At 51.9% G+C, this 56,914-nt stretch carries 56 protein-coding genes and 1 pseudogene (1 of these 57 only partly in view); 24 read left to right on the forward strand and 33 right to left on the reverse strand.

What is annotated here, in order from left to right; genetic code table 11:
* The first annotated feature begins 83 nt into the window (after nt 1-83).
* A complete protein-coding gene (locus EX31_RS20630) occupies nt 84-839 on the forward strand; it encodes a hypothetical protein (protein WP_037036430.1) in 756 nt (251 codons plus the stop codon).
* Nucleotides 840-852: 13 nt separating this feature from the next.
* Here EX31_RS20630 and mrdA read toward each other — a convergent pair whose 3' ends face one another.
* Together mrdA and EX31_RS20640 are read right to left on the reverse strand one after the other, a co-directional pair.
* The gene (mrdA, locus tag EX31_RS20635; protein WP_013574345.1) at nt 853-2,799 is read right to left on the reverse strand and encodes a penicillin-binding protein 2; all 1,947 of its coding nucleotides are present in this window, start codon (nt 2,797-2,799) and stop codon (nt 853-855) included.
* A gap of 207 nt (nt 2,800-3,006) precedes the next feature.
* Entirely contained in the window at nt 3,007-3,405 is a 399-nt protein-coding gene (locus EX31_RS20640) for a hypothetical protein (protein ID WP_231576090.1), read from the reverse strand.
* 193 nt (nt 3,406-3,598) lie between these two features.
* On the opposite strand from EX31_RS20640, the gene EX31_RS20645 reads away from it, so the two are divergent.
* The 3 genes from EX31_RS20645 to EX31_RS20655 all read left to right on the forward strand — a co-directional run bounded on the left by EX31_RS20645 (nt 3,599) and on the right by EX31_RS20655 (nt 6,341).
* The gene (locus EX31_RS20645) at nt 3,599-4,375 is read left to right on the forward strand and encodes an alpha/beta fold hydrolase (RefSeq protein ID WP_037036432.1); all 777 of its coding nucleotides are present in this window, start codon (nt 3,599-3,601) and stop codon (nt 4,373-4,375) included.
* Between the two features lie 376 nt (nt 4,376-4,751).
* Complete coding sequence (locus EX31_RS20650) at nt 4,752-6,002, forward strand: L-lactate MFS transporter (RefSeq protein ID WP_037036433.1); 1,251 nt, start codon at nt 4,752-4,754, stop codon at nt 6,000-6,002.
* 135 nt (nt 6,003-6,137) lie between these two features.
* On the forward strand, nt 6,138-6,341 hold the full coding sequence (locus EX31_RS20655; RefSeq protein ID WP_013574341.1) for a hypothetical protein: 204 nt from the start codon (nt 6,138-6,140) through the stop codon (nt 6,339-6,341).
* Nucleotides 6,342-6,378: 37 nt separating this feature from the next.
* On the opposite strand, the gene EX31_RS20660 is transcribed toward EX31_RS20655, so the two are convergent.
* Together EX31_RS20660 and EX31_RS20665 are read right to left on the reverse strand one after the other, a co-directional pair.
* Entirely contained in the window at nt 6,379-7,725 is a 1,347-nt protein-coding gene (locus tag EX31_RS20660; protein WP_037036435.1) for an enolase C-terminal domain-like protein, read from the reverse strand.
* Nucleotides 7,718-9,055, reverse strand: a complete 1,338-nt coding sequence (locus tag EX31_RS20665; protein WP_013574339.1) for an MFS transporter — start codon at nt 9,053-9,055, stop codon at nt 7,718-7,720. The genes EX31_RS20660 and EX31_RS20665 overlap by 8 nt, the downstream gene beginning before the upstream one ends.
* A 677-nt stretch (nt 9,056-9,732) precedes the next feature.
* On the opposite strand from EX31_RS20665, the gene EX31_RS26205 reads away from it, so the two are divergent.
* Entirely contained in the window at nt 9,733-9,870 is a 138-nt protein-coding gene (locus tag EX31_RS26205; RefSeq protein WP_013574337.1) for a hypothetical protein, read from the forward strand.
* A 629-nt stretch (nt 9,871-10,499) separates the two neighbouring features.
* Here EX31_RS26205 and cspA read toward each other — a convergent pair.
* Both cspA and EX31_RS20675 read right to left on the reverse strand, forming a co-directional pair.
* Nucleotides 10,500-10,712, reverse strand: coding sequence for a transcription antiterminator/RNA stability regulator CspE (cspA, locus tag EX31_RS20670; RefSeq protein ID WP_013574336.1), 213 nt, complete (start codon nt 10,710-10,712; stop codon nt 10,500-10,502).
* A gap of 352 nt (nt 10,713-11,064) precedes the next feature.
* Nucleotides 11,065-12,123, reverse strand: coding sequence for a DUF1615 domain-containing protein (locus EX31_RS20675; protein ID WP_051931124.1), 1,059 nt, complete (start codon nt 12,121-12,123; stop codon nt 11,065-11,067).
* A 176-nt stretch (nt 12,124-12,299) separates the two neighbouring features.
* Here EX31_RS20675 and EX31_RS20680 point away from each other — a divergent pair, with 176 nt between their 5' ends.
* Together EX31_RS20680 and EX31_RS20685 are read left to right on the forward strand one after the other, a co-directional pair.
* A complete protein-coding gene (locus EX31_RS20680) occupies nt 12,300-13,028 on the forward strand; it encodes a DUF3053 domain-containing protein (protein ID WP_037036436.1) in 729 nt (242 codons plus the stop codon).
* Between the two features lie 90 nt (nt 13,029-13,118).
* Nucleotides 13,119-13,391 (forward strand): hypothetical protein, encoded by a 273-nt coding sequence (locus EX31_RS20685; protein WP_051931110.1) that lies wholly within the window; start codon nt 13,119-13,121, stop codon nt 13,389-13,391.
* A gap of 68 nt (nt 13,392-13,459) precedes the next feature.
* Here EX31_RS20685 and EX31_RS20690 read toward each other — a convergent pair whose 3' ends face one another.
* The 4 genes from EX31_RS20690 to EX31_RS20705 all read right to left on the reverse strand — a co-directional run bounded on the left by EX31_RS20690 (nt 13,460) and on the right by EX31_RS20705 (nt 17,177).
* Entirely contained in the window at nt 13,460-15,022 is a 1,563-nt protein-coding gene (locus EX31_RS20690) for a sensor domain-containing diguanylate cyclase (RefSeq protein WP_037036438.1), read from the reverse strand.
* Nucleotides 15,023-15,155: 133 nt separating this feature from the next.
* Nucleotides 15,156-15,635, reverse strand: coding sequence for a 2TM domain-containing protein (locus tag EX31_RS20695; protein ID WP_013574332.1), 480 nt, complete (start codon nt 15,633-15,635; stop codon nt 15,156-15,158).
* Between the two features lie 114 nt (nt 15,636-15,749).
* Nucleotides 15,750-16,241, reverse strand: coding sequence for a GNAT family N-acetyltransferase (locus tag EX31_RS20700; protein WP_013574331.1), 492 nt, complete (start codon nt 16,239-16,241; stop codon nt 15,750-15,752).
* Between the two features lie 27 nt (nt 16,242-16,268).
* On the reverse strand, nt 16,269-17,177 hold the full coding sequence (locus EX31_RS20705; protein ID WP_013574330.1) for a LysR family transcriptional regulator: 909 nt from the start codon (nt 17,175-17,177) through the stop codon (nt 16,269-16,271).
* 114 nt (nt 17,178-17,291) lie between these two features.
* Here EX31_RS20705 and EX31_RS20710 point away from each other — a divergent pair, with 114 nt between their 5' ends.
* The 5 genes from EX31_RS20710 to EX31_RS20725 all read left to right on the forward strand — a co-directional run bounded on the left by EX31_RS20710 (nt 17,292) and on the right by EX31_RS20725 (nt 20,427).
* Complete coding sequence (locus tag EX31_RS20710; protein WP_037036440.1) at nt 17,292-18,443, forward strand: serine hydrolase domain-containing protein; 1,152 nt, start codon at nt 17,292-17,294, stop codon at nt 18,441-18,443.
* Nucleotides 18,440-19,684 carry an MFS transporter gene (locus EX31_RS20715; protein ID WP_037036441.1) on the forward strand — a complete coding sequence of 415 codons (1,245 nt, stop codon included), beginning with the start codon at nt 18,440-18,442 and terminating at the stop codon, nt 19,682-19,684. The genes EX31_RS20710 and EX31_RS20715 overlap by 4 nt, the downstream gene beginning before the upstream one ends.
* 96 nt (nt 19,685-19,780) lie before the next feature.
* Nucleotides 19,781-19,960 (forward strand): hypothetical protein, encoded by a 180-nt coding sequence (locus EX31_RS20720; RefSeq protein ID WP_231576091.1) that lies wholly within the window; start codon nt 19,781-19,783, stop codon nt 19,958-19,960.
* Nucleotides 19,954-20,061, forward strand: coding sequence for a small membrane protein YniD (yniD, locus tag EX31_RS26095; protein WP_013574326.1), 108 nt, complete (start codon nt 19,954-19,956; stop codon nt 20,059-20,061). Before EX31_RS20720 ends, yniD begins: the two co-directional genes overlap by 7 nt.
* 174 nt (nt 20,062-20,235) lie before the next feature.
* Nucleotides 20,236-20,427, forward strand: coding sequence for a hypothetical protein (locus tag EX31_RS20725; RefSeq protein WP_013574325.1), 192 nt, complete (start codon nt 20,236-20,238; stop codon nt 20,425-20,427).
* Between the two features lie 20 nt (nt 20,428-20,447).
* Here the strand turns inward: EX31_RS20725 and recD are convergent, their stop codons facing one another.
* The 4 genes from recD to EX31_RS20745 form a co-directional block, all read right to left on the reverse strand.
* A complete protein-coding gene (gene recD, locus EX31_RS20730) occupies nt 20,448-22,502 on the reverse strand; it encodes an exodeoxyribonuclease V subunit alpha (RefSeq protein ID WP_037036444.1) in 2,055 nt (684 codons plus the stop codon).
* Nucleotides 22,499-26,182 carry an exodeoxyribonuclease V subunit beta gene (gene recB / locus EX31_RS20735; protein ID WP_037036446.1) on the reverse strand — a complete coding sequence of 1,228 codons (3,684 nt, stop codon included), beginning with the start codon at nt 26,180-26,182 and terminating at the stop codon, nt 22,499-22,501. Before recB ends, recD begins: the two co-directional genes overlap by 4 nt.
* On the reverse strand, nt 26,179-29,637 hold the full coding sequence (gene recC / locus EX31_RS20740; RefSeq protein ID WP_037036447.1) for an exodeoxyribonuclease V subunit gamma: 3,459 nt from the start codon (nt 29,635-29,637) through the stop codon (nt 26,179-26,181). The genes recB and recC overlap by 4 nt, the downstream gene beginning before the upstream one ends.
* Before the next feature lie 172 nt (nt 29,638-29,809).
* Nucleotides 29,810-30,907, reverse strand: a complete 1,098-nt coding sequence (locus EX31_RS20745) for an NADH:flavin oxidoreductase/NADH oxidase (RefSeq protein ID WP_037036449.1) — start codon at nt 30,905-30,907, stop codon at nt 29,810-29,812.
* Nucleotides 30,908-31,127: 220 nt separating this feature from the next.
* On the opposite strand from EX31_RS20745, the gene EX31_RS20750 reads away from it, so the two are divergent.
* On the forward strand, nt 31,128-31,433 hold the full coding sequence (locus EX31_RS20750) for an Rdx family protein (RefSeq protein WP_037036451.1): 306 nt from the start codon (nt 31,128-31,130) through the stop codon (nt 31,431-31,433).
* Nucleotides 31,434-31,507: 74 nt separating this feature from the next.
* On the opposite strand, the gene EX31_RS20755 is transcribed toward EX31_RS20750, so the two are convergent.
* From EX31_RS20755 to EX31_RS20780, 6 genes are all read right to left on the reverse strand, one after another.
* Complete coding sequence (locus EX31_RS20755; protein WP_013574319.1) at nt 31,508-32,368, reverse strand: ribokinase; 861 nt, start codon at nt 32,366-32,368, stop codon at nt 31,508-31,510.
* Between the two features lies 1 nt (nt 32,369).
* The gene (locus EX31_RS20760) at nt 32,370-33,227 is read right to left on the reverse strand and encodes a MurR/RpiR family transcriptional regulator (protein ID WP_013574318.1); all 858 of its coding nucleotides are present in this window, start codon (nt 33,225-33,227) and stop codon (nt 32,370-32,372) included.
* Nucleotides 33,227-34,198, reverse strand: a complete 972-nt coding sequence (locus EX31_RS20765; protein WP_037036453.1) for an ABC transporter permease — start codon at nt 34,196-34,198, stop codon at nt 33,227-33,229. Before EX31_RS20765 ends, EX31_RS20760 begins: the two co-directional genes overlap by 1 nt.
* Nucleotides 34,199-34,249: 51 nt before the next feature.
* Complete coding sequence (locus EX31_RS20770; protein WP_037036454.1) at nt 34,250-35,743, reverse strand: sugar ABC transporter ATP-binding protein; 1,494 nt, start codon at nt 35,741-35,743, stop codon at nt 34,250-34,252.
* 32 nt (nt 35,744-35,775) lie between these two features.
* Nucleotides 35,776-36,819, reverse strand: coding sequence for a sugar ABC transporter substrate-binding protein (locus EX31_RS20775; RefSeq protein ID WP_037036455.1), 1,044 nt, complete (start codon nt 36,817-36,819; stop codon nt 35,776-35,778).
* A gap of 61 nt (nt 36,820-36,880) precedes the next feature.
* Nucleotides 36,881-37,861 (reverse strand): TIM barrel protein, encoded by a 981-nt coding sequence (locus tag EX31_RS20780; protein WP_037036457.1) that lies wholly within the window; start codon nt 37,859-37,861, stop codon nt 36,881-36,883.
* Nucleotides 37,862-38,189: 328 nt separating this feature from the next.
* On the opposite strand from EX31_RS20780, the gene EX31_RS20785 reads away from it, so the two are divergent.
* Together EX31_RS20785 and EX31_RS20790 are read left to right on the forward strand one after the other, a co-directional pair.
* Nucleotides 38,190-39,977, forward strand: a complete 1,788-nt coding sequence (locus EX31_RS20785; RefSeq protein ID WP_037036459.1) for a methyl-accepting chemotaxis protein — start codon at nt 38,190-38,192, stop codon at nt 39,975-39,977.
* Nucleotides 39,978-40,158: 181 nt separating this feature from the next.
* The gene (locus tag EX31_RS20790) at nt 40,159-40,941 is read left to right on the forward strand and encodes a CatB-related O-acetyltransferase (protein ID WP_037036460.1); all 783 of its coding nucleotides are present in this window, start codon (nt 40,159-40,161) and stop codon (nt 40,939-40,941) included.
* Nucleotides 40,942-41,005: 64 nt separating this feature from the next.
* On the opposite strand, the gene EX31_RS20795 is transcribed toward EX31_RS20790, so the two are convergent.
* Nucleotides 41,006-42,163, reverse strand: a complete 1,158-nt coding sequence (locus tag EX31_RS20795) for a M20 aminoacylase family protein (protein WP_037036462.1) — start codon at nt 42,161-42,163, stop codon at nt 41,006-41,008.
* Nucleotides 42,164-42,656: 493 nt separating this feature from the next.
* Between EX31_RS20795 and EX31_RS20800 the strand changes: the two genes are divergently transcribed.
* Nucleotides 42,657-44,207 carry a methyl-accepting chemotaxis protein gene (locus EX31_RS20800; RefSeq protein WP_037036464.1) on the forward strand — a complete coding sequence of 517 codons (1,551 nt, stop codon included), beginning with the start codon at nt 42,657-42,659 and terminating at the stop codon, nt 44,205-44,207.
* Nucleotides 44,208-44,296: 89 nt separating this feature from the next.
* On the opposite strand, the gene EX31_RS25585 is transcribed toward EX31_RS20800, so the two are convergent.
* Nucleotides 44,297-44,530, reverse strand: coding sequence for a putative hemolysin (locus EX31_RS25585; protein WP_013574310.1), 234 nt, complete (start codon nt 44,528-44,530; stop codon nt 44,297-44,299).
* 265 nt (nt 44,531-44,795) lie between these two features.
* On the opposite strand from EX31_RS25585, the gene EX31_RS20805 reads away from it, so the two are divergent.
* A complete protein-coding gene (locus tag EX31_RS20805; protein WP_013574309.1) occupies nt 44,796-45,023 on the forward strand; it encodes a hypothetical protein in 228 nt (75 codons plus the stop codon).
* A 62-nt stretch (nt 45,024-45,085) separates the two neighbouring features.
* Here EX31_RS20805 and EX31_RS20810 read toward each other — a convergent pair whose 3' ends face one another.
* Nucleotides 45,086-45,343: a multiple stress resistance protein BhsA gene (locus EX31_RS20810; RefSeq protein ID WP_013574308.1), complete on the reverse strand. Its 258-nt coding sequence runs from the start codon at nt 45,341-45,343 to the stop codon at nt 45,086-45,088.
* 553 nt (nt 45,344-45,896) lie between these two features.
* Here EX31_RS20810 and EX31_RS20815 point away from each other — a divergent pair.
* The 3 genes from EX31_RS20815 to EX31_RS20825 all read left to right on the forward strand — a co-directional run bounded on the left by EX31_RS20815 (nt 45,897) and on the right by EX31_RS20825 (nt 48,240).
* Complete coding sequence (locus EX31_RS20815) at nt 45,897-46,166, forward strand: hypothetical protein (RefSeq protein WP_037036466.1); 270 nt, start codon at nt 45,897-45,899, stop codon at nt 46,164-46,166.
* 206 nt (nt 46,167-46,372) lie between these two features.
* A complete protein-coding gene (locus EX31_RS20820; RefSeq protein ID WP_037036468.1) occupies nt 46,373-47,224 on the forward strand; it encodes an aldo/keto reductase in 852 nt (283 codons plus the stop codon).
* Nucleotides 47,225-47,250: 26 nt separating this feature from the next.
* Nucleotides 47,251-48,240: an aldo/keto reductase gene (locus tag EX31_RS20825; RefSeq protein WP_037036470.1), complete on the forward strand. Its 990-nt coding sequence runs from the start codon at nt 47,251-47,253 to the stop codon at nt 48,238-48,240.
* Between the two features lie 34 nt (nt 48,241-48,274).
* Here the strand turns inward: EX31_RS20825 and EX31_RS20830 are convergent, their stop codons facing one another.
* The gene (locus EX31_RS20830) at nt 48,275-49,168 is read right to left on the reverse strand and encodes a LysR family transcriptional regulator (RefSeq protein WP_037036472.1); all 894 of its coding nucleotides are present in this window, start codon (nt 49,166-49,168) and stop codon (nt 48,275-48,277) included.
* Between the two features lie 309 nt (nt 49,169-49,477).
* Between EX31_RS20830 and EX31_RS20835 the strand changes: the two genes are divergently transcribed.
* Complete coding sequence (locus tag EX31_RS20835) at nt 49,478-49,804, forward strand: NIPSNAP family protein (protein ID WP_037036473.1); 327 nt, start codon at nt 49,478-49,480, stop codon at nt 49,802-49,804.
* Nucleotides 49,805-49,840: 36 nt separating this feature from the next.
* On the opposite strand, the gene EX31_RS20840 is transcribed toward EX31_RS20835, so the two are convergent.
* Genes EX31_RS20840 through EX31_RS20860 form a run of 6 tightly spaced genes read right to left on the reverse strand, consistent with a single transcriptional unit; the run spans nt 49,841 to nt 53,108 of the window.
* Nucleotides 49,841-50,062 (reverse strand): DUF6392 family protein, encoded by a 222-nt coding sequence (locus tag EX31_RS20840; protein WP_051931113.1) that lies wholly within the window; start codon nt 50,060-50,062, stop codon nt 49,841-49,843.
* 32 nt (nt 50,063-50,094) lie between these two features.
* Nucleotides 50,095-50,346, reverse strand: a complete 252-nt coding sequence (locus EX31_RS20845) for a DUF7683 domain-containing protein (protein WP_037036475.1) — start codon at nt 50,344-50,346, stop codon at nt 50,095-50,097.
* Nucleotides 50,346-50,516 carry a colicin E3/pyocin S6 family cytotoxin gene (locus EX31_RS25590; protein ID WP_134705485.1) on the reverse strand — a complete coding sequence of 57 codons (171 nt, stop codon included), beginning with the start codon at nt 50,514-50,516 and terminating at the stop codon, nt 50,346-50,348. Before EX31_RS25590 ends, EX31_RS20845 begins: the two co-directional genes overlap by 1 nt.
* Nucleotides 50,494-50,961, reverse strand: a complete 468-nt coding sequence (locus tag EX31_RS20850) for a DUF6392 family protein (protein WP_037036477.1) — start codon at nt 50,959-50,961, stop codon at nt 50,494-50,496. Before EX31_RS20850 ends, EX31_RS25590 begins: the two co-directional genes overlap by 23 nt.
* Nucleotides 50,958-52,619: an S-type pyocin domain-containing protein gene (locus tag EX31_RS20855; protein WP_037036479.1), complete on the reverse strand. Its 1,662-nt coding sequence runs from the start codon at nt 52,617-52,619 to the stop codon at nt 50,958-50,960. The genes EX31_RS20850 and EX31_RS20855 overlap by 4 nt, the downstream gene beginning before the upstream one ends.
* A 3-nt stretch (nt 52,620-52,622) precedes the next feature.
* Nucleotides 52,623-53,108: a PAAR domain-containing protein gene (locus EX31_RS20860; RefSeq protein ID WP_037036481.1), complete on the reverse strand. Its 486-nt coding sequence runs from the start codon at nt 53,106-53,108 to the stop codon at nt 52,623-52,625.
* 357 nt (nt 53,109-53,465) lie between these two features.
* Here EX31_RS20860 and EX31_RS26465 point away from each other — a divergent pair, with 357 nt between their 5' ends.
* The gene (locus EX31_RS26465; protein ID WP_231576095.1) at nt 53,466-53,840 is read left to right on the forward strand and encodes a hypothetical protein; all 375 of its coding nucleotides are present in this window, start codon (nt 53,466-53,468) and stop codon (nt 53,838-53,840) included.
* On the opposite strand, the gene EX31_RS20865 is transcribed toward EX31_RS26465, so the two are convergent.
* Both EX31_RS20865 and EX31_RS20870 read right to left on the reverse strand, forming a co-directional pair.
* Nucleotides 53,744-53,998, reverse strand: a complete 255-nt coding sequence (locus EX31_RS20865; protein WP_037036483.1) for a bacteriocin immunity protein — start codon at nt 53,996-53,998, stop codon at nt 53,744-53,746. The genes EX31_RS26465 and EX31_RS20865 overlap by 97 nt on opposite strands.
* 37 nt (nt 53,999-54,035) lie before the next feature.
* Nucleotides 54,036-54,299, reverse strand: coding sequence for a colicin immunity domain-containing protein (locus tag EX31_RS20870; protein ID WP_013574296.1), 264 nt, complete (start codon nt 54,297-54,299; stop codon nt 54,036-54,038).
* A gap of 632 nt (nt 54,300-54,931) precedes the next feature.
* On the opposite strand from EX31_RS20870, the gene EX31_RS20880 reads away from it, so the two are divergent.
* Nucleotides 54,932-56,374 (forward strand): hypothetical protein, encoded by a 1,443-nt coding sequence (locus EX31_RS20880; RefSeq protein ID WP_037036487.1) that lies wholly within the window; start codon nt 54,932-54,934, stop codon nt 56,372-56,374.
* Nucleotides 56,375-56,394: 20 nt separating this feature from the next.
* Nucleotides 56,395-56,639, forward strand: a pseudogene (locus tag EX31_RS25605) (integrase core domain-containing protein); the annotation flags it as partial.
* A gap of 274 nt (nt 56,640-56,913) precedes the next feature.
* Here the strand turns inward: EX31_RS25605 and EX31_RS20885 are convergent.
* Nucleotide 56,914 carries a 1-nt sliver of a conjugal transfer protein TraD gene (locus tag EX31_RS20885; protein WP_037036489.1) on the reverse strand. The gene runs 284 nt beyond the window's last position, so only 1 of the gene's 285 nt is visible here; its start codon lies off the right edge, out of view — the gene reads right to left on this strand; the stop codon is cut by the window's right edge — 1 of its three bases falls inside, at nt 56,914.

Below are 56,914 nucleotides of genomic sequence, written 5' to 3' on the forward strand. Positions count from 1 at the left end.
TGCACGGAATTCACCGCTGATAAAATCACAATAAAGACGGCATCGGATTTTATAAAAAAACTAACGATTTCTGGAGTAATATTATGCCATTTTTTAAAAAAAAGACCGCCAAACTATCCCCGGAAGAACTGCTGTTAACGGAGCAGGAAAATAAAAAACGCCATGAGCAGCAGAGGCTAACAACGCTTCAAAGTTGGACTGTCCTTCCTGAGAACCATGTTTTAGTGCATACCTTTGAACTGAACGAAAGCCCTTTCTGCCGACAGGTCGCGGCTTCCCTGTTTAATGGCTGGGATATTTTCAGTACCTCACTGGTTGATTTAAAAGATATTAAAAAATTCACGACACAGACCTCAAGGTATACCGGGATGTATCACAGCATCGCGCTGGTACTTGAAGTACCGCGACAAAATATACTTGGGACATTCCCGCGTGACGTTAATTTTATCAACCATGCGGGACGGGAATACTACAATCCCCTGGGAGCAGTAGTCAGGCCCTATGAGCTGGTGGACTGTATTAAGAGCGGAAGAGGAAAAGGGAAATTCAGATGTTCTGGTGGATATCAGCAACTTTTAACCCCTGCTGATCTCATGGCGCAAGATAATTCGATCCGTAAACAATATAGCCACAATGAAATACTCGTTATCGGCCGCCCGGGTCTGAATTTATATGCAGGGTTAACTCCCACTCAAAACATCCGGGTGACCAAAGTGTTAGGCGTCGATAAAACTCAGTTTCCTGACTACAGTCATATTCATTTTGATCATATGAAGACAACAGAAGAAATTGGAAAACACGTTGCCCGACTCAACAACGTGCCCTTTGAAATGCTCTGATCACACGCCCGGATCAATGCTCACTGAAACCCAGAGAATTTGGCGCCGGCACCGGTTGTTCGCAGTCTGCCGGATTATCCGCTTTGGCCGGATCACACATCACCGCCTGCGGCGGCAGGAAAATATGGTCGAGGATCGCCCGCGCGGTCGGCCCGGCCACCACACCATCACCGCCGCCATTTTCCATGATCAGCGCCATCACCACCGTCGGGTGTTTATAAGGCGCAAACGCAGTATAGAAAATATGGTCGCGCAAACGTACCGGCGTCATTTTAGCGTTATAAACCTGATTCTCACGCAGGCTGAAAACCTGCGAGGTGCCGGATTTTGCCGCAATCTGATAAGGCGCGGTGTGGAAAAGTTTATAACCGGTACCATTAGGGAGGTTAGCCATTCCAAACATGCCGTTTTTCACGATTCCCCAGATGGGCGATTTCGGGTCAGCGATTTGCTGCGTCGGCGGCATTTTATACGGCGTGATCACTTTGCCGCTTTTGGCAGAATATAACAGGTGAGGCGTTTCCAGTTTACCGTTGTTCACCAGTGCGCTCAGCGCCCGCACCATCTGGATCGGCGTCGCCACCCAGTAGCCCTGACCGATGCCCACAGACACGGTATCGCCCTGATACCAGCCTTTTTTATGTACCTTCAGTTTCCATTCGCGACTCGGCAGTACGCCGTTATATTGCTCATCCAGATCAATACCTGTCGACTGCCCGTAACCAAATTTGCTCAGCCAGGTATGGATACGATCTATGCCCATTTCATAGGCCACCTGGTAGAAGAAAGTATCAGCGGACTCTTCGATAGCTTTGGTGACATTCAGCAGGCCGTGACCGGTTTTCAGCCAGTCGCGGTAATGCCGTTCTGTGCCCGGCAGCGTCCAGGTCGGCGCACCAAAGAACGTGGTTTGTGGCGTGATCACCCCTTCAAACAGCGCCGATGTTGCCATAAACGGTTTCACCGTCGAGGCCGGCGGATACAGCCCCTGGGTCACACGGTTGATCAGCGGCAGGTCCGGGTTCTTCAGTAACGCGCTGTATTGCTTACTGGAAATGCCGTTCACAAACGGGTTCGGATCATAGCTCGGGCTGGAGACCATCGCTTTGATCCCGCCGTCACGCGGATCCATCACCACCACTGCCGCACGCTGCCCTTTCAGCACTTTTTCGATGTACTGCTGCAAATCCAGATCAAGCGTCAGATAGATATTTTGCCCGGCCTGCGGCGGAACCTCTTTCAGTAAACGCACCACATGACCGTGGTTATCGACCTCGACTTCCTGATAGCCGGTGCGGCCATGCAAAATGTTTTCATAGTATTTTTCAACGCCCTGCTTACCGATATCGTGGTCAGCCGCGTAATTCTCAGCGATACCCTCCGCCTCGAGACGTTTGGCATCTCTGTCGTTTATCTTCGAAACATAACCCACGACATGCGCCAGTTCCGCACCGTACGGATAACGGCGCTGCTGATAGGTGCTGATAGAGACGCCGGGGAAATCAAACTGATTGACGGAAAAACGCGCCACTTCAACATCCGTCAGCGCCAGCTTCAGCGGGATCTGCGCAAAGCGACGTCCGTGGATCATCGCATCGTGAAAACTGTCCAGATCGTCCTGTGTCAGATCGACAATGGGTTTCAGCGCATTCAGCGTGGCGTTGAGATCAGGCACTTTTCCCGGGATGACTTCAATCTGGTACAGGGTGATATTTTGCGCCAGCACGACACCGTTGCGATCCATAATCAACCCGCGACTGGGCGCGATCGGCAGCATTTTGATGTCATTCTGATTCGAGCGGGTCTGATAAAAATCATGCATGCCCACCTGCAGGTGATACAGGTTAAACACCAGCGCAGACGACAGGAGGATCACCACCATAAATGCGATCACGGCACGACGAACGAAAAGGACGGACTCGGCAGTATGGTCGCGGATTTCGTCGTTAAGTAAGGCCATAAGCGGGCAAATACCTTTTTTGTCTGCTTCTTGAAGCGGGCGAAAATGAAAAAAAGTGGGGACCGGAAAAGTGCGCAAGGATAGCCCGTCGTGCAACAGGCGACTATAAGAAGTGTGCTAATGAACTGGCAGGAGTGTTTCTATTTATTGCAGGGCGTTGCGGACAGACGTAACGCCCGGATTCAGAAAATGCTGTGGCCAGGATTTTTACTTCGCGGTATTCACTTTGCAATCTCCGTAAACATAACCTTCGGTTTGCGTGGCGACAACAAAACTGTCTTTTACGTGAATATACATCAGGTTATCTTGTGCACCGGCTTTCATGGGCTGATTGTCTTTGCCGATGATGTCCGTCAGTTCCGGGCTGGTGACCATTTTGCTGCCATCCGGAGAAAAGCTGAACGTATTACCCGCATCATAGACCTGTGCGTTTTTATTGACGACTTCAGAAACATCGTTGCCATCATCAGACTGCGTGTGGTGCGTTAATACACATTGATACTGAGTGACAGCAGATGCTGAAAACGACGCCAGCACCAGGGTAACCGCCACAAAACTGCCTAACCTGACCATCAGATAAATCCATAAAGTGAGCAAGAGTTCCATGCTATCACTTGTCTGGCTGATAGAAAGAGTCCGGAAAAAAAATATTCACATGCTGAATGACTTAACAAAAATCCACCATCATTGAGGATGCCGCCAGTCCCGGATGCGTGTTCACCCCTTTTTTATACTGCCGCTAAGAAAAATCCTGCCTATAATCCGCAGATTGCACTTAAGTGATTAACAAAGGATTGAGATGAAATCGTTCAAAGTACCCGGTATGGAAATGCATTTACGTTTCCACGAGTTACCAGGGCTGGGTGTGCCGCTGGTCTTTTTACACGGTCTGGGCTGTACAGCTTCCTGCGATTTTCCACGGGTGGCGACAGATGCTTCCCTGCGCCCGCGTCGCTCGCTGCTGCTGGATTTCGCCGGTTCAGGTTACAGCGATAAACCCGATGATTTCAGCTACAGCCTCCGGGCGCATACTGATTGTGTGATTGCCTGGCTGGAAAGCCTGGGTGTGCCACAGGTCAATTTAATCGGTCACAGCATGGGCGGCAGCATTGCCATTATGGTGGCAACGCAACGCCCTGATCTGATCCAGCGCCTGATTGTCGCCGAGCCAAATCTGGATGCCGGCGGCGGCACCTTCAGCCGCGCGGTGACACAGTATTCAGAAGAAGCATATCTGCGCGAGGGCCATGCACATCTGATTGATGTCGCCGTACGCGGGAATAATCACATCTGGGCAGGATGTATGAGCATCGCCTCGCCGCTGGCCATCCACCGTCAGGCGGTCGGGCTGGTAAAGGGGGAAACGGTATCATGGCGCGAACAGCTTTATCAGCTTGAAATGCCTGCGACGGTGTTGTTTGGTGAGTTTTCACTGCCTGAACCGGATGTCGCCGTTTTGCCGCAACATTGCGTTCAGACCGCCATTGTGCCGCAAGCCGGTCACTCGATGATGTGGGAAAACCCGACCGGCGTCGCAGCCGCGATTAATGCCGCGCTGAATACCGGGGCCTTGTAGGCCGGAACGCAGAAACAAAAACGAGCTCAAACAGCTCGTTTTTTTCACCTTATTAATAATTAATCGTTTAAAACTCCCCCGGTCAGAATCTTTCTGATGCAGCCAATGACACAACGAAACCTTTGTAGCCCTGCCTGAAAAAACTAAATAACAGATTAGTGATCCAGATCAACTAAAACCCGCGCCCCGCAAGGCCTGCAGCGGTGTTTTAAGTCCAATTTTGAGCTGATTTTAGCCAGAAAATGGCGACTCATGCCGTCATGGATGCATTTCATTCCGCAACTCATGCATCTCACTCCACAAATCATCCGCATCCATTCTGCGGACTTATCATAGCCACAGTTAATTGAATCTACTTCGCTCGGGAGAACCCACTATGAGTGACAAATCTGGCATGCAGAACGACAACCGTACCCGCTGGCTGACACTGGCCGGTACCATTCTTACTCAGCTTGCACTGGGTTCCGTTTATACCTGGAGTCTCTTTAACGGTCAGTTGTCCGAAAAACTCGGCGAACCGATCAGCCGCGTTGCGCTGACGTTCGGTATCCTGAGTCTGTGTCTGGCTCTCGCCTCTTCCGTTGCGGGTAAACTTCAGGAACGGTTTGGTGTGCGTGCCGTCACCATCGCCGCCGGTTTACTGATGGCCGCCGGTTTCGCGCTGACCGCCCATTCCGACAACGTCATCACGCTGTACATCAGCGCCGGCGTGCTGGTCGGTCTGGCGGACGGTGCCGGTTACCTGCTGACCCTCACCAACTGCGTGAAATGGTTCCCTGAGCGTAAAGGCATGATTTCAGCCTGTTCAATCGGTGCTTACGGGCTGGGCAGTCTGTTATTCAAATTCGTCTGCGGTCATCTGCTGGCGACAGAAGGTTTGCAAAACACCTTCATGATCTGGGGTGGTGTGGCGATGGTGATGGTGATTGCCGGCGCACTGATGATGAAAGATGCGCCGAAACAGGAAACATCAGCCGTCACCCGTGAGGAAAACACCCTGAACGATAACAGCAACGACAGCCGTGATTTTACCCTGGCCGAAGCCATTCGTGCACCGCAATACTGGATGCTGGCGCTGATGTTCCTGACCGCCTGCATGAGTGGTTTGTATGTGATTGGTGTGGCGAAAGATATCGGTCAAAGCCTGGTTAAACTGGATGCGCTGACCGCCGCCAACGCCGTAACCGTGATTGCGATTGCTAACCTGAGCGGCCGCCTGGTGTTGGGTGTGTTGTCTGACAAAATGCAGCGTATCCGCGTTATCTCTATCGCGCAGATTGTGTCGCTGGCCGGTATGAGCATGATGCTGTTCACCCAGATGAACGAAATGATGTTCTTCCTCTCCGTGGCCTGCGTCGCTTTCAGCTTCGGTGGAACCATCACCGTTTACCCTTCACTGGTCAGCGACTTCTTCGGCCTGAACAACATGACCAAAAACTACGGCCTGCTGTATCTGGGCTTCGGTATCGGCAGCATCTTTGCCTCACTGGTGGCTTCCCTGTTCGGTGGTTTCGCAGTGACCTTCAGCATCATCACTGTATTATTGATTGTGTCATTGGTTCTTTCTGCCACAATTCGCTTACCGAATAAGTCAGAAGAAGCGCATAATACGCTCCAGCACGTGTAACACAGCAGCTGAGCACAGCATAAATGATGAACGGGAGCACAATTAGCTCCCGTTTCTTATGAAGAAAGCATATAAAATCGGCCGCTGAATCACGTACCCTTATGACAAAATGTGAACAGACCGGACACCTGCAAAATGAAACGCATTACCCTCGCTCTTTTTGGCCTGATGATCTCAATGACCACGTTCAACAGTTTCGCTCAGGCTTACCCTTCCAGCGCTCAGGAAGTGGCTTCTGAACTGAATCGTAAAGCCAGCGAAAGCAGCACCAGACCTTCCACAACTATCGATGCCAGCGCGCATAACAAACTGAACGCCCGCACCGATTATTTGAAATAAAACTCGCTTAAGTCACCACACGCCAGTCAGCCCGACGTCAGCGAACCAAAGTGGCGCGCTTGCCGTCAAACGCCCAGCCGCGGATCAGATACTGCATGGCGATCGCATCATCGCGATCTTTGTGCCGCAGGTTGTTGTAACGCTGATGGGCGATGCCGACGGCATCCATATCCAGTTCAACGCCCAGCCCCGGCAGTTCATTCAGCGCCAGTTTACCGTCTTTAATCTGCAACGGGTTTTTGGTCAGATGCTGTCCCTCCTGCCAGATCCAGTGTGTATCAAATGGCGTGATCTCGCCGGGCGCGGCCGCCCCGAGATGCGCCAGCATCGCCAGCGACACATCAAAGTGATTGTTCGAATGACAGCCAAGCGTCAGCCCCCACGCATTACATAATGTGCCGATGGTATTCGCCCCGCGCATGGACCAGTAATGGGGATCAGCCAGCGGGATATCGATCGCATTCAGTTGCAGCGCATGGCTCATCTGCCGCCAGTCGTTGGCAATCATATTGGTCGCGACCGGTAATCCGGTGGCGCGCTTAAATTCCGCCAGCGTTTCACGTCCGGAAAATCCCTGCTCCGCGCCACACGGATCTTCAACGTAAGACAAAATCCCGTGCATGTTTTTGCACAGCGAAATCGCCTGATCCAGCGACCAGGACGCATTCGGATCCACGGTGATCCGCGCCTGCGGGAAGCGTTTTTTCAGTGCCCTGACCGTTTCTATTTCGACTTCACCCGCCTGCACGCCGCCTTTAAGTTTGAAATCTTTAAAACCGTATTTATCCTGTGCCGCTTCCGCCAGTTGCACCACTTTTTCGTGGCTCATGGCCTCCTGATGACGCAGGTGATACCACGGATGCTGCCCCGGCTGCGCCTTTCCTGGCTGATAATCCAGATCGGTTTTCTGCCGGTCGGCAATATAAAACAGATAACCGAGCACCGGCACTTCATCGCGCTGTTTACCGGGGCCGAGCAGTTGCGCCACCGGCTGATTGAGAAACTGCCCCATCAGATCCAGCAGTGCGGTTTCCAGAACCGCGACGGCATTGTGATGACGTTCGAGATCCCACGGCCGGAAGCCCGGCAGTACCGGTTTCGGCTGACGGTTTTCCTCCAGATCCCGTTTGTGCAAATCGCTCACCAGCTGATTCATGATGCCAATTTTCTGCCCGACGATATGCGGGATGGCATCATTAAGGATCTTCAGCACCACGCCGGTGGCGGGCGCTTCGCCCACGCCGGTATGTCCGGCACTGTCTTTGAGCACCAGCAAAATACGGGTGAAATAACAGTTATGTGCACCAGCAATGTTCAGCAGCATGCTGTCGTAACCGGCGACCGGAATGACCTGCATTTCGACAATTTTAGGCGTATCAGACATGACGTTTTGGCTCCATTCCCTGCGGGGCGTGATATTCAGGTTGCGTTGGCGTGCGGTGAGTTTTGGTGAAGAACAGCGTGATAGCGGCGAAAACCGAAATTCCGCTGAGGATATACAAACCCGCAGTGGTGCTGCCGGTGGTTTGTTGCAGATAACCAAACACCGCCGGTGCGAAGAAACCGCCGAGATTGCCCAGCGAATTGATCAGCGCAATCCCCGGCGCCACGATGGATGACGGTAGCTGACTTTGCGGGATCGGCCAGAACAATACCGCACTGGATTTCGTCCCGATACACACCACGCACAGCGCAAATAAACCAAACCACGGACTGCCGACCGTACACAGGCAGGTGCCGATCGCAGCCACAATCAACGCCAGCGCCAGAATGGTTTCGCGACTGCCGCGGAAACGGTCGCTGACACGGCCGAGAATATTGATGGCGATAATGGCGCAAATCCACGGAACGGAATTCAGCATGCCGATCTGGAAGGGGGAAAGCCCCTGAATACGGCCGATGATCTCCGGCTGCCAGAACACCAGCGTGTAACCGGTCATGCACATCACAAAGAACAGGAAACACAGGTACGCCATTTTGCCGTCAGTGATCAGCTTCCAGCGCGACTGACCCTGCGTATGTAAATCACGCGAACTGGATTCCGTGCTCAGCGCATTACTCAGCGCAAGTTTCTCTTCAGCAGTCAGCCATTTTGCCTCTTCAGGTTTCGACACCAGGAAGAATGCCGCCACGATCCCTACCAGCACCGACAGCGCACCTTCGATAAACAGCACCCACTGCCAGCCCGGCAATCCCATAAAGTCATGCAATTCCAGCAGGCCACCGGTAACCGGGCCGGAGAGCAAGTACGCGGCTGCTGAACCGGTGAGGATCAACGCCGTGGCACGGCCGCGGTAAACATTCGGCACCCATTTGCGGAAATAGAACAGGATCCCCGGGAAGAAACCGGCTTCAGCGACACCGAGCAGAAACCGCAGCACGTAGAATTGCATCGGTGTGGTGACGAAGCCCATGGCAAAAACCACCGCACCCCAGGTGATCATGATGCGCGTCAGCCAGACACGCGCGCCGTACTTGTCCATCAGCATGTTGCTGGGAATTTCAAACAGCGCGTAACCGACGAAGAACAGCCCGGCACCGAAACCGAACGCTGCCGTACTGATGCCTACGTCGGTTTCCAGGCTATGCTTGATGAATCCGACATTGGTGCGGTCGATTTGGTTAATGATCAACATCAGGATGAGCATCGGAATGGTGCGGGCAAAGAATTTGCGGTTTGCACTGCGTACCGCTTTGTTTTCATGACCGTTCATGGTGTTCCCTTAGCGTTGAAATTATGAACAACTGCAACACTAAGTAAGATGTGTACACCGGGATTTACCATTGTGCAGTCGCCCAAGCTTTGATCACCCGCAAGGACTCACTGGCCTTATTACTGCATATTATCAATGCATTAAACGATGTGCATAAGCACAATCATCTCCCCTGCTTCGTCATTGCTTTTGGGCAGATTAGCGAGATGCTTCACAGTTCAGAAAGGGATTTCTCAGACACATTGCTTAAAATAAAAGCACATATTTATCCATATGGATTATATGTTTGTTATAATTGCATCATGAAACAAATGATTGGGACAATTCGTCCCGCACAAGGAGTGTGAAATGAAGGCCACTGCTTTTTGGTTAATGATGGCAGGAGGCTCTGTCGGGATCGGTTATGTGATGGCCCTGATGATGGAACTTCTGTGAGTAAACAGCGTTAACGACGACGGATAAATAAGGACATTTCATGGCATTTTACAGCCCTAAACGCATCATTCTTTATACTGCCTCTGCGATTGCGCTGCTGGTGATCGTTGGCCTGGTCACGTATTTCACTGTCGGCCATTTAGGCGCATAACGCCTTTCCCTCTGCTTTCTCTTCCTGTGGCGATACTTGTCGTATCGTCGCATAATGCTGCCATTCATTAAGCTATGCGGAAAGATTCATCATGACATACAAAGGATTAATGATTGTTGCCGTGGTTATCGTGCTGGCAAGCATCGGTTCTGAGTCTCTGATACAGAAGGGCATTGCGCTGGCGGACAGCAAAATTGATCAGGTGATTACGCATTATGCGGACAAATAAGGCTTACATCTGCTGGATTAACCTTACCGGGCGATGACAAAACCATACACAAGGTTTGATATCTTAAATCCATCAAATGTTGTGTGATGTCCCTGTGTAATACCCCTGTAGAACCCTGTTATTTTGCCCGCCGCGTGCGGGCTTTTTTTTGCCTGTTTTTCGGCAAAGGCATCCTTTGGGATTTGGGAAGATGAGCGATTTGCTCTTATGCACGAATAATTCGAGTTGCAGGAAGGCGGCAAGTGAAGGAATCCCGATGAGCTTACTTATGTAAGTGATTCGGGTGAGCGAAGGAAGCCAACGCAGAGTCAGCCCAAAGGATAAAGGGAATTTGCCGGTGCTTTCCCGGCCGTCATATTATGGCGCAAGCGTCCATCGAACACTCCGACATTGCGCGGCCTGAGCACGGCCATTTCATAACAGAAAAAACAACGGGTGAAATAATCCAACTGGCTTTTCTGTTATGGCTCCCGGAAATAAATTCAGAAGCTTATATATAATAAACCCCGGCGTTGGCCAGGGTTTATTTTTGTCATTGATAATGTCGATATTGAAACAATTATTCTGGCTGCTCCGGGTTTAACCCATCTTCGCTATTGCAGAGTGTTTGCCTTCAATATCAGGCGACATTACAGAACGACAACGTTACCCGCTGATGGGCCTTTCTGACCATTTTCGATGGTGAACTCAACGTTCTGACCTTCGTCCAGGGTTTTGAAATCATTGCTCTGGATTGCAGAGAAGTGAACGAACACGTCTTTGCTGCCGTCTGCAGGGGAGATGAAACCGAAACCTTTACCAGCGTCAAACCATTTTACTAAACCAGTCATTTTATTAGACATAGAAAATACCTTCTTCGTTTTTATTTTATGATGCCATAGGGCAATATAGGTCTGTTTTTATTTGAAATACTTATGGATGCATCAGAGAAGGAAATTCGTCGGAGAAAGGATTTGCTATATCACTTGAACCAGGAACTGCTTTACTAAAATGTCTTACATAAATAGGTCTTAACCACAAACCGTTGACGCTATTTACACACAGGCGGATTTATTAAGCAAGCTTTTATTTCAACGGGATTATATTACCGGCGGATTTATTCCAACCGGAAATATCGCGCAGGCCGCCCGTGACAACGGCTGTAGCCCGATTAAATAATGAGAAAGCCTGCCCGGTTCAGGCAGGCTTTAAGAATCATCCTCCCGCTCTTTTCATGCAATCCGCACGACGACCGTCTACCCGCTTAGCAAACCAGGCGGTAGTCAGCTTGCGGGTAATCTTCGGACTTTCCAGCGTGATACCCGGTAGCATTTCCCGTGGCTGTCTTTTACCGGTGGTTTTATCCGCCAGCGCGAAGACCTGCTTGTAGAGCCGGGTCTCTTCAAACTCCAGTTGTTCGCCCTTCTCCAGCGCCTTACGGATGGCCGAATTGCTGATGTCCAGACGTTTGCTCAGTGTGCGTACCGCCAGCTCTGTGCCGCCCGGTTTATCAGTGCCGTAGTTAATCAGGTCACCGTCCAGTGCCAGCGGAATGCCGGACACTTTACTTACCGCACTCTGGAATGCGGCGTTGCGGCTGGCATACCAGCCAGCATTAAAGTCGGCAAAGCGATATAACGGCTGAGTGTAATTCGCCGGATACCCCAGCAGATGTTTGACGCCAAAATACACGCCGCCACGGCGGCTAAACACTTCATTGCGGATTGAATCCTCAACTTTATACGGATAGCCTTTGGCATTTTGCTCGGCAAACGCGATGCTGACCTGCATCGGCCCGCCGGTATGCACCGGATTCAGATTGCCGAACAGCTTCTGCCCCATCGGCACCATATCAATGAAATCATCAAAAATCGCACTCAGCTGTTTCTCGGTTTTTACGTTATCCAGCCGCTCGCTGTAGGATTTGCCGTTCGGGGATTTCAGCAACAACGCGGTGTGCACCAGGAAATTGGGCACATGAACCGCATCGGCGCGCCGGTCAATCTCTTTCCACGCAATTTTGCTTAATCCCGGCACCGGTGCGTCGGCGTTGAAATTGGATTCCTGCTGCGCCACCGCCAGCACAGAACAGATATTTTCGGTGGTTGCCGGAATGTTCTGCGTGGTGAAAGCGGCGGTAATATCGGTCGCCCAACCTTTTCTGTCGGGGGCTGATGTCGGCATCAGCCTCACGATATCCGCTTTCACGTCATGCGGATTTTGCACCGGCGTTGCGCTTTTTTTCGTCGAGGTACACCCCGCGAGGATCATCATGGCCAGCACCGGCGCAAACTGTTTTATCGAAAATGACTTATGCTTCAAAGTGATACATTCCCTGAATAAATGACTCTGAGAGTGACGTTAGCGAAGATAGCTATGCTGATCTAGCAAAAAATTATCTTTATGCGTTAAGGTTAAGGCTCTGATGATGGAGATAAAGGAACAAGGAAATGATGCACTCAGCGCCCCGCTTACAGACCTCACACCGCGTATTTTTGCTCCCTTTTATGATGTTGCTGATGATTGTTATCCTCAGCGGCTGCGGTGATAAAGAACCCGCACAACGCAAAGCCTTTATAGATTTTCTTCAGTCGCGGATCCTCGATAAACCCGTGCTGGCCGTCCCGCAACTGACCGAAGCGCAGAAAAAAGATTTTGGCGATTACACTAAAGATTACGCGATTATCACCGGTTTTCATCATCAGATGAATATCGAACTGGATTCTTCGCTGGTGCCGGTTTTTGCCGGTATGAACGGCGTAAACAGCGTCAGTAACCTGCTTGAGCAGCGCGATGATCTGAAGAAAATGGCTGACAGCAGTGAACGATGGAAAGAGAAAATCGTGCTGCTGAAAACCCAGGCCGATACGCAGCATGCAGCGCTGAAACAGCCGGAAGACCTGAAGAAGGTTTACGATCAGGTGTATGAGAAAACCATCGTTAAACCGTCAGCCGTCACTGAGCAGGTGTTTGATTTATTGCCGCAGGTGCTGAACCTGATTGTAGCGAAGGCAGACTTCATCAAAAGTCAGGGCAAAAACGTCACCATCACCGGCAACCGTCTGCAATTCGCTAACCAGAAACAACTGGATAAATACAACGCCATCCAGCAACAACTGGTTCCGCTGAATGCGCAACTGATGCAACTCAGCCGTCAGATGCAGCAAATGGTGCGTTAATCCATCAGGCAAAGACCCGCCCGCCGCAAGACGGTTTTTTCATTGCGGTGCTTTTGTTATGGTGTGCGGCAATTAAATAAGGAGACACATATGAATGACGAGACCCTGAACAAACGTGTTGACCAGCTTGAGCGCGTAAACCGTGAGCTGCTGGTGCAGATTTCCGCCATGCGTCTGCTGTTCGGCAGCGTGGGGAATGTGCTGAATGCCAGCCAGGAAAATGCGTTCACCCTTGCGGTCAATCAGGCGCTGGAAGCCAACCGTGCAGATGTCGCCAATCAGGCTAATCTGGATGATGCCTCACGCAAATTCCGCGAAGACGTCTTCAAATGCACTGAATCCCTGCTGCCGGGTTCACGCTAAGTCAAAGCTCAGGCGCAATGCCTGAGCCTTTTCTCATCCTTCTGGCTGGTCGTTTAGCCTCATCCAATCTACAAATTCACCACGCAGTTACGCCCTTTATTTTTGGCCTGATACAGCGCTTTATCCGCGGTTTTCAATGCCCCGTCAATATTGGCTTTTCCGGGATAGAACAGGGTAACGCCGAGTGAAATCGTGACCTGACCGGCCCCCTCAAACTGCTGCATTTCAACCTGCTTGCGCAAACGCTCGGCCAGCCCGGTGGCCTGCGTCAGTGACGCGCCGGGCAGCAGCAGTAAAAATTCCTCGCCACCCATGCGACACAGCAGATCGCCTTCCCGCGAATTACTCAGAATATGGCGCGCCAGTTGAGTGATCACCCTATCGCCCACGTCATGTCCGAAAGTGTCGTTTACTTTTTTGAAGTGATCGATATCGAGGGTGATGACTGCAACGCGCGACGATTCCTTTAGCTGTTTATCCACCGCCTCATAAAAACCGCGCCGGTTCAGCAGCCCGGTCATCGGGTCGGTATGGGCTTCGGTACTCAGTTGTTCGATACGCTGATGCAACAACCGGATCCCCTGCAACATCACCGTTTTCAGCTTCGATGCTTCGTAATACCAGGCATTGATCTGCTGAATTTCCTCGGAGACATCATGTGAGTCCATGGTGTCAGCCTTCGAGGCAAGCTGTCGCAGCGGCCGCGAAATATAGCGCGTCAGCAGCCAGATGCAGATGAACACCAGAATGACGATCGGCAACGTGTAGATCAAAACCTGCATCATTACGTGATACAGCAGTATCACATCGGCTTTCGCCGGATGCAGCACCAGCACCGTCCAGCCCGCCACCTCCACCGTAGAGAAACCCGCCAGAGATTCTTCGCCTTGCAGGTTTTCCATACGCAAAAAACCCTGCTCCCGTCCGCCCAAAAGTGCCTTGTTCACATGCCCCTGTGGCGCGCTTTCGCTCCAGCCTGACGCGTCGCGATACAACACGTCGCCTTCACGGTCGATGACATAGATATAGGCGTCTTTACGGTAATTGCGGGCATTAATCAGCGTATCCACAATGCTGCCTTTGCTCAGGTCAATTTCGGTGGCCAGATACCCGAGATAGCCGCCACGCGCATTACGGATAGGTGAGGAAAGCACAATGATGTGATTATTCTGTGGAGTGAGAAAGGGGGAACTGAGCACCGGATTTTGCGTTTTCAACGCAGCGGTATTGGCATCAGACACCAGTTTTAAACCGACCATCGCCGCAGAGTTTCGTGAAGCCGCACGCACGACGCCGGTGGTATCCACCACCAGCACCGAGCTGAAGCGCTTACTTTGCAACTGCAAACGATCGGCTTCTTCAGTCAGTGCATCAACATTGTTAAACCGCTCGCCGAGTAAATCGGCGCTATAGGCCACCTGCTTGTTTGCGGCATTGAAAAACAAATCAGCCGTCAGCGACAGTCGTGTAGCGAACGACTGACTCGCCCTGAGGGAGGATTCGGTAAGGAGCTTCTTCTCTACCTGAAAAATTGCCAGATAACTGCTGAGCAAGGTGACAAGCGTACTCACCAGTGCAAGAAGCAATATCAGTCTCTTAAGATTAAATGCAAACCGCCGCTGCTGATCCATTCTCTGTCCGTTGAGCTAATGACCCTGAATATTACAGAGGATAGCAGTATGTCCGGCAAGGGTTTTGATATGTCTCAGTCAGGGCAGTTTTGCTTACGATTAACACGGGCGCTTTAGCAGCATTTTTTCCGGATCAGAGCTTGCGTATTAACTTCTGTAAACGCGCCTTCTGCCAGCGCTCAACCGATCCGCGAAAAACAAAAATGCGTAACCCCCGCAACAACACAATGCCGCCCCAGATACACAGGGGCCAGACGAACCAGACTGAATCCGGTGAGGTGTAATGGTTTATCGCGAACAGACCGGCATTGACCACCGCCCACAACAGAACGGAACGATAAAAACTGCTTTCTTCCGCTACCTGATATCTGGCTTTTTCTATCTGGTCGTCAAGCGCCTGCCCTGAAGCACTGCCCGTTTTCGCATCGTTTTCTGTCAGTTCAGAAACCTTGATATCAAAGGCTGCTGCGATAGCGCCGAGGGTTTCTAGGCTGGCCTGCTCACCATTTTCGATACGCTGCACCGTGCGCACGCTCAGTGAGGAAAGTTCTGCCAGTTGTTCCTGAGACCATGCACGGGAAATGCGAAGTTGCCTGATTTTGCTCTGATTCATAATTTTTACCTGTAGAGTGAATGTTGAACACCCAATCAGCATGCAACGCAGGATCGGAAATCAACACGACAGCAACCTGACACGGACACGTCAGCAAACTGACAGTATTAAAAATCAGAAGGTTAGCCGGTAAAATTTACTGTCTACCGCCATCAGCGGGAAGGCTGGCGGCAGATCCGGCACCGTGACTTCCTTAAAACCGTTCTTTTCATAAAAGCGATGCGCCGCCAGAAACTTGTCTGTCGTGCCGAGAAAAATATCTTTCACATTTTTCTCCCGGGCATGATGCAGCAACGTGTTGAGTAACAATGTGGCCACGCCGTACTCCCTGCCACGAAAAGGCGCGCTGACAAACATTTTGCGCAGTGCTGTCTGCGCATTGCCGATATCTTTCAGTCCCAGCGTGCCCACGACTTTCCCTTCATAGCGGGCAACCCAGAAATCCCCGGCGCCGCGCTGATAAAATTGCGGAATGTCATGCAGATCAGGCTGCTGTTCTTCGGTGATGACAATGCCAAATTCCTGATTCTGGATCGGTAAAATCACATCCACCACACCGCGCTGATCGGCGGCAGAAAAGCGTTCAATTAAGACAGAATGACTCATCACACACTCCCTTAGTTAACAACAGATTTAATGAGGACATAGCAGCGCCAGCTCGGGATTTTCAGGGAAAACCCGTTCACTGAGAAAATCAATAAACACCCGCAACTTCGGCGTCATATAACCGCCGGAGGGCCATAAAATGTAAAAGTCACCGCTGCGCTTCACATAATCATCCAGCACGGTCACCAGTTGCCCGCCCGCCAGCTCCTTGCGGATACTGAAATCAGGCAGACAGGCGATGCCCAGCCCCTGCAGGGCAAAACATTGGCGCGTTTCAATATTATTGCAAACCATCGATACCGGCAGCGATAAATCCTGATATTCCGGCAGCGGCCATGGTTCGAGCTTTCCGCTATTAGGAAAGCGAAAATGCAGACAACGGTGTTCAACCAGTTCCTGCGGCTTCGCAGGTGTACCATACTGTTCAAAATAATCCGGCGCGCCGACCAGTAAATGATGAAAAGTACCCAGCTTGCGCATCGACAATCGCGAATCAGCCAGTTGGCCGGTGCGCACCACGGCATCAAACCCCTCTTCCACCACATCAACGATGCGATCGGTGAAATCCAGATCCAGCCCGATATCAGGATAACGACGCATAAACTCGCCCAGCACCGGCAAGAGTAGCGTGCTGACCTGAGGCAAACTCAGCCGCAACCTGCCGCGCGGACTTTCCGCCAGTTGCGACAGCTCGCTTTCTGCCGCCTCGAGTTCCGCCACGATGCGCCGGCAGCGTTCGAGGAACAGCGTCCCTTCGACGGTCAGCGTCACGCTGCGGGTGCTGCGGTGAAACAGCCGCACATTCAGCCTGGTCTCCATGCGCGCAATGCTTTTACCCACCGCCGACGCCGATACGCCTAAAATTCGCCCGGCTGCCACAAAACTGCGGGTTTCTGCCACCTGTACAAAGGTATTCAGGCTACTGAGATTTTCCATTACTGCCCCCGATTACGGACATCATCGTCCGTATATTATGGAAACCTACCCTACTTTTTCCTCACTGAGGAGATCTCTATCGTGATTTAACACTTTCTGAAGCTGAGATATCCCATGAATTCCACTGCGTTGAAATCCCGACTTGATTGCGTTATCGCTCAGGCTATTCAGTCACAAAGACTGATCGGTGCCGTTGTCATGGTCGCCCTTCACGGCGAGGTGGTTTACCACCAGGCTGCCGGTTTTGCCGACCGGGAAAGCCACCAACCGATGACTGAAAATACGCTTTTCCGTCTGGCATCGGTCAGCAAGCCGATTGTGTCCACCGTGGCAATGGCACTGATCACCCAGGGGAAGCTGGCGCTGGATGACGATATTCAGACAGGGTTGCCGCAGTTTCGCCCTACCCTGCCAGACGGACAACCGGCACGCATCACGGTACGGCAGTTATTAAGTCATACCGCCGGGCTGAGTTACCGCTTTTTTGAGCCGGACGAAAACGGCCCTTATGCCCGCGCAGGGGTTTCTGACGGAATGGACAGCAGCAGCATTTCGCTGGCGGAAAATCTGCGACGTTTATCGGATGTGCCTTTGCTGTATACACCGGGCACGTCGTGGGGGTATTCGCTGGCCGTGGATGTGCTGGGCGCAGTACTGGAACAGGTCTGCAAACAACCGCTCGCTGAAGTGGTAAAAACGCAACTGACCGACCCGCTGAGCATGCATGACACCGGTTTCTTCGCACATGACCCGGCGCGGCTGGCTACGCCGTATGTCAGTGATGTGCCACAGCCCCATCGTCTGCGTGAAGGCGAAAAAGTCGCCGCTTTCGACAATACCGTGGGAATTGAATACTCACCTTCGCGCGCACTCGATGCCCAGGCTTATCCTTCCGGCGGCGCGGGTATGGTCAGCAGCGCGGCTGACGTACTGAAGATGCTGGAAATGTTGCGTCTTGGCGGCGCTCCGTTGATCTCGTCCGCGCTGGTCGATGAAATGGGACGGGATCAAACTCGCGGAGCCGAACTGCCGGAATCCCCGGGTCTGGGCTTTGGTTTAGGTTTTTCGGTATTACGTGACCCGCAGGCTGCCGCTTCACCGGAATCAACCGGCACGTGGCGCTGGGGCGGGGCTTACGGTCATTCCTGGTTCGTTGACCGTACCGCCGGACTGAGCGTCGTTGCCTTGACCAATACCCTGTATGAAGGCATGTCAGGCGCGTTCGTCACTGAACTGCGCGATGCGGTGTATGGAGCGCAGTCATGAATTCCCCTGCCTTGAAATCTCCCCTGCCACTTTCAGCTTTACTGGCGATGGCACTGACCGGCTTTATCGCCATCATGACCGAAACCTTGCCCGCCGGATTGCTACCTCAAATTGCAGCGGATCTTAATGTGTCACCGGCGATGGCCGGGCAACTGGTGACGCTGTATGCCGCCGGTTCGCTGATGGCCGTCATCCCGCTGGCGGCACTGACACGGGGCTGGAACCGCCGCACTGCATTGCTGACGGCAATCTTTGGCTTTCTGATTTTTAATACCCTCACCACCTTCTCGACGAATTATGTCCTGACGCTCTTCGCCCGCTGGGTGGCCGGCGCGGCGGCAGGGCTGGCGTGGGGGTTACTGGCCGGTTATACACGGCGGATGGTCCCGGTGCATCAGCAAGGGCGTGCGTTGTCGGTGGCGATGGTCGGCACACCTCTGGCGCTATCTGTCGGCGTTCCGCTGGGCACCTGGATGGGTTCCGCGCTCGGATGGCGCATGGCATTCGGCGTGATGTCCGCCATCACGTTGCTGCTGATTGTCTGGGTGGTGAAAAAAGTACCGGACTATCCGGGGCAGGCCGCAGGGGAACGCCAGCCTTTAAGACAGGTAATGATGATGCCCGGCGTGCGCAGTATTCTGATGGTGATCCTGCTGTGGATGCTGGCGCACAACCTGCTTTATACCTACATCGTGCCGTTCCTGCGCCTGTCAGGGCTTGATGCACGGGCCGATCAGATATTGCTGGTTTTCGGCCTCGGCGCGCTGGCAGGTATTGGTATCACTGGCATGCTGGTGGATAAACATTTGCGGCGCACCCTGCTGGTCAGCCTGATAGCCTTTGCCCTGCTATCACTCGTGCTGGCGCTGAGCCGCTTTTCGCCGCTGACCGTGACATTGTGTGTCGCGCTGTGGGGGCTGACGTTTGGTGGTGCAGCAACCTTGCTGCAAACGGCGATTGCTGACGCTACCGGTGAACATGCCGATATGGCGCAATCGATGGTGGTCGTGGCGTGGAATCTGGCGATTGCCAGTGGTGGGGTAACCGGTGGGATCCTGCTGGAAACCGCGGGCATTGCAGTCTTTCCGTGGGCCATGCAGTTGCTTATCGTCGCCGGGCTGATTATTGCCGTCTGCGCCCGCAAGAACGGTTTCCGCCCGGGAGCCCGTCATGAAGAAATAGCACTAATGCCGGAGGAGCAGAAACGGGATCAAAGTTTCGAATCAGGCGAAAAGGTATAATCTCTAAACCTTTCCGGAACCAGAATGCTGAAGCCGCTCCCGATGCGGCTTATTCTCGCAAAGTAAAAATCAGGCAATTCAGAATCAATGGGAATCATGGAAGTACGCAATAAAGCCGTTATACTTTTGTCAGTTATTGCCATCGCAGCCTTGCTGTTGATGGCGTTTGAATGGCTCACCGAGCAGACCGTTCCTGAACTGAAAGAACATGTTGTCCACTATGTTGATCAGCACATGGCGCACTCAATGTCCGGATTGCAGGAGGAGAAATGGTAACCAAACGGATGATGACCAAGCACTGGAAAATGGTCGTAGTACTGCTGTGTATCTGTGGCGCACTGATGCTGTTACGCTGGGCGGCGATGATCTGGGGGTAAAGTATTGCAAATTATCCAGCTTAAAACTGCTTAAATAAGCATCATTCCGGTCAGAGGGTTGAAACCTTCCGCTACGCGAGCCAGAATATCCTGAGTGATTTTTAAGAGCCCGTTCTCCCGTTTATGAAAATACTAAAACCTCGTCGTCCGCATGGGCGATGGACTTATTACATCATGCATGAAGACATTCTGTGGCCCTGCCCGGTTCGCTGGGAGTGGGAGAATGGCTACGGTGGCTGGCTGCCTTTTTATTACTCACCGACGCTGGAATTTGTGGCTGGCGATCCGGACAAAGCCACCAAAGTGGCGGGCAACAAGGCCCGCACGCTACATAAACTCGTCAGAATTCATGAGCACGAATGCTGATTTTCGTCTTCAGGTATGCGTTACGCGCTTTCGATTAATCCGCTGGCACGTAACACCCGACGCTTCACCGCATCCGGTAAAACGGCATTCATTCCCCCGACACATCCCAGACTGAACCAGTGACGCGCACGGGTAATGCCGGTGTAAATCAGCTCGCGCGTGAGGATCGGACTGAGATTCTCCGGCAGCAGCAGCGCGGTATGGGTAAATTCGGATCCCTGTGATTTGTGCACCGTCATGGCAAATACGGTTTCCACCGCCTGCAAACGCCCCGGCATCACCCAGCGGATATCCTGCGTACCGTCTCCGGCCAGAAACGCCACTCGCAGGGTCGGCACCACAGTACCATCGGCAAGACGATGCGGGATCTCCAGCGTGATGCCGATATCGCCGTTCATCAGACGCTGGCTGTAATCATTGCGGGTCACCAGCACCGGACGCCCCGGATACCAGCCGATCGACGCCTTAAGCAACCCTTCCTTTCGCAAGATGTCGGCGATGCGCTGATTCAGTTCTTCCACACCCCAGCGCCCGCCACGTAAGGCGCACAGCAGCTGGAACTGGCTGTAGGCCAGAAGCACTCTGGCCGCCCAGCGGTTGAAGGCTTCCGGCGGTTCATTGTCTGCCGGTCGCGCCTGGATCATCACGTTGAGATAATGTTGATAGCCGACCGGAGGTTCTACGCCTTCGCGTCTGGCCGCCGTCGGGAACTGCTTCGCGCCGCCCTTCACCACCCAGTCGCGCAGTTCAGCATCATCGTCAGCGCTCAATGTCAGTTGCGCCAGGTCAGCGTATCCATGTTTCCAGACCTGTTTCAGCGCTTTCACATCCCCGTCATTTACTGCTTCCGCTAACTGACCAATGCCGCTTTGTGCATCAAAACGGTAACTGTGGCGCAGCATCACTACAGCCTGATCCATCGCCGTACCCTGGGGATCAACCAGCGAATCCGGGACCTGTTCGCCGGTCACGCTTTGCAACCAGTCGCGGGTATGCGGCAAATAATGGCCGCCGTTGGCGCGCTGACATAACTCGCTCAGTAATGCCCCCGCCTCCACCGACGCCAGTTGATCTTTATCGCCGAGCAGGATCAGACGCGCCTGTTCCGGCAATGCCGCCAGCAATGCGGCCATCATTTCCAGATCGACCATTGACGCTTCATCAACCACCAGCACATCCAGCATCAGCGGGTTGCCCGGATGATGGCGAAAATGCCGCGTATCCGGGCGGCTGCCGAGCAGACGGTGCAGTGTCACCACATCGGTGTTGATACTTTCTCGCACCGCATTACCATTGCCGAGCGCACTGAGATCCAGCTTCGATACCGCACCGGCAATTGATTCATTGAGCCTTGCTGCCGCCTTGCCGGTCGGCGCGGCCAGTCTGATGCGCAGTGGCTGACCATTTTCCTCCAGCGCCAGCGTCTGTAACAACGCCAGCAGACGCACCACCGTGGTGGTTTTACCGGTGCCCGGCCCGCCGGTAATAATGCTGAACGCACTGCCCGCCGCCAGCGCGCAGGCCAGTTTCTGCCAGTTGGCGATATCAGATTTCGCATCCGCCGGGAATAACGCCGTCAGCGGCGCACGCAAAGATTCCACCGGCAAAGTGTGCAGCGCACTGCGCGCCAGACGTTGTTCAATTGCCGCCCGCACATTCTGTTCGTACTGCCAGTAACGGCGCAGATACAAGCGCTGGCCGGTCAGCACCAGCGGCGAATTACCTTCGTGGTGTCCGACCAGCGTCGGGTGCACCAGCGCCGCCAGCCATTCCTGCAAACTCAGGTCGTCGAGCACGGCCGCCGGACGGATCACCGCGCCGTCAGCGTGATCGCCTTCCGGTGGCAGCGAGAGTGAGAATGCGCTGTCATCAAGCGTGGCCTGCAAATCCAGACACACATGACCGCGCCCTAACTGATAGCTGGTCAGTGCGGTCGCCAGCAACAATAACGGATGCGCGTCCGGCGCTTCTTTTGCCAGAAACGTCACCAGTGCGCGATCGAGTTCGCGCAGCCAGCCACATTCCACCCAGCTCGCCAGCAGTTGTGCGATATCTTCACGGCTGTTGATTTTCATGCGTGTTCCTCCGTGCCGCTGAACAGAGCGTCGAGTTGTTCCATTAATGCTTTGTCCGGCCGCTGAACGCAGACGCCGTTACCCGGCGCGTGGCTGCCGCGCAGGAATAAATACACCGCGCCGCCGATATGCCGGTCATAGTCATAATCCGGTATGCGGGATTTCAGCAGACGATGCAGCGCAAAAAGATACAGCGAGAACTGCAAATCGTAGCGGTGCTCGCGCATTGACTGCGTCATATTTTCCTGGTCATAACCGCTGGCATCGTCTCCGAGCCAGTTGGATTTATAATCCAGCACGTAATAACGCCCGTCATGTTCAAACACCAGATCGATAAAGCCTTTCAGCATGCCGTTGAGATCTTCCGCCAGCAGCGGCGCACGCTCCGCGCCCTCAAGCGTGTATTGCTGAACCAGCTTGTCGAGGCGAACAGTTGAGACCTTCGTCAGCGAGAACCAGAACTCCATTTCAACCTGATAAGGCGGCAGTTCCGCCAGCGTGAAGGTTTCACCGTCCGGCAGGGCTAACGGCTGCGTCAGTAACGCGGTCAGCCAGCCGGAAAGCGGTACGATCCACTTTTCCCAGCCGCGCGTATTACAACGCCGCGCAACCTGATCGGCGATTTTCGCCGGATCCTTCGCCAGTGCCGCAAACCCTTCGTCGCCCGCCCATTCCAGCAAACCGTGCAGGAAATTACCCGGCGCAGGGCCGCGCGGAAACGCATACAAATTCTCACCGGTCATCGGTTGCAAAAGCCCGGGCACCGGCTCTTTGTCTTCCACAAATACTTTCTGATCTTCTAAATAGCTGTCCTGCGCTGCGCTTTCGATCTCACCACGAGGCTCCCGGTTCAGGGTCTCCGGCACCATGTAGGTGCCTGCCGGTGCAATTTGCAGGCCGGAGAAACTCGACACCCACCAGCGCGGCCCTTTATGCGTTCGCAGCGGCGGGCGCGGCCCGAGTTCCGGCAGCAACTGCTCACTGCGATAGATTGCGCCGTCCGTGACAGGCAGCGGCCAGGCGCGAATAGTGTCTGTCTCCAGTGCCTGCAAACTGGCGGGCAGCGCATCCGCATCGATCGCGTCGCCGCCGTGGAACAGATAGCCGGAGGCGCTCTTTTCGAACTCTTTCAGCGGAGCCATGCCCAGCCACAGCGCGTAACGCGAGCGGGTCATCGCGACGTAGAACTTACGCAGGTCTTCCCCCAGACGCTCGCGATCGGCCTGCACCAGTTGTTCATCCGTCGCGCTCAGCGCCACTTCCAGTTCACCTTCCGCCGTGTGCCATTTCAGCGGTGAGTCCTGTTTTTTCACCGCGCGGAAAGCACAGGCGAAAGGCAGGAATACCAGCGGATATTCCAGCCCTTTGGACTTATGCACCGTGACCACTTTCACCAGTTCTGCATCGCTTTCGAGACGCAGTTTGCGCGCATCGCCCCCCTGATGTTCATCCTGACACTGTTCCGCCAGATAGCGGATCAGCGCGTGCTCACCGTCGAGCTGAACGCTGGCCTGTTGCAGCAGTTCAGAAAGATGCAGCAGGTCGGTCAGCGCACGTTCGTCACCACGGCCAAGCAGACGGCGCGGCACGTCGAATTCCCACATCAGACGGCGCAGCATCGGCAGAATGCCCTGTTTGCGCCAGCAGGTACGCAGCGCCTGAAACTGCTGAACGTAGCGCTCCCACTCGTTTTCATCCTGATTGAGCCGGTCCAGCGCTTCCCAGCTCAGGTTCAGCGAAGGGGTCGCGAGGGCCGCGCGCAGTAACCGGTCGTTTTCCGGCGCAGCACAGGCCGCCAGCCAGTATTGCAATTCGCCCGCCTGCGCACTTTCAAAAATCGATTCTTTATCGGAAAGATACACACTGCGCACGCCGCGTTTCGACAGCGCAACGCGCACTGCGGTCGCTTCCCGCCCGGTGTTCACCAGCACCGCGATATCGCCGGGCATTACTGGCTTCAGCGTTTCGCCGGGCAGGCCAAAACCGGCAGAACCTTGCTGGCCGAGGCGCAGCAGGCGAACAATTTCCGTGGCGCAGCCGTCGGCCATCAGCTGGACATACTGGTTTTTCGGCAATACTTCCGCCTGATTCTCCGGATACCACAGCGTCAGCGCAGCGGCTTCGGCATCATCAATTACCAGCGTATCGGCGCGTCCTTTGGCTTCTACCGGCAGGAACGGCACCTGATTTTCAGCGCCGCGCCGGAACAGGAACGCGCCCTCGCCGGACTTGCGATTTTCGGCCAGTTCAAACACCTGATTCACCGACGCCACCATCGCGCGGGTAGAACGGAAGTTGGTCGCCAGCGTGTAGTGGCGGCCACCGGTATCACGACGGGCGCGCAGATAGGTATAAATATCGGCACCACGGAAGGCGTAAATCGCCTGTTTCGGGTCGCCGATCAGGATCAGCCCCTGCTCCGGCGCATTTTCCGCCACACGGTAAACGGCGTCGAAAATACGGTATTGCAGCGGATCGGTATCCTGAAATTCGTCGATCATCGCCACCGGGAATTGCGTACGGATGATCTCCGCCAGCCGCGCGCCGTTGTCACTGCTGAGCGCAGCGTCCAGACGGGTCAGCAAATCGTTGAAACCCATTTGCGCGCGCTTTTGCTGCTCGAGGTCAAAACGATTTTTTATCCAGCGGCAGGCATGTTGCAGTAAACCGCTGCGGGCATCCGGCAAACTTTCCAGCCGGGTTTTCAGGGTTTCCATTGCCGAAATGGCCGAATGGACGGGCGCAACGCCCTGCTTCCAGCCTTCGTCTAAGCCTGCCGGTGTCAGGCGGGTCCAGCCGGTTTTGAGATCCGGGATTATTTCGTCGCTGGTCGCCCAGGCGTGAAGTTTATCCAGCCACGGATTGAAATATCGCGCCTGAATTTTCCCATTCACCGCTTTCGCCGCTACAGCGCCTTCGAGCATTGTGCGCAGTTCCTGCGTCCATTGCGGCCAGTCTTGTTTCAGCGCCGCCAGTTCCGCCGCTTTCAGGTTATTCACCGTTTCGCATACTTCGGCAGGCGTCTGATCTGAGCCTAACTCCCCGGCATATTCCAGCAGCGGCATCACGCTGCGGTGTAAGTCTTCCGGTGAGCGCCACCAGCCGCGCAACATACGGATTTCCTGCTCACCGAGCGGGAAATAGAAACTGCGCCAGTAATCGCGCACCACGTTCATCAGCAGTTCGGTCTGGTCGGTTTCCAGCGTCTGGGTAAACAGGCTGTCGCTGTCGAATGCGTGCTCGCCAAGCATGCGGTTACACCAGCCGTGAATAGTGGAAACGGCGGATTCATCCATCCATTCCGCCGCCAGTTGCAGCTTGCGGGCACAGCCCGGCCATTGCTCCGGCGTATATTCCGCACGCAAATTTTGCAAAAATTCGTCGCTGTCATTTTCCGCGTCAGGATTTCCTAAAAAATACCCCGCCGCTTGCGATAAACGCGCACGGATGCGATCGCGCAGTTCTTTGGTTGCCGCATCGGTAAAGGTCACCACCAGAATTTCCGGCGGCGTCAGCGAGCGGCTGAAGGCGTTATCGCCGCCGTGCCCGATCACCAGCCGCACATACAGCGCGGCGATGGTGAAAGTTTTGCCGGTACCCGCGCTGGCTTCAATCAGGCGGCTTCCCGTCAGCGGAAAGTTCAGCACATTCAATGCTGATGGCAGACGTTGCTCCGTCATTCCTTGTCTCCTTTCTTACTGCGGGAAAGATAATTGATCAGCGGTGCCAGTAACACATCGGCCAGCCGGGCAAATTCACCGTCAGACCAGAGTGCGGCAAAGTCCGGCCACGCGCGGGCCAGGTACGCATTGCTGTCACGCTCACCAAATTTCATGTTGGCCGGATCGTGATTTTCGTAGCTGTCGCGGGCGGCAAGCCAGGCATCGCTGTCCGTTGCGCTGTGCGCCGTGCCCTCTTTTTTCAGCCAGACAAAGGCGGTTTTTACCGCCAGCGGCAACGGCCGCAACTGCCCGATTTTCCACGTTTCAATCAGCGTGTCCCACAGTTCGCGCGCATAAGCGATCTCCAGCGGCGGTAATTCGGCGGTGCCGTTTTTGCTGACGATAAAGGTGTGCATTGGCTGTCCGTCAAGATGCCCCGCAAGATGCGCAACCCAGTAAGGCAGCAGCCGGTCAAAGCGGTAAGCGCGATCTTTTATGATGCCGGTACTTTCCAGCACCACGCGGGCACGGCCGCCCGCAGCATTTGCCCGCAGTTCGCTCAGCCAGTCGGAGAACGTCACACCACCGGTTTTATCTTCCACCGCCTCATTCGCCAGCGGCTGCGGCCATGCATCGAGAACCTGCTGATAGCTGGCAAACAAGGTATCCATCGGTTCGGCCAGATCGTCACTCAGCACCGCAGCAAATTCGCCCGGTGCCAGCTCGCCGCGTCGTTCAATACGTTCGAGTTGCTGACGTAAAACGTCCTGACGCGAAACGCCCGCTTCCAGTGCCCATTTTTGCGCGCGGATCAGCTCATCCTGCAACCGCCAGTTTTCCAGCGCATTGATGTCGAACGGCTCCTGATCTTCGCTGCCCGGATCTTCCAGCTCAAAGTAGATGTTCAGCCGCTGGCGGAAGAAACTGCGCACCGGATCCGACAGGAAATCCGACAACTGACGCAGCGTCAGTGCGCCTTCCTGTTCCACCGGTTGCAGCGGTTGCGCTGCCACGGCAGCGGCTTCCGCTTCCAGCCCGGCACGCCATTCGTGGGCATAACTGAACAGCGGGCTGCCCTGACTGAAATAGTCGCGGTTGAACGGTTGCAGACGATGTTCGGTGGTCAGGGCGTGCAGTAAATCTTCGCCATTTTGTGCTTTCCAGCCTGCCGCCAGATGGTCGCGCAACTGCGCCACCAGCACGGATGGCGGGCGCTCGGTGTTGTCATGAATGCTGCGCCCCACCCAGCTAATGTGTAAGCGTTCACGCGCAGAAAGCAGGGCTTCGAGGAACAGATAACGGTCATCTTCACGGCGTGAACGGTCGCCCGGGCGGTAATCGCGCCCCATGAGGTCGAAATCCATCGGTACGCGGTTACGCGGATAATCGCCGTCGTTCATCCCCAGCAGATGCACGTGGCGGAAAGGAATGGCACGCATCGGCATCAGCGTGGCGAACGTCACCGCGCCGCCGAAAAACGGCTGGGTCAGACCCGACTGGTCGAACTGCGCCAGCCAGTGATCGCGAACCACCGACAGCGGCAGTTCGGCCTGTAAATCTACGCTTTCACAGGCTTCGAGCCAGATTTCCAGCTCACCGTGCAGACGCACTAAAATAAAGCCATCTTCACCGTCATCCTCGCTAAAGTATTGAGAAAGGATATGACGCAGACGCCTGCCCCACTCCTGCGGAGGCGCAGGTTCACGTAGCTGACGCCAGGTGTCATCCAGGCAGTTCAGCAGATGTGACAGCGGGCCAATCAGTGCCGCATCCAGCCCGCCGATTTCATCCAGCGGCTCGATGTTTTTCCAGGCTTCGCCGCTGCCCACCGCATAGCCCAGCAACATGCGTTGCAGACCAAAGAACCAGCTGTTTTGCTCCGGTGATAACGGCAGTTCGAGGCTCTGGCGCTGCTCGGCATGCAGCCCCCAGCGCACGTTGGCGGCTCTGATCCAGCGGTGCAGCAGCGGCAGTTGTTCTTCTTCAATCCCGAAACGCTGACGCACCGACGGCACATCGAGTAAATCCAGCAAATCACTGACCGCAAAACGCGACTGTGGCAGTTCCAGCAAACTTTCCAGCGCACCGAGTAACGGATTATTCTGGCGTGGTCCCTGATCGGCAACGGTGAACGGGATATAACGCGGATCACTGCGCTCCATCAGGCCAAACACCGCCTGAATGTGCGGCGCATAACCGTTGATATCCGGCACCATCACGATAATGTCGCGCGCTTTCAGCGTCGGATCTGCGGCCAGCGCCGCCAGCAGGCGGTCATGCAGCACTTCCACTTCGCGCTGGGCGCTGTGGGTAATAAAGAAACGCAGGGAATCGTCATGCTGAACGTCAGCGGCAGGCCATTCATCGATGGTTTCAGCCAGCGGGCGCAGTTGCAAAATGTCTTCCTGCAACTGATGCAACAAGGTATCGGTGCCGTTTGAGGTAAAGAGGTCGATGCGCGGGATCACCGGCGCCAGTTGCGCCGCATAGGATTCGTGGTTGTCGTATTCATTCAGCAAACCGATATAGTCGCGCCCCTGCTTGCCCCATGCCGCCAGCAACGGATGCGCATGCTGATGGAGCTCATCTTCGGCAATGACCTGCGGCATGCCCGGCTTACGCAACTGACGTATCCGCTCTGCGCGCAGCAAATCTTTATCAGCAATGATATCGCTCCAGTCGTGCTCGCACGGGTTATGCACACACATAAAGATGTGTGTCCAGCGTCCCAGCACGGCCAGCACTTCAAGGGATTGTTGCGGTAACGAGGAGATGCCAAAAACCACCAGCCGCGCCGGTAAACCGGCCGGGCGCTGGTCTTCAGGAATAGTTTGCGCATAGTGCAGGAAACGCTGATGCAGCGCCGCACGGCTGGTGTTGCGCTCGTTTTCAGGTACATCCGCCAGCAGCGCGCGCCACAGTTGCGGCTGCCACAGCAGGTTTTCCGGCAAGGGCTCGCTGCCTTTACGGCTGGTGCGCAGAACGTCCAGACCGTTGCCCCAGTCTTCCAGCCAGTCAGCACGGTAAACCTGATACTGATCGAATAAATCCGCCAGACGCTGCGCCAGCTGATGCAGTTTACGCATATCGCCGTCATCTTTTAAGAAACGGGCCAGCGGCGCAAAAACGGGTTCGGCAAGCAGTTCGGGTAACAGGCGGATCAGGCGCCAGGTCAGCAGCGGACGGTCGAAAGGCGACGATTCCGGCACCTGTTCTTTGCCGAGCACCGCGCGGTACACCTGCCAGAAAAAACGTGCCGGAAGTTTGATATCCAGCGCCGCTGCAATTCCGCAGCCACCGTCGGTCACATCACGCGCCAGCGCCAGTTTCAGCCACTGGTTGATGCCGTTGCTCTGCACCAGAATCACTTCATTTTCCAGCGGCGACAGCGGATGCGCTGCCATCCACGAGACCAGCACGTCCCTCAGCGTTTCTGAGTGATTTCCGTGTAATACCATCAAACCTGAATTCACGCCCGCATCCCTTGTTATCGCCTGTCAGGGTTGAGATTTTGCGTTGATTTGGAAAGGATTGAAAGGACAGAAAAGAAAAGAGGCAGGGCTTGCGGCCTGCCTCGTAGCAAAATGTAACGCGCTGAAAATTACCCGCGCGTTTTACGAGCTTCTTTCCAGAGATATTTTAGGATCACTGAATGCTGTAGCGCTCAAGCCAGTGCGCGTAAGGCGCAGGCAGAACCCATGAAGGATTGTCCTCGCCCAGTTCTTTCGCCAGCGCATACGGATAATGCGGGTTGGCGAGCATGGCGCGGCCAATCATCACCAGATCCATATCTTGTTCGCTGATACAACGTTCGGCCACGTCTGCCGACGCAACGCCCCATGAACTCGCCACCGGCAAGCCGGCTTCAGCACGCACGCGGCGCGACACTGGTGCCAGGAAACCGGCTCCCCATGGGATCTGTGCTTCCCAGGTCGAGAAACCGACGCTGACGTTGAGCATATCCAGCCCTTTCTCACGCAGAATACGGGTCAGTTCGATAGATTCCGCCAGCGTTTCTTCATCGCGGCCATCGTATTCGATCACGCCAAAACGCGCGGTAATCGGCAGGTTTTTCGGCCAGACGGCGTTAACGGCGTCGAAAGTTTCAATCAGGAAACGGCTGCGACCGGCAAAATCACCGCCGTATTCGTCGGTGCGGGTGTTGGAATGCACGGAGAAGAAGCTTTGCGCCAGATAGCCGTGGGCAAAATGCAGCTCCAGCCATTCAAAACCGGCATCGCGGGCACGTTTCGCGGCAGCGACAAAATCGGCCATCACACGCTGGATATCGGCTTTGGTCATTTCTTTCGGCACTTTCGGCAGGTGTTTGCCGAATGCGACTGCGGATGGCGCAATGGTTGCCCAGCCACGCGGATCACCTTCAGCAATATGATCGTCCCCTTCCCAGGGCAGATTGGCGCTGGCTTTACGGCCTGCGTGACCGATCTGGATCCCCGGTACTGCGCCTGCGGCTTTGATGGATTTGGCAATCTTCGCCAGTTCAGCAGCCTGTTCATCGTTCCAGATCCCGAGACATCCCGGGGTGATACGCCCTTCCGGCGAAACTGCCGTCGCTTCGACAATCACCAGGCTCGCGCCGCCGCGTGCCAGCGTGGCGTAATGCACCTGATGCCAGTCATTCGGCACGCCATCAGTGGCGGAATACTGGCACATAGGCGGAACGGCGATGCGGTTTTTTAAGGTGACGTCTTTCAACGTAAATGGCGTAAATAGTGCAGACATAAAATTTCCTCGGTGGATTGGCGCATTAAGCACACAGAGTGCTGCCAAAGAGCTATAAGCAGAAGTGTAGAAATATTATAGTGCGTATCAATTTTCGTTATAACTCAATCGGTGCCCCACCGCCCGTCAGTGGCTGAGACAACAACTGGCGCAGGTCTGTAGCGGGCAGTAATATCCGATTTCTGAAACGTCGATAAAATCCTCTTAAAAGGGTCGTACCATGGAAAAATTACCTGCCATCACCATCACTTATTGTTCTCAATGCAACTGGATGCTGCGCGCCACCTGGATGGCGCAGGAATTGCTGAATTCGTTCAGTACCGATCTGGCGTCCGTGACGCTTGTCCCCGGCACCGGTGGCATTTACGAAATCAAAGTCGATGACGAGATTATCTGGGAACGCAAACGCGACGGCGGTTTCCCGGACGCCGCACTGCTTAAACAGCGTGTGCGCGATATTTGTTTCCCGGAACGTTCACTGGGGCATGTGGATAAGAAGAAGATTGATGAGAACGGTGAGGCCTGAGGGTGCGCTAAACGCAAAAAAGGCAGGACATTCATCCTGCCTTTTGGCGTTTTAGCAAAGACTGGCATTAAAAGTCAGGCTTTGCGGGAGACGTGTTCGGCGGCTGCACGGTTGGCTTTTGCGACGGAATCTGCCAGCGTTTTCCCTTGCAAGAGTGATGTGCACAACGTGCCCATAAAGCAGTCACCGGCACCGTGGGTACTGACCAGCTCTATTTTTTCGGCGGGCATCGACTGGCTGCGTCCGCCGGCTGCACACCAGGCCACACCGTGTTCACCCGCCGTCACGATAACAGCCGGAGAATGCTGGCTCAGTAATTCGGCTGCCACGCAAGCATCGGACAAATCATTGACCGGAATACCGCTCAGATCACGGGCTTCGACGCCATTCACCACCAGCAAATCGACAGCAGACTGCATCTCAGCACAAAGTGTCCGCGCCGGTGCGGCATTCAGACAAACGCGGATCCCGCGCTGTTTCGCCTGTTTCGCTGCCGCCAGATTCACCGCCTCCGGCACCTCATTTTGTAACAACAGCATGTCAACCTGCTGCCACAAGGCATCATCATCAAACTGCGCGGCGTCAATGTGGTTGTTTGCATTGGAAACGACCACTGCGCCGTAATCCCCTTCTGCATCCATCAGCGCCACGCTCATGCCGGAAGGTACGCTTTCATTAACCGCGATAAAGCTGCTGTCGACCGCGTTTTCATTTAGCACACCACGCAGGAATTCCCCCTGCGTATCGGCGCCCACGGCACCGGCAAAACGAACACCGGCGCCCGCTCTGGCAGCGGCAACGGCCTGATTCCCGCCCTTGCCGCCGAATTTATATGAACATCCGCTGCCGATCACCGTTTCGCCTTTTTCCGGACGATGATGCGCGTGGATAACGATGTCATAATGAAGGCTGCCCGTGACTAAAATTTTACCCATTTTAGTATTCCCGAAGGTCCTGAACCGCCTGCTGGGTTTTCATCAGGTTCTTTTCTGCCGTTTTCAGATCCTTCTGGGCAATCGCCACAAATAAGGCATCCAGAATATTCAGCTGAGCGATCCGCGACGCAGCATTTTCCCCGAGCAAGTGCGATCCCTGAGAGGTTGAATTGAGAACCACATGCGCATTGCGCGCAATGGGCGACTCGGCGTAATTGGTGATGGCGATCACTTTGGCGCCATTGCGCGCCGCCAGTTTGATCGGATCATTCACCGCGCGGGTGGCACCGGAATGGCTGATCGCCACCACCGCATCATCGTCCGATAAGACCGCTGCCGACATCAGCATGATATGCGCATCATCGTAGACCGTCGTTTTAATGCCAATTTTCAGCAATTTATGCGACAAATCTCTGGCGACGGCAGCAGAGCCGCCGACAGCATATAAATCGATGTGCCTGGCTTTAAATAAAATGTCAGCAGCCCGGTTAAATTCCGAAACATCGACAATAGATAATGTTTCTTCTATTGCCTGAATAGAGGTACGGAATACTTTTTCAAGTAATTGTTCCGACGAGTCTCCCGGCTCAATTTCCGCATGTAAATTTGCCACTTCAGAATAGTTGTAATAAATCAAACTGCTTCTGAAATCTCTGAATCCTGAAAAGTTTAATTTTTTGGTCAGTTTAACAATCATCGCCTCAGAAACATTATTTTCCAGCGCAATTTCTTTTAATGAAGTTTGCTCAGAAAAATCATTTTTAGACGTAATCGCTTCGACGACTTTTCTTTCCAGCGGCGTCAGATGTGGCAATTTCATACGAATTTGAGCACCAATGGCTCGCGGATCCTGATTCATTACTTGCCTCGTGTCGCTCTGTCAATCAACATCGCTATGATAATAATAAGGCCAGTAGCAAGCAATTGATAAAACGCCTGAATATTGAGAAGTGTCAGCCCATTACGCAATGAACCTAAAATAACCGCGCCAATCAGTGTGCCGATCACACTGCCTTTCCCGCCCATCAGCGAAGCCCCGCCAATTGCCGCCGCAGCAATAGCATCCAGCTCCCATAAATTCCCCATGGTCGGTTCAGCGGCACCCAGGCGACCAATCAAGATCAGTGAGGCTAAAGAGGCCAGCACACCGGAGATCACAAAGACCGTGACCTTGGTTCTTTTGACCGGAACCCCCGCGACTCGTGCGGCTTCTTCGTTACCGCCCACGGCCAGAATATATTCCCCCAGCGGCGTTTTGTTCATCACCGTCCAGAGTATCGCCGCGATAGCAATAACAATCACGATTGGTGCCGGAACCCCGAAAATCGTGCTGTTAATGACGGTGCGAAACTCCACCGGGATACCAAAAATCGGGTTACCGTTGGTAAAAATCAGCGCCAGCGCGCGGAACAGCGAGAGTCCGCCGAGGGTGACGATAAACGGCTGTAAACCGGCATACGCGACCAGCATGCCGCTGAACACGCCGCACAGTGCGCCGACACCCAGCGTCGCCATTATTGCCAGTGGAACCGGGACGCCGGACACCATCAGCGTGGCACCCAGCACCGCCGAAAGTGCCGCCGTCGGCCCGACGGAGAGATCGATACCGCCGGAAATAATGATCAGCGTCATACCCAGCGCAATAATTCCGTTGATGGAGGACTGCTGTAATATATTGAGTAAATTAGGGACGGTAAAAAATACCGGCGACAAAAAAGAGAAGGTGATCACAATAATCACTAAGCCAATCAGCGTACCGGCATCGCGTACGTTGAATTTAAATAATGCCGAAGGCATAACCTTGGGCTGAACATTACCTTGAGTCGTCATAATAATGGCCTTTAATCTTTGTAGGTGTCGGAGAAATAGTTTTCAGACCGCTTAATTCACATCGTTAATCGCATAACGGGCAATGTTTTCTTCAGTAATCTCATCACCGTTAAGTTCTTTTGTGATTTTCCCTTCACGCATCACCAGGACTCTGTCTGAGATACGAATTATTTCCGGCATCTCGGAAGAAACCACCACAATGGCTTTTCCCTGCTGCGCCAGTTTTTCTATCAGATTATAAATCTCAGACTTTGCTCCGATATCAATTCCCCGGGTTGGCTCGTCAAAAAGAAAGACTTTATTGTCCGCTGCGACCCAGCGACCAATAATGACTTTTTGCTGGTTTCCGCCGCTGAGTGTTCCAATGGGTTTTTCTATGTTAAGCGGACGCAACCGCAGATCGGTCATCACGTCCAGCGCCGTTTTATCCAACTGATTTCTTTTCAGCAAACCGTATCGGGTAAATCGCCCCATTGACGGCAACGCCATATTCATTTTGACTGCGCGCTCTTTAATGATGCCCTCTTTTTTACGATCTTCCGGCACCAGTCCGATCCCGGCGCGGATAGCAGAACTGACATTGTGATTTTTCACCGCGACGCCTTCCACCTCAATGCTGCCGCCGGTTTTGGCATCAATGCCGGCGATGAGTTTCAGCAACTCTGTACGCCCGGAACCGACCAGTCCGGCAATTCCCAGCACTTCACCTGCTCCGACGGAAAAAGTCGCCGACCGCACGGCATTATCACGACTCAATCCTTCGACGCGCAGCACTTCCCTGCCGGTCGCATAAGAGTGATGGTGCACTTTTTCGATTTTGCGTCCGACCATTTTGGTGACAATAGTTTCTTCGGTTTCATCGCAGATATTGACCACGCCGACCTGTTTACCATCACGTAAGATCGTCGCCCGATCGCAAACTTTGAAAATCTCGTTCATTTTGTGTGAGACATAAATCAGCGACACATTCATCGATTTGAGATCTGAAATCAGCTCTGCCAGGCGCTCAAACTCCGTCGGCGTCAGGCTGGAAGTCGGTTCATCCATTGCAATGATCTTCGCTTCATCCAGCAAAGCGCGGGCGATTTCAACGATCTGTTGCTGAGATACTTTCAGGTTCTTGATCGGCTCATCGGGATCAATACTGGGATCAAGACGACGCAGGATCGCCACTGCCCTTTTGTACTGAGCCTTTCTGTCGACAAACAACCCTTTGAGTTTCGTTAACGGGCGGCCAAGAAACATATTCTGTGCCACGGAGAGTTCAGGAACGTGCTGCAATTCCTGATGGATCATCGCGATACCGGCATGACGGGCAGACAGCGGATTCTTCATCTGAATAACCTGCCCTTCCACCAGAATTTCACCGGAATCTGCCGCCCGCACACCGGACAAAATATTCAGCAGTGTCGATTTTCCCGCGCCATTTTCTCCAATCAGCGCATGGACTTCGCCCGGCCTCACAGAGAAATCAACGCCCTGAACTGCTGCCACGCCGCTGTAGCTTTTGCTGATGCCGCGCATCGTCAAACTGTACTGTTCCATACACTCTCCTGACCCGTTTTCACACGTCTGACTTATTGTTGCTGAGCCAGCAGCTGGCGCAGTTTCGCGTTATCTTTGGTGGAGAACGCATCAGCATTGTCCTGGGTAATCAGCGCCTGTGGAGTGGAGACCACGCGGGAGATTTTCTGTCCGTTAATCAGGCGTACGACCACTTCCATCGCCACTTCCCCTGTAAGCACCGGGAAGCTGTCCACCGTGCCGGTCAGCTCGCCACGCTTGATGGAAGCATAAGCATCGGAGATACCGTCAGTGCCAAATACCGCCACCTGTTTGGATTTTCCGGCAGCCGCCACGGCTTCAACCACACCGAGTGCCATGCCATCGTTGTTGGCGTAGAACCCAATCAGATCAGGATGTTGCTGTAAAATTGTCGCCGCTGCGTTATAGGCATTTTCACGGCTCCAGTTGGCCGGAACGCTGGCGACTACGGTGAATTTCCCGCTGGTCTGAATCGTTTCTTTGAAGCCTCTGGTACGCTGCGCCGCGGCATACACCCCCGGCTGGCCTTCGATGACGGCCACTTTGCCGCCTTCAGGATGTTTTTTGATAAACCAGTTGGCGACGCGTACGCCGTTGTCTTTCTGTACGTTACCGACGTAATGCGCCGCATTCGGCATCACCGCATCATTCACGTTAACGACAGCAATGCCTTTGCTTTTAGCCGATTCGTACGCCGGTTGCAGGTTGGCGTCAGTTTGCGGCGACACCAGCAAACCGTTGAAGCCCTGTGAAATGAGAGTTTCGGCGATAGACAGCTGACCGAGCTGGTCGTCTTCGTTAGCCGCAGCCTGATATTCGACGGTGATGCCGTGCTTATCACCGAATTCCTTATATCCCTGGCCGAGTGAGCGCCAGTATTCATTGGTCAGCGTTTTAGACACACCGCCGATTTTGAGGGATTTGTCGATTGCCGGCAGCGGGCCATATTTGGCCGTGAGTTGCGTCCAGTCAGTGCGATCCGATTCGGTATCGGATTGCAACGGTGGCAGATCGGCGGCATAAACGCTGGTGCAAAGCAGTGTAGAGGTGAGTACAGACAGTAAGAGTTTTTTCATCATCTGGCCTTCGATTGTTATTTTTATGGTGTCACAGCGACACGCGCTGTGGCGGGTCGCTTTACTGCGCCAACATCACGTCGTTGACGATTTGCTGTGTGGCTACGGCGTCCTGCCTGCTGATGGCTTCATTCAGCGCCGGGTTATTCTCGAGTTTTTCGCAAAGTTTGAGTAAACGGATCACGGTCGCGATATTGGTTTCTGCTTCACGCACCGGATCCAATCCGCTGGCGTCCGGGAAGGTATCGAAGTAATACGCGCCTTTATAGCCGTCGCGTTTCATCTGCAACAGGAATTCCAGCGTGGCACGCGGGTTGACGGAGCCGACCATCAGGCCGTCGTCGCGTTTGCCCCAGCCGTCATTGAGATCGAGCCCCAGCAAACGCGAACGGCGGGCTACCATCGCCGCTGCAAACGCCGGTACTTCGTTGGCAAACAACACATGCGCGAAATCCAGTGTGATACCTAAGTTCTTGCAACCGGCTTCTTCAACCGCCAGCAGACAGGTAGTGGCATTTGGGAAAATGCTGTAAGCGCGTGGTTCGTTGGGTTTGTATTCAATGCTGACGTCGATATCCGGGGCGTATTCCGCCACTTCACGCACAGCGCTGACTGCGTCTTCCCAGATTTTTTTGTAGTCAGCCTGGAAACAGTAATCAAAGCCATCCTGTCCCATCCACAACGTCATAATGCTGGCACCAAACTCACGACCGGCGTCGATCCCGCGTTTGGTCAATTCAATCGCCTGACGACGAATTTTTGGATCCGGGTGAGTAAACGCGCCGATTTTAAATTCCGGAGCATCCCAGCGCATTTGCATCCCGTTCACCGCCAGCCCGACTTCTTCGATTTTCTGGCGCATCACAGTGATATCGCCGGTCATGTGCTGCGGATAATTCAGGTCCAGATGCGTCAATCCTTTAACCGTAGCTGCACGTTCGATCATTTGCAGCACTGAAGGTTTGCCTTTCTGTTCAGGCCAGTAAAGATGTGCCCCCGACGCAAACGAGTTCAGACGTGTGGCAAATTTAAGTTCTGACATGGGATGTCCTTTGTAAACTGATTCGTGATGTACTTTCCTTCTTCACTTTATTTTGTGAAGTAGTGCATTACTATCACCCACGGATAAAAGCCGCAAGATCCCCTGGTGGAATTGTGATCAGATTTGGGAGGCGTTTCACGAAATTTAGAGAAAGCGCGGCGGACGTTACAAGGAGCAGCGGGTTGGTTTAGGAAGGCCTTTAATTTCGCGCTGAAATAAACAGGGGCGTCCTTTCGCCCCGACAAACCTCTGTTTTTTGTGACGGGTCTCAAGTTTTTCCCTTCCCTGCCGATAACTAAAACTTAAGATTCCTTCCAGGGAAATGCTCATGCTTAAGACCATCCGTTCGCGCATTATCACGGCCTGTATCGTCATCGTGGCCTGTTCGCTGATTATCAATACCTTCCTGAGTTATACCGTTGCCAACAAGTACAACAGTCAGGCGACAGACAGCACGCTGAACGCGCTGACGGCCAGCCACACGCGAGGGATCAGCGATTGGGTAAGCTCGAAAACAGGGATGATCGTTTCACTGCAACAGATCGCGATGTCAGAAGATCCGATCCCGGTTCTCAAGCAGATCGCCAGTGCAGGTGGGTTTACCAACGTGTATGTCGGTTATGCAAACCGCACCGCGAAGTTCTCCGATCCGACCGGTGTGCCTGCGGATTACGATCCGACCGGCCGCCCGTGGTACAAGCAGGCTGAAGCCGCCGGACATCCGGTGGCCACACCGCCTTATATTGATGCCGGTAGCGGGAAACTGGTGGTCACTTTCGCCGTACCGGTGATGGAAGCAGGCACGCTGAAAGCGGTTGTGGCGGGCGATGTCTCGATGGACAGCGTCGTGAGCAACGTTAATACCATTCATCCGACGCCAGGCAGTTTCGGCATGCTGGTGGATAAATCCGGTGTGATCATCGCGCATCCGGATACCAGCCTGGCACTGAAGCCGATTACCGCACTGGCGGAAGGGGTGAATTTGCAGGATGTGTTTGCCGCCAATGCACCGGTGGATATCCGTCTGAACGGTACGGTCAAGCGCGTCCGTGCGATGCCGGTAGCAGGCACGGAATGGTTCACGCTGGTGGCGCAGGATAAGAAAGAGTCCACTGCGGGTATGCGATCCCTGCTGACCTCGTCGGTGATTACGCTGATTGTGATCGTGCTGATTTCAGCCGTCGTCATCGGGCTGATTATCAGCAAATCGTTCCACCGCCTGTCGGTGGTGCGCGATACGCTCAATGCGATCAGTTCCGGTGAGGATGATCTGACGCAGCGCCTGCCGGCTGACGGACATGATGAAGTGACGCAAATCGCGCACGCCTTCAACACCTTCGTCGACAAGCTCAGCAAGGTGATGTCTGAAATCCGCACCACCAGTGAATCCGTTAAAATCGCGGCCGATGAAATCGCCGCAGGGAATAACGATTTGTCCGGTCGTACAGACTCTGCCGCGGCCAGCCTGCAACAAACCGCCGCATCCCTTGAGCAGATCACGGCGACGGTTTCCCAGTCGGCCAGTTCGGCGAAACAAGCATCCGAAACCGCCAAATCCGCTTCTGCGGCGGCCATACGCGGTGACGAAGTGGTGACTAAAGTCATTAAAACGATGGAAAGCATCGAAACCGCGTCATCGAAAATCGGAGACATTACCAGTGTGATCGACGGTATTGCCTTCCAGACCAACATTCTGGCACTGAACGCCGCAGTCGAAGCCGCGCGCGCAGGTGAACAGGGGCGCGGTTTTGCGGTCGTCGCCAGCGAAGTGCGCAGCCTCGCACAACGCAGTGCGCAGGCGGCGAAAGAGATCAAAGTGCTTATCGAATCAACGGTGAGCAGCGTGGCGTCCGGCTCAGCGCAGGTGCGCCTCGCCAGCGACAGCATGAGCGAAATCGTCAGCAACGTATCGAACGTCAGCAGTGTCATGCTGGAAATCACCCATGCATCTGAAGAGCAGATGCTGAGTATTAACGAAATCAACCGTGCCATTACCCAGCTCGACGGCATGGTGCAGCAGAACGCAGCGATGGTTCAGGAATCCACGGGGGCGGCGTCGGCGTTGCAGGAACAAGCCACCGGTCTGGCGGTTGCCGTCGGGCATTTCCGGGTCTGATCGCGCCGCCTGAGTAAGATGTTCATCACAGCGCCCGGACTTTATCCTCCGGGCGTTTTTTGCTTTACTTCATCGCCTCCTCACGTATTTTCCGCCGACCTCAGATTTTGTAATGTCTGTTTTATGCTAGGATTTAGACAAGAATATATAAAAACAGCATGTCACCTTTGAGGAGCAATGAATGAAGTATCCCGTTAACTTTCGATGGGCTCAAAAACATGAGGATTATTGTTTACGCCATAAGATCCATCTTAAATTCCCGGAAATAGTGAAAGGAATATATAAAAAGAGAAATATATTCCTTTTAAAAAAAGGGGAGAGAATAAAATTCACCGAGGATGTTTGGGTTGAAGAGCATGCCTCAATGCCGCGAAAAAGTTTCTGTTCAATGGGCGCGTATTCTTACGCGTGCAGTAAATTACCCAATAACCTCAAAACTGGCAGATTTTGCAGCCTGGCAGCAGGAGTGCGGGTTATGGGGCCGCAACATCCCATACACCGGTTTACGACCAGCCCGCTGACGTATCATGATTTCTTCCCCAAAGTGGCGCAGGAACAATTCGGAGAAACGCTGAATATTGCCGGGTTCAACTATATGCCGGAGGCGACGGTATTAGGTCATGATGTTTGGGTGGGCGAACACGCCGTATTAAAAGGCGGCATCACTATCGGCAATGGCGCAATTATTGCCGCCAATGCCGTCGTCACGTCTGATGTTCCTCCGTACGCGATTGTCGCGGGCATTCCGGCCAGAGTGATTAAATACCGGTTTGAGAAGAGTATTATTAATCGTTTACAATCTATTCAATGGTGGAATTATAAAATTACTGATTTACCCGACTTCGCAGCGGCTGATGATATTGTGAAATTCGCCGATGAGATGGAAGATAAAATACGCCGGAAGGTCATCAGCGAACATCACTATAAAGTGGTGAATATTGCGCAAGAGCTGGCAGAAATATAAAAAACCAGACCGGACAATGCGTAACGCCTCTGTTGTCCGGTCCGGAATGCCATGAAAAATGCGATCAGGCTTTCAGTTCGCGCTCCACCAGCGTGGTCAGCACACCGATGCCGAGCGGAATAATGTCGTCATTAAAGTCGTAGCGCGGGCTATGCAGTGAGTCAGAAGGTGTGGCGCCATCGGCACCCAGCCAGAAATAGGCTCCCGGACAGGCTTCCAGCAGATAAGCAAAATCTTCTGCAGCCATCGACGGTGCATTATTGAAATGCACTTTCTGAATACCCGGCGTGTTTTTCGCCGCGTCGCGCACAATCTCTGCCTGCGCTGCATGGTTCTGCGTGACCGGATAACCCAATTCCCAGCGCACTTCCCCTTTCACACCGTACGGTAACGGCACCGCATGGACGTATTCTTCAATCAGCCGCCAGCAGGTCTCACGGGTTTTGTTGCTCAGGCAACGCAGCGTGCCCGACATATGCAGCGTTTCAGGAATGACGTTAATGGCTTCGCCCGCATGAAGTTGCGTCAGGCTGATCACCGTTTGTTCCAGCGGCGACAGGCGGCGCGAAATCAGGCTTTGCAATGACAAAATCAGCTGCGCGCCAGCCACCACGGGATCCGCACCCCGTTCCGGCATCGCCGCGTGACAACCTTTGCCGGTCAGGGTGATATAGAAGTTATCCTGCGACGCCATCATCGGCCCCTCGCTGACCGCCACCTCGCCAACCGGCAGTCCCGGCCAGTTATGCAGCGCGTAAACCGCCTGCATCGGAAAACGGTCAAACAGCCCTTCTTTCACCATCATTTCGCCACCGCCTAAGTTTTCTTCAGCAGGCTGAAAGATGAAATGGACAGTGCCGCGAAAATGACGGTTCTCACTCAGGTGTTTTGCCGCGCCCAGCAAAATGGAGGTGTGACCATCGTGCCCGCAGGCATGCATCAGGCCCGGGTTTTGTGACTGGTGCTCGAATTCATTCAGTTCTTGAATGGGTAGTGCGTCGATATCTGCACGCAGTCCGATTGAAGGGCCTTCGCCGTTTCGCAGTGTGGCAATAACGCCGGTTTCGGCAATGCCCGTGTGCACTTCAAGACCAAAAGACAGTAGCAGTTCACTGATTATTTTTGCGGTGCCATGCTCATTCAGACCCAGTTCAGGTCGCCTGTGAAAGTCGCGACGCCACTGCTTCGCCTGCTCGATAATCTGTCCGGAAATGACCGCCATAAACCCTCTGTGCTGTTCTGAATTCAACACGGTGAAATGCTCTCACCGGCACGTTACTGCTCCAAAGTATCACATCCCGCAGTGAACCGATAAACGGGAAATCGGCTTCCTTTGCCCTTTATCGTGAGTGAGATTTCGGCGGTGACCACACTTTCGGAATTTACCCAATATTGGCTGAACCCTTCACTATTGCCTGAATGAAAAAACCGCGCCGGATCGGTGTTTTTCCCGCCATTACATCCTTTGGAAAAGACTAAGTCCGATTTTCCCCGCTTACGCATCAAAATTTAACTTAGGCCGGACTATTCTATATCGCAATTAAAAAACCTTCTTTCTACATAAATATTACATTGATAGTAATTCAACAATAAAATTAACCTTTGTTATTTATCTTCGCACGGGAATAATAACCAGGAAATAAATTTCTCTGGAAAGAATATTAAATTATCTGCATAGTTATTATTGCTACTCAGAGTGTTTCCAGAGGATTTACATGCGCGTAAACATGCCTATATCACAGCGGGAATATAAGTTAGATCCCGGCACCACGTTAATGTCCACAACTGATGTCAACAGCCATATTATTTATGCCAACTCAGCGTTTATAAACGTCAGCGGATTCTCTGAGGATGAGCTGACCTTCAGGCCACACAATCTGGTACGCCATCCTGATATGCCGGTCGAAGCCTTTGCCGACATGTGGTTTACCTTGCAGCAAGGCGACAGCTGGACAGGGCTGGTGAAGAACCGGCGTAAAAATGGCGATCACTATTGGGTACGCGCGAACGTCACGCCGGTCTATCACCTGGATAAACTCACCGGCTATATCTCCGTACGAAATACCCCCGCTGAACAGGAAGTGAAAGCCGCTGAAGAATTATACAAACAGGTAAAAGAGAAAAGCACAGGTCGTCGTAAATTTTATAAAGGCCTGGTGATACACACGGGGTTATTTTCATTTTTATCCCTGTTGCAAAAACTTCCCGTTAGCTGGCGATTACGTTTGCCGCTATTTATTTCTGCCCTTTTCCCACTCTTATTTTCTCTGGCAGGAATAAACCTGACCGAAAGCGCGATCGTTACCGTTATTCTTTTGCTGGCTGCCGATCTTTTCCTGCAATCGCAAATCCGCAATCCGATAAAAACCATTCTGGCGCAGGCGCAACAGGTGGTTTCCGGTAAAAAAGCCGCTTACGTTCATTTTAACCGTGTTGATGAAATTGGTTTGCTGATGCGTTCTGTTAACCAGTTTGGCCTGAATCTGCATTCTCTGGTCGAAGATGTGGGCACGCAGGTTGGCGGGATCGCCCATATCAGTGAGCTCATGGCAAAAAACAGCACTGCCCTGAGCGCCCGTACGGAAGAAACGGCAACTCACCTTCAGCAGACCGCCGCCGCGATTGAAGAAATTACCGGCGCCGTGGAGCAAAGTTCAGACACGGTGGTGCAGGCCAGCAAACTGGCTGACAGCGCGACGACCGTGGCGCAGAAAGGCGGAAAAATCATGCAGGAAACCATCGGTATGATGCAGTCGATTTCCCACGCCAGCAGCAAAGTTGTGGACATCATTTCGGTTATCGACAGCATTGCCTTCCAGACCAATATTCTGGCGCTGAATGCGGCCGTGGAAGCGGCAAGAGCCGGTACTGAAGGCCGCGGATTTGCCGTGGTTGCCGCCGAGGTTCGCGTGCTGGCACAGCGTTCCGCCACCGCCGCTAAAGAGATCAAAACCCTGATCGAAACGAATATGCACAGCGTCGAAACCGGCGGGCATATGGTTGAAAATGCCGGGAAGCAGATCAGTGAAATTATTGCTGAAGTCGTGCAGATGTCCGGACTGATTAAAGAGATCAGCCATGCCACTCATGAACAAACGTCGGCGCTGACGCTGATCAACACCTCGCTGGCGCAGATTGAAACCATGACACAAAACAACGCCGGGATGGTTGCCCAGTCGTCGGAATCCTCAGAGAGGCTCAATTATCAGGCTACCCGCCTGAGAAACGCGATTGATGTGTACGGCGGACAGATGACGAAAAGATAAACCCGCACAACGGCTCATGGATAAAGTGTGATTAAAAAAGGCTTTCCTCTGACGGGGAAAGCCTGATTTTCAGCCTGCGTGAAGCGGATTTAGTTATGATCCCGACGGTATAACTCCCATTCGTCGATACCGCGTCCATCAGGGAATACGCAGTCTGCACGAACGCCGTGTGGTGTTTGCACACTCACCGATCTTCCGCCTCTTTCATGGCAATATACCGCAGCCGGATTTGCCATCCCGCTCTGGTGTCTTTCTGGTTTATGGTGATAACCCGCGCAACCTGCCAGCGCTGAGACCATGATAATGAGGAAGAACTTTTTCATTCTGAACCTTCGTGATGAGAGTAAAAACGACGGGGAATTCTATTCCCCGCCGCTTTCCGTGACCTACTCCCATATTCTTAAAAAGCTTCTTCTTTTTACTTCGTTTATCAGGCGTTAAACTTTCAGGAAAGGGCCACGGCATCAGCTCCGGCGGGACGTTTTGTCAGAACAGCTTAAAAAAAGCTTTTCTACTCACACAACCGGCAAAAATTTATGGCTACTATTATTCAGGTCGTGAATGGCTTCATCAATCAGGAAGGGGAATATGGAAAAGTACCAAAACCGGGGCGGCAATTCGGGTATCGTCGCTTTCACGACTACAGAAGATTCAATTACCGTGAAGTTCAAAGATGGCTGGCATTACATCTATAATTCCATCCGGCCAGGGGTGACAGACGTTGACCATATGATCGCCATGGCGAAAGCTGGCAGCGGATTGCATGGTTATATCAACCGAAAGATCCGCAATAATCACTTCCATAAATACCGCTAATCGCAGACACGAAAAAGGCGGCAACCGCCGCCTCTTCTGCTTACTGCTTATTACTGCTCAGCTTATTTGTACATTTCTGCTGTACCGTAAAGCTGGTTATTACCGGATGCACCGATAATACGGTATGAACTTGCACCCGCCTGGGTGGCTTTTGCATTCAATTCTGATTGCAGGCCTGACAGTGAACCGGTGGTTGATGCACCGACTACACCAATGGATTGCTGACCTGCCGGCGCTGACTGCACTTCAGTCGCTGCCAGGGTTGAGAAAGAAGCTGTTGCCAGTGTCAGAGCGGCGATAGTCATTGCGATATTTTTCATGAGGTTAATTCCTGTTCTTCGAATTTTGATTGGGAAACCTTTTGCAGGTGCCCCGGTTTAAGGTCAACGTCACTTATTAATTAACGTTCGATAAGTAAATACTAAGCGTCGCCGGGAGGTTGTGCAAGCAATTTATTTAACGATCATTAACTAATTGTGCGATCGCTTCGGGCGACGTCTGCCGCTGTTCATCGGTATGGGGTTATTTGCTATAGGCGATGATCGTTATTTCCGCCAGATGACCCCGAATACAGGGCCGTCCGATCCCTAAAGAGACAGGTAAAAGGATTAATGATAGGGAAATTAATCCGTTAAATTACTCACCTCCGTTAATTAGTCCACCCATGTGTCAGCAATATCTGCTCCCGGCAAAAAAGCTGCCGACGCTACGACCAGGGGCGGCTATCAGTGAATAACACTCACGAGGCCAAAGGATCGCCAGTAAGAAAAGGAAGTTCGTACCTGATTAAAAAATAAACTTGAAATTGTTTTCAGGATCCTCTCAGACTGGATATATTCTTTTAAATATCACTTTTTCTATGTGGAGCACGAAATGCTGAATTACTTTTTTTTTCAAAAGGGTAAGCAAATTGTTGTACTGGAAAGCTCGGACGTGGGCAAAGCTTCTCAGCTGATTGAACATGGCTACGAAAAACAGTTTGAAGAGATCAGTGCCACAAATGAAAAAAATGCGCTTGCACGCTTTGCTGACATTCGCCGAAATAACCAGATAGATCGCGATGACTTCCTGGCAGGCGCCGGGTCTATGCCCCTTATAAGTGGATTAACGGCCATTGCTACCTATCTTGTTAGCAAAAAGTAGCTCAGCTACGGACGGCTGAGAGTGAACCGTCGGAAAAATACACCCGCAATATAGCGGGTGATTATGTCCGCTGCTGGCACAAACCCGAGCATCAGATCCCCTCAAATTAATGAATAAATCTAATAAACCCTAGCTAATTACCCCCTCTAATTGAATAAATCACTTTGCGTTATCCTTTTTCTACACAACAGCTGAAGGATTACGTCATGCAAACTGTAAATCTGAACAACGGTATTGAAATGCCCCTGCTGGGCTTTGGTGTGTTTCAGATGACTGATGCCGCTGAATGCGAAAGAGCGGTGATTGATGCCATTGATACGGGATACCGCCTGATCGACACCGCGGCTTCTTACCAGAATGAAACCCAGGTCGGGAACGCTCTGAAACAGACCGGTATCGCACGTCGCGACCTCTTTGTAACAACCAAACTTTGGCTGCAGGATACTCATTACGAAGGTGCTAAAGCACAGTTCGAACGCTCCCTGAATCGGCTGCAACTTGATTACGTTGACCTCTACCTGATTCACCAGCCTTACGGTGATGTTCATGGTGCCTGGCGTGCCATGGAAGAATTGCATGAGGCAGGCAAAATTCGCGCCATTGGCGTCAGCAACTTCCATCCTGACCGACTGGCCGATCTTATCGCCTTCAACAACGTTGCCCCTGCGGTAAACCAGATTGAAGTTAACCCGTTCAACCAGCAGCTGCATGCCGTTCCGTGGATGCAAAGCCGTGGTATTCAGCCGGAAGCCTGGGCACCGTTTGCTGAGGGTAAAAATGGCCTGTTCCAGCATCCCGTGTTAACGGCAATTGGTCAGAAGTACGGCAAAAGTGTGGGTCAGGTTGTCCTGCGGTGGATCTTCCAGCGTGGCATCGTTTCGCTGGCGAAATCGGTGCGAAAAGAACGTATGGCAGAGAACATCAGCATTCTCGATTTTGAACTCAGTCCTGAGGATATGTTGCAGATTGCCGCCCTTGATACCGCAACCAGCGCCTTCTTCTCTCACCGCGATCCGGCGAGGGTGGAATGGCTGACTGGTCGCAAACTTGACGTTTAAACCGCGATAAAAGAGGTATTCATTCAATGCAAAAACGTTATCTGGGTAAATCCGGACTCGAAGTATCCGCTCTTGGACTCGGTTGCATGGGGCTCAGCCACGGTTACGGCCCGGCGACAGATACCCGTCAGGCTATCGAACTCATTCGTGCTGCGGTTGAACGTGGCGTCACGTTCTTCGATACCGCTGAAGTGTATGGCCCATTTCTGAATGAAGACGTTGTCGGCGAAGCCTTAAAGCCCTTTCGCGACCGCGTGGTTATCGCCACCAAATTTGGTTTTACTTTTGGCGACGACAACAAGCAGCAGATTTTAAACAGCCGTCCGGAGCATATCCGTGAAGCCGTTGAAGGCTCATTACGCCGCCTTAAAACAGACGTTATTGATCTGCTGTATCAGCACCGCGTCGATCCGGATGTCCCGATTGAAGATGTTGCGGGAACAGTGAAAGACCTGATAGCTGAAGGCAAAGTTAAACATTTCGGTCTGTCCGAAGCTGGCGCACAAACCATTCGTCGTGCGCATGCTGTACAACCGGTCACTGCGCTGCAAAGCGAATACTCCATGTGGTGGCGCGAGCCTGAGCAGGAGATCCTGCCGTTGCTGGAGGAGCTGGGCATTGGTTTTGTCCCCTTCAGCCCATTGGGTAAAGGTTTCCTGACGGGGTCGATTAAACCAGGAACGACGTTTGGCAAGGATGATTACCGCAGCACCGTGCCGCGTTTCGCCGCGCAAGCGATTGAAGCCAATGAAAAGCTGGTCTCATTGCTGGGTGAACTGGCGGCAGAGAAAGGCGTGACGTCTGCACAAATCGCGCTGGCATGGCTGCTGGCACAAAAGCCGTGGATTGTTCCTATTCCGGGCACCACCAAACTGCACCGGCTGGAAGAAAACCTGGGCTCAGCCGACATCATGCTTTCGCAGGATGACTCACAGCAGATAACCCAGGCGCTTGAAACGATTAAAATCGTCGGTGAACGTTACTCTCCTGAGCATCAGGCTCGCACAGGCCGTTAATACCCGGACGGGTCCGCAGCGAATGGCGGACCCGTTATTCCTGGTAGCGAAGTGCATCGATCATCAGCGCAAAAGCAGGCGGATGCTGCTTACGGCTGGGGTAGTAAAGATAATATCCGGGGAAAGACGGACACCAGTCCTGCAGAACCTGGATCAGCTCTCCTGACTTTATATAATCCAGTACCCTGTCCTCAGGTATACAGGCGATGCCAAAGCCAGATAAAGCCGCATCAATCCTTTCCGCCTGCAGATTAAACGTTACCTGCCCTTCAACCCTGACCCGTAACGGTTTCCCATCCTTCTCAAACTCCCAGTGGTAAAGTCCACCGGCAGTGGGCAGACGCATATTGATGCACCGATGATTTTGTAGCTCGTGAGGCGTTTCAGGCGCGGGGTTAGCAGCAAAATATGACGGTGCGCCAACGACTGCCATTCGCATATCCGGCCCAATTCTCACCGCGATCATGTCCTTATCCACGCTTTCGCCCAGACGGATCCCGGCGTCAAAACGCCCCTCAACAATATTGACAAAACCGTTATCGACCACCAGCTCGAGATTAATTTCCGGGTATTCCCTGAGGAAGGGTTTTAGCTTCGGCCACACCAGATTTCGCGCGGAATGCTCCCCGGCAGATAAACGGATATTACCGGAGGCGGTGCCGTTCAGTTGAACAAGCGATTCCAGCTCCTGCTCGAGATCAGCAATACGGGGCTCAAGGCAGGCAATAATTCTCTCACCCGCTTCTGTGGGGGCAACACTTCGGGTAGTTCGCGTCAGAAGGCGGATGTTCAGCCTTTCTTCCAGCGCTTTCATCGCGTGGCTGAGTGCTGACTGAGAAACACCGAGTTTGCCCGCGGCTTTGGTAAAACTTCGCTCTCTTGCTACCATCAGAAAGATTTGGAGTTCGTTGAAGTTTTCTTTAAGCATTAGCGGTTTCCTTATTGAAGCATTCCCCCCATAGTTCACTCATGAAGGGTATTCATAAACACAATCATTTTAGCCCCGTTACTGACAATAATGATAATTGATGTTGTATCGGTATCGGAAATAAGTCTGAATTATCAGCAGGTTTATCAGGAAAGGACTCGTTAACGACCAGGTGGCATCCCACAATAACTACAAAACTGACGATGGAAATGAAATGGCGAGATGTGAGCCACTTCACTGAAATAATGTGTCGCGATCTCAAAAACGCCATAAATTCTATGCCGCTGACAAATAAACGGAGATAACACGTTGAGAACCGTCGAAATACTGCAATACACATTACACAAAGGCACCGGGGCCACGTTTCACGCCATCATGCAGGAAATCAGCGTTCCCCTGCACCAATGCCACGGGATCGACGTTGTTTCGTTCGGCAACTCGCTGCATGACCCGGATTGCTACTATCTGATCCGTGCCTTTGATAGCCCTGAAAGCATGGCTACGGCTCTTGATGCCTTTTATGCAAGCGCTGACTGGCTCAACGGTCCACGCGAAAACATCATTCGTAGTATCGAAACCAGCATTAAAACAGTGATGAACCTGCCGCCGGAAAGCGTGGAAGGGCTACGAGGGTAAGTGCAGGTTAGCGGAATATAACGTAGTAGTGATAAATCACAGGCGACAGAGATATGATCTGCCGCCTGTGATTTCTACCGGGATACTTCCCTCACGTTTAAACGCTAAAAAGATGCCTTCCTTTGCCATTTCAAGAATTATCACTGGTGAACCAGATGCGCCTTTGAAATCAGCTTTATAAGTAATTAATCCAGCATCAACAATTTCCGAATACCCATTACCCAGATAATAAAGCAGTGCTTCAATATTCACTGTCATTTGTATAATCTACACCGTATGGGTGTTTATGATTAAATCTCACCACCTGAAATTTGAATAATTTTTTGCTCTGCATAAAATTTAATCCCCAGCATGGATTCCAATTCTAATGCTTGTGCCTTTGTAACGTTAAACCCCCCAATCCCACGGATAAAGGACATTTTATCTGTAGCATTCCATTTCATGATTTCAGCGACAGAATCTACGTTAGCTTCAGGAATCTCTATCTCCCGCACTAACTGCTCGCTGAACTCATCAAAGATTTCAATGCTATAAACAATCATTATTTTTCAACTCTCCGACTTGAATCTGCTGGTTTCGTTTGAAACCCCGTTTCAGGATTAAACTCACCTAAATGGTTACGCCCGCTTTTGTCATAGACTTCGACGGTTCCATGTTGAGAATCCCATTCATAAATTCGGCACCCTTTGCTACCAGCGGAGTTCAGACGCATGTGAAAACGTTAAAGTTTCCACTCTTTCTTCTGAGGTATACATTATTTGCATAACAGTAGGTATTTGAAATCCTTTAAGAGTGTATTTTTCTTTGAGTCCGAAGTTGTGTCTGCCTATACGTCTTGGCTGTATGCTGCCATCTGGTAAACCAATAAATTTATGTATCCATTCAATGGTCATGTTTTTTTGGAGCGGGCCCGGTAATTCATTTTGGAAAGAATAAGAAGCATCGTCACGACTAACTAAAGTAATCGTAACGGATAAGAGATATTTCCCTTCTCTTTTAAATGCCAGGTAAACACCTTCTTTCAGCATATCTAACGATACAAAATTACTTCCAGAAGAGCCGGAAGGCTTTGTTTTATAATGAATTAAACCTGCACCACAGATCTCTTGATAAGTCTTACCTAAACTTCTGATTAATGCTTCAACATTTATGCTCATTTGTATAACCCCGCAGCCTTATTTAATTTATGCATTTTTGCTCTCGCAGCTTCAAGTTGTACCTCTGACGCTCCATGGTTTTTTAATGATGGTTTGATAGAATCAAAATTCTTATCTGAGGCCGCACGCAAGTCTTGAGCGTCAATTTCTATTTGATATTTTGTATTGCGACCACCATATGTTTCACTCACCTGTTGATGCAACTCTTTAGGAATGATAATTGACGCGACATCTTTTGCTAAGTCTTCTAGTTCCTTAGGAGATAAATCAGGATATAAACGCGCGTAATACTCAATAACCGAAGCTGATGACGGCATATGATCCGCCTCAAACTTCCCTTCTCTCGAGCGCCGCTTAAAGTCACTGTATAACTCAACCTCCAAAAACCTCACCGGCGGTTTACTCAGATAAATATAAATCGGCGGCATGCCGTGCGGCAGATTGACCAGGATGTAATCATCAAATGATTGTTCATCCGGGATCGGTAGCGAGGTTGAGGTGCTGCCCATTTCTTCCGCGCCGGGTAACGGTAATACGGTGATGGTCGAAGGTAAATACGGCTCATCACGATTACCGGTATTGCCTGGCGCTTTAAACTCAAGCTCGTCGGGCGTCCAAATGATAGTGGGCTTTTCCGCGCCATCCGCCCAGAACTCATAGTTACCCGTGAATATGTTCCGCCGCATGGCGCGTACACGAACCTGATCCAGACCGCTGTCAGCGCCGGTGTGATAAGCCACGGGAATTAACCGGCCATATTTATCCTTCACCCACTTAAAACGGATCCGCGTCGGGGCGGACTTTCCGGCCAGCGCCGCAAGCTGGCTGTCGCTTAAAATATCCTCTTCACCGGCGTTCAGCTTGTTCGAGTAAAACGTCCCGATAACACCGACGGTGACCGGATTCACGAACAGGCTGCCGAGGCGGATCGACGTCACCCCGCGCAGTGCACTCATGCCCGACGCAATGAGTTCAGCGCCACCGCCCGTTGCTACGGGTATTGCCAGCGGTATACCAGACTGAGCGGGTGCATCAGTCTTCTTGCCAAATAACTTTTTGTACCAGGGCTTTTTATCACCGGCGGGCTTCTTGCGCTTCGTCGCCTGCGCGTGCTGCTCAACTTCGGGCTTTATGCCTGCGCCCGGCGTCGGCACCCCGTAAGACAATCGCCCGAAGTTATGATGCTGCTCCTCGCAGGTTCGTGCTTCGGTATTCCCTGCGCCACATTCCGCGGATTTCGCAAACACCGGCATCGAACGTCTGGCCTGTTCTGCCGCTTCTTTCTCAGCCTGAACCAGCAATACCGCAGCACGCTCTGCTTCCCACTTTTCACGCGCCAGTTCGGCGGGTGATTTACCTCTCCCCATCCATTGTCCGGCTGGCGCGATAACCCGGTTCGTCCCCGGCGGGCAACCACATAAAACATCCGAACCGTCCACGGCAGAAGCGAGACCGTCATAGGTGGAATGCGGTTCTCCGCTGGTGATTTTTCCGCGACGACCGCATTTCGGGCAGTCGGTCGTAGCATCACCGATGCGGATCACGCCAAGCCCGTGTTCCGTCGCATTGGGCAGAGAGGTCAGGCACACCGCGCCTGTCGTGGTTTTGTCGCCGTGCAGCGCCTGCCCGCGACCATAACAATTTGAGCGATACCCCATCCGTTACGCGCCGGTAACGGCAAGAAAATCTACTGCCATCGGGACATCTTTTCGGGCAACCAGGTAGCAACTGCCCTGCGGCGTACTGATAATTTTATCGCCGTTATCCAGCATGCTGCCGACTAAGGCAAACCCACGATTACCGTTACAAAACTGCTGGCCTGCGCTGGTGGCAATCTTTGCCGTGCTGCCATCGGCATAAGTGACTTCATCCTGCTCAAGGGCAAACGCCGCTTCCGTGCCATTCTCAAGGGTGACTTTTCCTGTACTGCTGGCTTTGGTGACTTTGCCACCGCGGGCAGTCAGGCTGCCTGGAACTGCCAGCCGGTAAATCGCAATAACAGGATGCTGACGGGCAAACGCTGCCTGTTCCTCAACAACTGCCCTCGCGCTTTCATCCATTTCAGCCAGTTGTTCAGGCGTGAAAGGTGGGGTATTGATGACATCCAGTAATTCCTGATTCAGTTCATTAGTGAATTGCATTTCCATATTTATTTTCCGTCCATTGAGGTGAGTTTCGCCGGTATGATAATCAGCTAAAATAAACACCCACAACGAACAATAAATATAAAACCATAAACCTTGAGCTAAATCATAAGATATAAGTCATTTAAGTTATTCGAGTTATTTATACAAACAGATAATACGAATACTCATATTCATTATTATTTAAAGAGGATTCATATAAAATATTTATAGCACAAACAGTCTCATAAATTATTTCAAACAAGATAAATTCAAAGTCAAAATTCAGCCATCGCAGAAAATAACACATAATAATTAATGGATATAGAATGAAAATTGTCGTCATTATTTTATCATTTGCCCTCTTTTCTGGTACTCCTGATGCAAAAAAACTGTACCGAACGTGATGCAGAAGCAGCAGATATTGCAGTGGACAATCTCGATTCATGGGATGCCCTACATAAAAACTACATTGCTTATGCACAATGTGACGATGGCAGTATCGCTGAAGGGAATTCAGAAACGATGGCGCGGAGACTTACCGATAAATGTCCGGAAATCGCTAAGCTGCAATCTCTGATAAATCGCGATTCGGGATTTGAAAAATATATTATGAGGCATATTGATGCCACGCTGGATGCGGATGACGCAGATACCCGTCAGCTTCTAAACAACGTTTTCCCGACAGAAATCCGCCACTGTTTAATTTCGGTAACTACACTCTCTGGCGTGACTGGGTTATCACCTTCAGGATAAAAAATTAAATCAGTCCCTGAAGGATGCCCGGTAACCCGACTGAAATTTTCCAGTAAACTGTCCTGATATGACCCGCTGCCATGCACGTCGAAAATATCTTTCACCAGCGCAACAAATTCAGCTTCCGAGTACTCTTCAAACTTATGTTTGAGCTGCATGTTTTTCCTTTATCTGTATTCAGGTGGTTCCTGAGAGTCATTCGTTATCCAAAACAGCCCGAACCCGCGCTTTAAGTTCATCAGCATCAAACTCATACTTATCACGATCATTGTCAGGATTGAATTGATCTGCGAGACAGAAAATGGTCGAGCATTTTTCACTGTCCTGATAGTTATCTTTCAGCGAATCGCCATTTTCACCCTCAGCTTTCCATAACATCTGATAAGGGTCAGCAAAATCTTCGGCTGAGATCTCGCCATTAATAAATGATCTGGCGAAGGTTAAAAGTTTCTGGCTCATTTTTGGGTATCCTGCAATTGAACAGACTACGATTGTTTTTTACTTTCATGAAATTCAATAATCAGCGCAGCAAGCTCGTCTTCTTCGGCATAAAAATATGCCACCGGCACATCCAACCCAGCAAGAATGCCTGACACGTATTGAGAAAGCGCTGCACACAAGCGTGCTTCCCTGAGTCTTTTAAATGGATAAGTTGAAACGCCAAATGGTGCGATAATAGGAACAATACCTATTCACTATTTGATTGATTAGCAATGTAAATCACCTGTTTCATCTTTGGTGATACCCCCAAAGATACCCCCCAATGGATTTTTTGTCATTATGGAAATGTCATACTAAGTTGCCTAATCCCTCACATGACAGCTTAATGCCCTGAACTTACGGATAAAATGTGCTAACATTACGAAGTAATGCACAGAGTATGAGCATGCTGTAGCAGGTTGATATATAAGGGTTGTTGTTAGCACTCAACACAGGCTCAGATGTTCAAAATAATGTGATCAAGTCCACATTCTTGCATTCTATGTGAATGGAGAAAACAGGAATAAAACCACACAGCAAAATTTATATATAAATTAAATCTGACTCGTTCTGTTTTATAAAGTTAAATATTGCATGAGAAAGGATTATATATGAGCACAGTTAAGAAAATTGATACCATTTCATCTTACTTCAAAATCCCCCCTTCAATACTTGATCAATTAGATGTTGTTGATGTTCTGTTAGAATCAGATACATTGCTTTTTATTGACCCAATGCTACTCCCTGAAAGTAAACATTCAGAAATGAAAGATGATGCAGATCAAAAATACATCGACACTTTCACAAAAATAATAAAGCTGCTTAGTGCATGCAAAATAGATAATGACAGTGATATTGCATGGAGAACTGCAAAAAAATTATTTTCATTTTCCGAAATAGGCTGGACATGTCTGGGTTATGGCTCATCAGCCAAAGGCTCAGGATTTGGACCTCAGCTTGTTAATAATACGATGAAAACTGCTCATCAAATTGTAAGTATGGATATTGATGATCCTGATTTATTCATGGTTATGTCATTATTTGAAGAAGGTATTGGGGCTGACCGAATTAGTGACATGACCACCAATATAATATTTGATGCCTTAGTTAAATTTTCAGAAAGAGTAAACATAACACTTAAGATCCCAACAAAAGAATTCACTTTTAAAAGGAATAAATACAACGCCCCCCACAATCCATTAACAAATAAGCCACTAATATTAGTTCCTAAAGATATTGTCCGCGACTTACCAATTTCTACAGATTGGAGTGGTGCTGTCCACACAATGAAGGAGAACACTGACTTAAGAGACAGAATCAATACAAATATTGGTAATCTCCTCGCATCTATGACCAAAAAGCAGAAAGATGAAGCCAAACGTCGAGCTTTAGAGAAAAAAGAATATTTTGAGGATTTGCTAACATTAATAAAAGAAGTAGAAAAAGAGCCCTACGATTTCAAAGCGGATAGAAACGGTGAATTATTCTGGTTAAGATTGGCATCTTCAATAGACAAGAAATATCCGTTTAATCTTTCAGGATATAATAAAAAACTAACTTTGGATGATGTTGAACATCTTGTAAGCGACATTTTAAATCAATTCAAGGATCTCATTGAAAACAAAGGGTTATGGAAAGAAATGTGGGCTGATGATAAAAAGCCACGTAAAGAAAAAGCTGCACAACGTTTGCTATTTGCTGTTGCATATTCATATTGTAAAGCAAACAACTTAGATATAAGTCCTGAAGCCGATTCAGGAAATGGCCCCGTTGACTTTAAGCTTTCACAAGGCTTTGAACAAAAAGTATTAGTGGAAGTAAAACTCTCGTCTAATGGAAAGTTATTGCACGGATATGAAAAGCAGCTTGAAATTTATAAAAAAGGGGATGACACTGAACGTGCATTTTTCGTAATAGTTGATATTGGCTATATCGGAGACAAATATCAAAAAGTTCAGCAAGCCAGAATTGCTGCCGAAAAAGAAGGAAAGAAAGTTTCAAAAATTATTCACATCGATGCTCAACAAAAGGACTCCGCCAGCAAACGCATTTAAATTTACTCAATGCTGACTAAATTGAACATACGAAAACCTGAGCCATGTCACCGCATAAAAATAGTATCTGCGAGCAGTTCCACCGAACGATATTGCAGGAGTTTTATCAGGTGACCTTCCGCAAAAATTGTACGGAGATCTCGGCACATTACAGTCGGATTTTGATGAATGGCTGGCTCACTATAATAATGAAAGCACCCATCAGGTAAAAATGTGCTGTAGGCGAACGCCAATGGAAACGTTACTTGATGGGACACTCATCTGAGTCAAGAAAAATTTAACCCAGATGTAATCTGACAGATTCCTGTATAAATAACCGGCAACTGTCAGATTAGGCCTGAGCTAATACACGCGCATTGGTTTTGACCAGATTGGACACTCCAAATTTGACAGTCAGGGCTGTCCTTATCCATTGCTTCATCTCAGGTATCGAAAGCATACCGAAAATTGACTACCGCGCCCTCTGGGGCTTGCTCAACAGTTCACCGACCTAAAAGCGAGTTTTAGGCCGGTTCACCGTTCGGACGTGAGAAACATGAT

The organism is Rahnella sp. WP5, from assembly GCF_000745615.1.
Lineage (GTDB): Bacteria > Pseudomonadota > Gammaproteobacteria > Enterobacterales > Enterobacteriaceae > Rahnella > Rahnella aceris.

Excerpts from the sequence above, each read along its gene's own strand:
- EX31_RS20860 (WP_037036481.1), bottom strand. The coding sequence starts at position 53,108 with ATGGAAATGCAATTCACTAATGAACTGAATCAGGAATTACTGGATGTC.
- EX31_RS20690 (WP_037036438.1), bottom strand. The coding sequence starts at position 15,022 with ATGGATCAGCAGCGGCGGTTTGCATTTAATCTTAAGAGACTGATATTG.
- EX31_RS20825 (WP_037036470.1), top strand. The coding sequence starts at position 47,251 with ATGCAAAAACGTTATCTGGGTAAATCCGGACTCGAAGTATCCGCTCTT.
- EX31_RS20770 (WP_037036454.1), bottom strand. The coding sequence starts at position 35,743 with ATGGAACAGTACAGTTTGACGATGCGCGGCATCAGCAAAAGCTACAGC.
- EX31_RS20755 (WP_013574319.1), bottom strand. The coding sequence starts at position 32,368 with ATGGGTAAAATTTTAGTCACGGGCAGCCTTCATTATGACATCGTTATC.
- EX31_RS20830 (WP_037036472.1), bottom strand. The coding sequence starts at position 49,168 with ATGCTTAAAGAAAACTTCAACGAACTCCAAATCTTTCTGATGGTAGCA.
- EX31_RS26205 (WP_013574337.1), top strand. The coding sequence starts at position 9,733 with ATGACATACAAAGGATTAATGATTGTTGCCGTGGTTATCGTGCTGGCA.
- EX31_RS20715 (WP_037036441.1), top strand. The coding sequence starts at position 18,440 with ATGAATTCCCCTGCCTTGAAATCTCCCCTGCCACTTTCAGCTTTACTG.
- yniD (WP_013574326.1), top strand. The coding sequence starts at position 19,954 with ATGGTAACCAAACGGATGATGACCAAGCACTGGAAAATGGTCGTAGTA.
- EX31_RS26465 (WP_231576095.1), top strand. The coding sequence starts at position 53,466 with ATGCAAAAAAACTGTACCGAACGTGATGCAGAAGCAGCAGATATTGCA.
- EX31_RS20795 (WP_037036462.1), bottom strand. The coding sequence starts at position 42,163 with ATGGCGGTCATTTCCGGACAGATTATCGAGCAGGCGAAGCAGTGGCGT.
- EX31_RS20665 (WP_013574339.1), bottom strand. The coding sequence starts at position 9,055 with ATGAACGGTCATGAAAACAAAGCGGTACGCAGTGCAAACCGCAAATTC.
- EX31_RS20820 (WP_037036468.1), top strand. The coding sequence starts at position 46,373 with ATGCAAACTGTAAATCTGAACAACGGTATTGAAATGCCCCTGCTGGGC.
- EX31_RS20640 (WP_231576090.1), bottom strand. The coding sequence starts at position 3,405 with ATGGAACTCTTGCTCACTTTATGGATTTATCTGATGGTCAGGTTAGGC.
- EX31_RS20880 (WP_037036487.1), top strand. The coding sequence starts at position 54,932 with ATGAGCACAGTTAAGAAAATTGATACCATTTCATCTTACTTCAAAATC.
- EX31_RS20775 (WP_037036455.1), bottom strand. The coding sequence starts at position 36,819 with ATGAAAAAACTCTTACTGTCTGTACTCACCTCTACACTGCTTTGCACC.
- EX31_RS20700 (WP_013574331.1), bottom strand. The coding sequence starts at position 16,241 with ATGAGTCATTCTGTCTTAATTGAACGCTTTTCTGCCGCCGATCAGCGC.
- EX31_RS20720 (WP_231576091.1), top strand. The coding sequence starts at position 19,781 with ATGGAAGTACGCAATAAAGCCGTTATACTTTTGTCAGTTATTGCCATC.
- recD (WP_037036444.1), bottom strand. The coding sequence starts at position 22,502 with ATGAAAATCAACAGCCGTGAAGATATCGCACAACTGCTGGCGAGCTGG.
- EX31_RS20805 (WP_013574309.1), top strand. The coding sequence starts at position 44,796 with ATGGAAAAGTACCAAAACCGGGGCGGCAATTCGGGTATCGTCGCTTTC.
- EX31_RS20790 (WP_037036460.1), top strand. The coding sequence starts at position 40,159 with ATGAAGTATCCCGTTAACTTTCGATGGGCTCAAAAACATGAGGATTAT.
- EX31_RS20815 (WP_037036466.1), top strand. The coding sequence starts at position 45,897 with ATGCTGAATTACTTTTTTTTTCAAAAGGGTAAGCAAATTGTTGTACTG.
- EX31_RS20845 (WP_037036475.1), bottom strand. The coding sequence starts at position 50,346 with ATGATTGTTTATAGCATTGAAATCTTTGATGAGTTCAGCGAGCAGTTA.
- EX31_RS20710 (WP_037036440.1), top strand. The coding sequence starts at position 17,292 with ATGAATTCCACTGCGTTGAAATCCCGACTTGATTGCGTTATCGCTCAG.
- EX31_RS25585 (WP_013574310.1), bottom strand. The coding sequence starts at position 44,530 with ATGAAAAAGTTCTTCCTCATTATCATGGTCTCAGCGCTGGCAGGTTGC.
- EX31_RS20865 (WP_037036483.1), bottom strand. The coding sequence starts at position 53,998 with ATGCAGCTCAAACATAAGTTTGAAGAGTACTCGGAAGCTGAATTTGTT.
- EX31_RS20760 (WP_013574318.1), bottom strand. The coding sequence starts at position 33,227 with ATGAATCAGGATCCGCGAGCCATTGGTGCTCAAATTCGTATGAAATTG.
- EX31_RS25590 (WP_134705485.1), bottom strand. The coding sequence starts at position 50,516 with ATGCGTCTGAACTCCGCTGGTAGCAAAGGGTGCCGAATTTATGAATGG.
- EX31_RS20655 (WP_013574341.1), top strand. The coding sequence starts at position 6,138 with ATGAAACGCATTACCCTCGCTCTTTTTGGCCTGATGATCTCAATGACC.
- EX31_RS20785 (WP_037036459.1), top strand. The coding sequence starts at position 38,190 with ATGCTTAAGACCATCCGTTCGCGCATTATCACGGCCTGTATCGTCATC.
- EX31_RS20685 (WP_051931110.1), top strand. The coding sequence starts at position 13,119 with ATGAATGACGAGACCCTGAACAAACGTGTTGACCAGCTTGAGCGCGTA.
- recB (WP_037036446.1), bottom strand. The coding sequence starts at position 26,182 with ATGACGGAGCAACGTCTGCCATCAGCATTGAATGTGCTGAACTTTCCG.
- EX31_RS20750 (WP_037036451.1), top strand. The coding sequence starts at position 31,128 with ATGGAAAAATTACCTGCCATCACCATCACTTATTGTTCTCAATGCAAC.
- EX31_RS20765 (WP_037036453.1), bottom strand. The coding sequence starts at position 34,198 with ATGACGACTCAAGGTAATGTTCAGCCCAAGGTTATGCCTTCGGCATTA.
- mrdA (WP_013574345.1), bottom strand. The coding sequence starts at position 2,799 with ATGGCCTTACTTAACGACGAAATCCGCGACCATACTGCCGAGTCCGTC.
- EX31_RS20800 (WP_037036464.1), top strand. The coding sequence starts at position 42,657 with ATGCGCGTAAACATGCCTATATCACAGCGGGAATATAAGTTAGATCCC.
- EX31_RS20725 (WP_013574325.1), top strand. The coding sequence starts at position 20,236 with ATGCATGAAGACATTCTGTGGCCCTGCCCGGTTCGCTGGGAGTGGGAG.
- EX31_RS20680 (WP_037036436.1), top strand. The coding sequence starts at position 12,300 with ATGATGCACTCAGCGCCCCGCTTACAGACCTCACACCGCGTATTTTTG.
- EX31_RS20855 (WP_037036479.1), bottom strand. The coding sequence starts at position 52,619 with ATGGGGTATCGCTCAAATTGTTATGGTCGCGGGCAGGCGCTGCACGGC.
- EX31_RS20695 (WP_013574332.1), bottom strand. The coding sequence starts at position 15,635 with ATGAATCAGAGCAAAATCAGGCAACTTCGCATTTCCCGTGCATGGTCT.
- EX31_RS20705 (WP_013574330.1), bottom strand. The coding sequence starts at position 17,177 with ATGGAAAATCTCAGTAGCCTGAATACCTTTGTACAGGTGGCAGAAACC.
- EX31_RS20645 (WP_037036432.1), top strand. The coding sequence starts at position 3,599 with ATGAAATCGTTCAAAGTACCCGGTATGGAAATGCATTTACGTTTCCAC.
- EX31_RS20745 (WP_037036449.1), bottom strand. The coding sequence starts at position 30,907 with ATGTCTGCACTATTTACGCCATTTACGTTGAAAGACGTCACCTTAAAA.
- cspA (WP_013574336.1), bottom strand. The coding sequence starts at position 10,712 with ATGTCTAATAAAATGACTGGTTTAGTAAAATGGTTTGACGCTGGTAAA.
- EX31_RS20840 (WP_051931113.1), bottom strand. The coding sequence starts at position 50,062 with ATGACAGTGAATATTGAAGCACTGCTTTATTATCTGGGTAATGGGTAT.
- EX31_RS20850 (WP_037036477.1), bottom strand. The coding sequence starts at position 50,961 with ATGAGCATAAATGTTGAAGCATTAATCAGAAGTTTAGGTAAGACTTAT.
- EX31_RS20780 (WP_037036457.1), bottom strand. The coding sequence starts at position 37,861 with ATGTCAGAACTTAAATTTGCCACACGTCTGAACTCGTTTGCGTCGGGG.
- EX31_RS20675 (WP_051931124.1), bottom strand. The coding sequence starts at position 12,123 with ATGATGATCCTCGCGGGGTGTACCTCGACGAAAAAAAGCGCAACGCCG.
- EX31_RS20630 (WP_037036430.1), top strand. The coding sequence starts at position 84 with ATGCCATTTTTTAAAAAAAAGACCGCCAAACTATCCCCGGAAGAACTG.
- EX31_RS20650 (WP_037036433.1), top strand. The coding sequence starts at position 4,752 with ATGAGTGACAAATCTGGCATGCAGAACGACAACCGTACCCGCTGGCTG.
- EX31_RS20870 (WP_013574296.1), bottom strand. The coding sequence starts at position 54,299 with ATGAGCCAGAAACTTTTAACCTTCGCCAGATCATTTATTAATGGCGAG.
- EX31_RS20810 (WP_013574308.1), bottom strand. The coding sequence starts at position 45,343 with ATGAAAAATATCGCAATGACTATCGCCGCTCTGACACTGGCAACAGCT.
- EX31_RS20660 (WP_037036435.1), bottom strand. The coding sequence starts at position 7,725 with ATGTCTGATACGCCTAAAATTGTCGAAATGCAGGTCATTCCGGTCGCC.